Here is a 54,713-nt window from a genome sequence, read left to right as displayed (position 1 = left end):
CAGCAGCGGCGACGACTACGGCAACGGCGACTGGAGCCTGGACGATTTCGCCCGCCGCCCGCAAGGCGACGAGGACGAAAAGACGCCGATGCAGCTGCGCGATGCCGAGCCCACGCTGCGCGAATACCTGATGGAGCAGCTGACACCGCTGAAGATCTCGGCGCGCGACAAGGGACTCGCCATCTTCCTGATCGAATCGCTCGATGACGATGGCTACCTTAGCGCCTCGCTCGAAGAGATCTGCGCGGAGCTGCCCGAAGAACTCGAGTTCGACCCCGACGAAGTCCACGCCATCCTGACGCTGCTGCAGAGCTTCGATCCGCCTGGTGTGGGCGCGCGCAACGCGGCCGAATGCCTGGCGCTGCAATTGCGCCGCCTGACGCACCCGCAGCGCGAACTCGCGCTGACCATCGTCACCCATCACCTGGAACTGCTGGCGGTACGCGACTACACGCGGCTGAAGAAGGCCCTGCAGGTCGATGAGGTCGCACTCAAGGCCGCGCATGACCTGATCCGCTCGCTGGCGCCCTACCCGGGCCATGCGTACAGCCGTCCGGAGGCCGATTTCGTTGTGCCTGATGTGTTCGTGCGCAAGAGCGGCGGCGGCTGGATCGCGCAGCTCAATCCGGATGTGATGCCGAGGCTGCGCATCAACGATATGTACGCACAGATCCTGCGTGGCGCCAAAGGCGAGACCGGTACCGCCGGGCTGCAGCAGAAGCTGCAGGAAGCACGCTGGCTGATCAAGAATATCCAGCAAAGGTTCGACACCATCCTGCGTGTCTCGCAGGCCATTGTCGAGCGTCAAAAGAACTTTTTCACCCACGGTGAAATCGCCATGCGCCCCTTGGTTTTGCGGGAGATTGCCGATACACTGGGTTTACACGAGTCAACCATCTCCCGGGTGACGACCAATAAATATATGGCTACGCCGATGGGTACTTTCGAACTGAAGTACTTCTTTGGCAGCCACGTGTCCACCGAAACCGGTGGCGCGGCTTCATCAACGGCCATCCGCGCCTTGATCAAGCAACTGATAGGAGCCGAAGACCCGAGGAATCCCCTTTCCGACAGTCGCATCGCCGAACTGCTGGGCGAACAGGGCTTCGTTGTCGCACGCCGCACGGTCGCCAAGTATCGTGAAGCCTTGAAAATCCCCGCAGTCAATCTCCGCAAGTCTTTGTAGCCGAGCCCACCGCCTGCCTGGTGAGGCTCTTTCAGAAGGAGAAGCGCTATGAACTTCAAGATCAGTGGACACCACCTGGACATCACGCCCCCTCTGCGTGAGTACGTGGAAACGAAGCTGGAGCGAATCGTCAGGCATTTCGATCAAGTCATTGGCGTTAGCGTGCTGCTCTCTGTCGACAATCACAAGGAAAAGGACCGGCGTCAGTACGCGGAAATCAATCTGCATCTAAAGGGCAAGGACATCTTTGTCGAGGCGCATCACGAAGACCTGTATGCGGCGATCGACGCACTCGTCGACAAGCTGGACCGTCAGGTGATTCGCTACAAGGATCGCGTGCAAGGCCACGACCGCGAAGCGGTCAAGTACCAGATGGCCGCAGCGCAAATGCAGCAATAAACCCGTGCCCGGCAGCCCCGCAGAGGGCTGCTGAACCAGGATTCCACAGGCAAGCCGCGCCGCGAAGCGCGGCTTTTTTGCGCCCTGGCGCTGTGCGGGCTGTGGCAGCGGAGCAAACCTTGCCATGCATGGAAGCCCGAAAGGTTCGCAAGCGCAGCGCCAAGGTGTATGCTGCGCCATACAAAGAGAGAGAAATCGTGGCCGCGCCTGCCCGCGCTGCACCGCACAATGCAAGGGTAGTCGCTGCTCTATAATGGGCCGGACGTCTTCCCCCGCGCCGGCAGCGGTGAGGGAGCCAGACGCTGCCCGGCGGAACGATCCGCCCGCTAACTGAAATCCTGCGCATCGCCCATGAATCGTTTGGCCAAATTGCTGCCACCCGGCAACATCACCCTCGACGTCAGCGTCACCAGCAAGAAACGTGTGTTCGAGCAGGCCGGGCTCCTCTTCGAGAACAACCATGGCGTGGCGCGCGCCATCGTCACCGACAACCTGTTCGCGCGCGAGTCGCTGGGCTCGACCGGACTGGGCGCCGGCGTGGCGATCCCGCACGGGCGCATCAAGGGCCTGAAGCAGCCCCTGGCCGCGTTCATGCGACTGGCCGAGCCGATTCCGTTCGAATCGCCGGACGGCAAGCCGGTTTCGCTGCTGATCTTCTTGCTGGTGCCCGAACAGGCCACGCAGCAGCACCTGGAAATCTTGTCCGAGATCGCGCAACTGCTGTCGGATCGCGACATGCGCGAGGGCCTGGCGACCCTCCCTACGCCCGATGCCGTGCACGAACTGCTGATCGCATGGCATCCCTGATCCACTGATTCCCCCCGGAGCGGGCCGGCACCAGACCGGGGAAGCGCCACGCGCTTCGAACACCGCCTTACCAGCCATACCGCATGGAACTCACCGGCGTCACCTCCCAGTCCATCTTCGACGACAACGCAGCCGACCTCAAACTCTCGTGGGTCGCTGGCCTGGAGGGCGCGGACCGCGCCTTTGACGTGGAATTCGCCCGCGAAGCGACTTCCGCCGCAGACCTGGTGGGCCACCTCAACCTGATCCACCCCAACCGGATCCAGGTCCTCGGCAAGCCCGAAATCACGTACTACCAGCGCCTCGACGACGAGACCCGCAAGCGCCAGATGGGCGAGCTGATCCTGCTGGAGCCGCCGTTCCTGGTGATCGCCGACGGCATGGAGCCGCCGCCGGACCTGGAACTGCGCTGCACGCGCTCGTCGACGCCGCTGTTCACCACGCCGGTGTCGTCCGCCGCGGTGATCGACCACCTGCGCCTGTACCTGTCGCGCATCTCCGCCCCGCGCGTAACCATGCACGGCGTGTTCCTCGACATCCTGGGCATGGGTGTGCTGATCATGGGCGAATCGGGCCTGGGCAAGAGCGAACTGGGCCTGGAACTGATCTCGCGCGGCCACGGGCTGGTGGCGGACGACGCGGTCGACTTCGTGCGGCTGGGGCCGGATTTCATCGAGGGCCGCTGCCCGCCGCTGCTGCAGAACCTGCTGGAAGTGCGCGGCCTGGGGCTGCTCGACATCAAGACCATCTTCGGCGAGACCGCGGTGCGGCGGAAGATGAAGATCAAGCTGGTGGTGCAGCTGGTGCGGCGCAACGACGGCGAGTTCGAGCGGCTGCCGCTGGATTCGCAGTACCTGGACGTGCTCGGCCTTCCCATCCACATGGTCAAGATCCAGGTGGCGGCCGGCCGCAACCTTGCCGTGCTGGTCGAAGCCGCCGTGCGCAACACCATCCTGCGCCTGCGCGGCATCGACACGCTGCGCGACTTCATGGACCGCCAGCGCGCCGCGATGCAGGCCGATGCCGTCTCGCGCGGGCAGGGCCGGCTGCTGTAAGCCCCCGGTCCGCGCGGTTTTCAATTGCTTACAACGGCGTGGCAACCGCTAGTCAACGTTTCTCAGGCATGCTCCGTTTTGTGCTGTAATGGGCATCACGCCTGTTACGGAAGCTGCAACGCCGACCCCGGCGCGCGGCGATAAGGTTGTCCACCCGAGGAGAGCAAGCATGAAGACCCTGATTGCAGTGTGCGCGCTGGTGACCCCGCTGTTCGCAGCCAGCGCCTTTGCGCAGACCGCCACGCCGGCCACCCCTGCTACGCCGGCCAAGCCGTCGGCCGCGGCCCCGGCAACGCCTGCCGTGCCGGCCACGCCCGCTACCCCGGCCAATCCGGACAAGCCCGCGGCCAACACCCAGCAGGACAAGATGAAGGCCTGCAACGCGCAGGCCTCCGGCAAGAAAGGCGACGAACGCAAGGCGTTCATGAAGGAATGCCTGTCGAAGTCCGGCGCGCCCAAGACCCAGCAGGAGAAAATGGCGGCCTGCAGCAAGTCGGGCAAAGGCAAGAAGGGCGACGAATACAAGGCCTACATGAAGGAATGCCTGTCGAAGGAAGCCTGAGCGACGCTACTGGCGAAATGGCGAACAAGGATGGCGAACCGGGCGGTTCGCCATTTTTGCTGGTGTCAAACTGCTGTCATGACGCAGCCGGCACCTGATGCTATGCTTCAGTTGCTATGCGCATCATCCTCATCACCGGCATATCCGGTTCCGGCAAGTCCGTCGCACTGAACGTCCTCGAAGATGCAGGCTATTACTGCGTGGACAACCTGCCGGCGCAGTTCATCCCTGAACTGACCCGCTACCTCGACGCTCAGGGCTACACGCACCTGGGCGTGGCTACCGACATCCGCAGCCGCGAGTCGCTCGACCAGTTGCCCGACACCGTGCGCGCGCTGGCCGCCGAGCACCAGGTCGAGGTCATTTTCCTGACCGCCAGCACCGATGCCCTGGTGCAGCGCTACTCCGAGACGCGGCGCCGCCATCCGCTGTCGGCCCGCACCGACGGCGCAGCCGGCGGCGGCGGCGCCTTCAACGACACGGCGCTGATGGAAGCGATCGAGATGGAGCGCGCGCTGCTCAGCCCGCTGGCCGAGGCCGCGCACCGGATCGACACCAGCAATGTGCGCACCAATACGCTGCGCAGCTGGATCAAGGAGCTGATCCGCGACGATAGCCAGCGCCTGACATTGCTGTTCGAGTCGTTCGGCTTTAAGCACGGCGTGCCCAGCGATGCCGACATGGTGTTCGACGTGCGCTCGCTGCCCAACCCGTACTACGACCTGGCGCTGCGACCGCTCACCGGCCGCGACATGCCGGTGATCGACTTCCTGCAGGCACAGCCGATGGTGCTGGCGATGGCCGAGGATATCCGCGCCTACGTGGAAAAGTGGCTGCCAAGCTTCATTGCCGACAACCGCAGCTACCTGACCGTGGCGATCGGCTGCACCGGCGGCCAGCATCGCTCGGTCTATATTGCCGAAAGGCTCGCCAACTATTTCCGGGCACATGGTAATGTGCTGGTCAGACACCGAGAGCTCGCACCGGCGGGCTGACGCACGCGGCATGGCACCCCGGGCTGCACGGGGCATCTGAGCGCGGCGTCGGCCTGGCGGCCCAATGCTGCGCGACCCCAAGCCTGCACCGCATGTCCTCGACCGACCTCTACCGTCCCACAGGGTCCGAAGACCCGCCACGGACGCTCGAAAACCTGCCGCTGTTCCCCCTGCACACTGTGCTGTTTCCCGGTGGACGGCTGCCGTTGCGCGTGTTCGAGGCGCGCTATGTCGACATGGTGCGCAACTGCCTGCGCGACAGCGCGCCGTTCGGCGTCTGCCTGATCGCCAGCGGCGAGGAAGTGGCCCGGCCCAACCAGCCCACCGTGCCCGAACTGGTCGGCTGCCTCGCCGAAATCGTCGACTGCAACATGGAGCAGCTGGGCGTGCTGCTGATCCGCACGCGCGGCCGCGAGCGCTTCCATATCATCAGCCACGAAACCCGCGACGACGGCCTGCTGGTGGCGCGCGCCGAGGTGCTCCCCCCCGACATCATCGACTGCAAGCTGGAACTGCTGGGCGAATGCCTGGACGCGCTGCGCCGCATCGTGACGCGACTGCACGCCGAGCAGCCCGACCGCATGCCGTTCGACGAGCCCTACCTGTGGGACGACCCGAGCTGGGTCGCCAACCGGCTGTGCGAACTGCTGCCGGTGCCGCTGAAGGCCAAGCAGATGCTGATGGCCTTGCCCGACGCGGGCATGCGCATCGAGATCGTGCACCGCTACATGCGGCAGAACCACATGCTGTAGGGCGGCCTTTCCTCCCCGCCCTGCCCCGGCTTCAGAACAAGCCCACCCGCGCCTGGTCCTCAAGCAGCCGGCGCACCGGCGCGGGCGTGCCCAGCGCATCGAGATCGTCGAGCGACAGCCAGCGCTGCCCGGCCGGCGTCGCGCTGTCCTGCCGCAGCACGTTCGCCTTCGCGTCGAGGTCGACCCGGATGGCGCGGATCAGCAGGCGGAAGTGCGTGAACACATGGGTCAGCTCGCCGGCCAGCACGGCGCGCGCGGGGCTGCCGAAAGCGCGCGCGTAGTCGAGCGCGCGGGCCTCGGCGGCCTCCGCGTCGAAGGGAACGGAGTCGACCGGCATCTCCGGCAGGCTCCACAGGCCGCCCCAGATGCCGCTGTCCGGACGCAGGCGCAGCAGCACTTCACGCTCGCGCCGCACCAGCAGCATCACCGTGCTGCGCTCGGGGATGGCGGCGCGCGGCTTGGGCGCAGGGAGCACGCCGGTCAGGCCGTCGCGGCGCGCGACGCAATCGGCGGACAGCGGGCAAGCTGCGGCATCGGCCAGGCAGGCGGGCTTGCCGCGCGAGCACACCGTCGCGCCGAGGTCCATCAGTCCCTGCGTATAGGCGACCATGTCGTCGGCCTGGTGCGGGCCGGGTGCCGGCAAGGCCAGTTCCGCGAGTTGCCACATGCGCGCTTCCACCGCGCGCTCGCCCGGATGGCCATGGATGCCGAAGCAGCGCGCGAACACACGCTTGACGTTGCCGTCCAGGATCGGCGAACGCACCCCGGCGCTGAACGCCGCAATGGCCGCCGCGGTGGAGCGGCCGATGCCCGGCAACGTGACCAGCACCGCGGGGTCGGCGGGGAAGCGGCCGCCGTGCTCGGTGACCACTTGCATGGCGCAGCGGTGCAGGTTGCGCGCGCGCGAGTAATAGCCCAGCCCGGCCCACAGCGCCATCACCTGGTCGGCTGGCGCGGCCGCCAGATCCTGCACCGTGGGCAGTTGCGCGACGAAGCGCTGGAAGTAGTCGATCACCGCGCTGACCTGGGTCTGTTGCAGCATGATCTCGGACAGCCAGATGCGGTACGGGTCGCGCGTGTTCTGCCACGGCAGGTCGTGCCGGCCGTGCCGGCGCTGCCAGGTGACGACGCGCGCGCCGAAGTCGGGGGGCACGCAGAGGTCGTCAGGCAGGGCGGGAGCGGTACGGGGGACTGGTTTGCGGGGCATCGGTGTGGCAACGGCGTGGCGCGCAGACATGGGGCATCGGCGCGCCAAAGAAAAAGGCGCCGCAAGGCGCGGCGCCACATGATATACCGGCCGACGAAGCCGTCGAGAGCAGCTACGCTACCGCAAGGCTGGCACTGTCCGCATCGCTCCCCGGCCGCATCAGCCGCTGGGCAAAGCCTTCGATCCGTCCGCTGCGTTCGTCCAGCCCGTTCAGCACTTCTTCCAGCTGCGCGATGCGGCTTTCCAGCGTATCGGTGGCCTCATGGATGCGCTCGATCGAATCGACGCGCCGGCGCAGCTGCTTCTGGTGTTCGCGCACCTGCGCTTCCAGCGGCGTCATCACCGACTTGAGCCAGACCTCGATGTCGCGGTTGAGGCCGCGGAAATTCTCCAGCACCCGGCTGGCCATGGTGTTGAACGCGCTTTGCACCAGCTGCGGGCGCGAGCGCGTCAGCATGCTGATCGTGCCGAAATGCGCCTGCACCAGCCGCAGCGTTTCCTGCAGCTCGGCCAGGTAGCGTTCGGCGGTGAACTGCATCGGCGCGGGCAGCGTGAAGCCGTGTTCGGCATTGAAGCGCCGGTACATGCTTTCGATCAGCTGGTGCAGCTGGCCGATCTTGTTGTCGGCATCGCTCACCAGCCCGCTCAACTGCGCGAACAATGCCTCCATGTCCTCGCGCAGGCCGCGCGAAAAGAAGCGCTCCTTCATCTGCTCGCGCGCGCTGCGCATGGTGCGGCGCACGTCGCGCAATTGCAGGCTCTTGATGATGTCGGCGCTGTGCCGGCCGAAGACCAGGCGCAGCGCCTGGAACTTGCTGATGCTTTGCTCGAACTCGTCCTTCTCGCCCTGCACCCGCATCAGCATGTGCTTGACCATCGCATGGTTCTTGCCGCGCAGTCCGCGCAGCTCGAACAGCTGCTCGACGATATCGCGGCGGCGGCTCTGCAGCAGCTGCTGCGCGGCGCGCGCCATGTCCTGCACCAGCCGGTAGACCTGGTCCGAGACGATCTCGCGCCGGCGCGGAATCAGCTGGTCCGACAGCACGTGCTCGAACTCCGGCAGGCCGCTGCGCGCGAGCAGGGTGTCGTCGTGCGTGACCTTGGCCACCAGTCCCTTCTGTGCCGACACCGGATACACGCGCGATTGCTCGATGCCCAGCACCTGCGCGGTGGTCGACACCTGCCGCGCGATTTCCTGCGCGATCTCGCCCGGCTGGCGCAGCGGATCCCACAGCCCGTCGATCTTGTTGAGCACCGCCAGGCAGCCGCGCCGGTGCCCGGCGCCGACATGGCTGCGCCACAGATCCAGGTCGCTCTTGGTCACGCCCGCGTCGGCGGCCAGCACGAACACCACCACGTGCGCATCCGGAATCAGCCGCAGCGTCAGCTCGGGTTCGGTGCCGATCGCGTTCAGCCCCGGCGTGTCGAGGATCACCAGGCCCTGGCGCAGCAGCGGATGCGGAAAATTGATGACGGCGTGGCGCCAGCGCGAGATCTCGACCATGCCCTCGGCATCGACCGCATAGGCGGCATCGGGGTCATTCTCGTGGTACAGCCCCAGCGCCTCGGCCTGCTCGGGCGGCACGCGCATGGTCTGCACCACGTGCTGGAACGCCTCGAGCATGCCCTCGGGCGACGACGGGTCCAGCGGCACCGAATGCCAGTGCGATGCCGAAGTGCCGGCCTCGATGAAGTCTGCGGTGGAGGCGTCCTGCAGGCGCGTCTCGATCGGCAGCAGGCGGATGCTGGGCGGCTCGGCCTCGTCGTAGCGCAGCTCGGTCGGGCACATGGTGGTGCGCCCCGCCGACGACGGCAGGATGCGGCGCCCATAGTCGGCAAAGAAGATGGCGTTGATCAGCTCGCTCTTGCCGCGCGAGAACTCGGCGATGAAGGCGACCTTGAGGCGGTCGCTGCGCAGCACGCTCTGGATGCGCTGCACGCGATCGTCGGCCTGCGCATCGTACAGGTCGTGCTGCTGCAGCCAGGACTGGAATTCGGCCAGTGACTGGAGGACCCCGGTTCTCCAGGCGCCGTATTGTTCGAATTGGTGGGCGAGCGTTGTCATGGACCTGTTGGGCTGGCTTGGTTTTGCCTCGGGGCCCGCCACCCTGTGCGGCATGCCCGTGGTCACGCAATGCCGGTCCGCCCCCTGCCGTTCACGCGCGGCCGGCCATTTTGTAACTTTTTATGACTGCGCACACGATACAGGTTTCCACGGCGCTTTTGTGGAATTCGCGCCCCTTGGATGGCAGTGACCGGGCCAGTGTTGCGCCGAGCCATCGGCCCGCGGCAGCGGGCGGTCCCTGAAGCACTCCGCCCCGCCGGTCAGTGCTGGCAGTTGGTGCAATAGAAGGTGGAACGCTGGCCCTGCACGATCTGGCGCACCGGCTTGGCGCACACCTTGCACGGCAGGCCGGCGCGGTCGTAGACAAAGCAATCGAGCTGGAAGTAGCCGCTGGCACCGTCGCTGCCGACAAAGTCGCGCAGCGTGCTGCCGCCGCGCTCGATCGCTTGCGCCAGGGTGTCCCGCACCGCCTGCGCCAGCCGGTCGCAACGCGCGCGGCTCAGGCGCCCGGCCGGGGTGGTCGGATGGATGCCGGCACGGAACAGGCTTTCGGACGCGTAGATGTTGCCCACCCCGACCACGATCGCGCCGGACAGCAGCACGGTCTTGATCGCGGCACTGCGACCGCGCGTATGGCGGTGCAGCCAGGCGCCGTCGAAGGCGGGATCGAATGGCTCGATGCCGAGCGTGCTCAGCAACGGATGCGACGGCAGTTCCGCCTCCGGCAGCGTGGTCCAGAGGATGGCGCCGAAGCGGCGCGGATCGCGGAAGCGCAGCACGATGGTACCCGGCTGCTGCTGGTCCGGTGCCGCTGCCGACGCTGCGCCGGGGCCGGCTTCGAGCACCAGGTCGAAGTGGTCGTGCACGCCCGGCGGCGGTGCATCGGGCAGGACCCGCAGCGTGCCCGTCATGCCGAGATGCACCAGCAGCCAGCCGACCGGCTGCGCCGCGTCGGCGCTGACGCATTCGAGCAGCAGATACTTGCCGCGGCGCTCGATGCGGCGCACCAGGCGCTGGGCCAGGCAGGCTTCGAGTCCGGGGTCGACCGGCCAGCGCAGGCCGCGGTGGCGTACCGTGACCGCGGCGATGCGCCGCCCCACCACATGCGGCAGCAAGCCGCGCCGGGTCACCTCGACCTCGGGCAATTCAGGCATCGAACCTCTCCGTTGGTTACCGCTCAAAACTCCTGCAGCGCCTGGCGGCACCGGCCTGCGGCGCCAAGCAGCGCATTGTAGCGGCAGGCTACAATGCCCTTATCAATGCGCAATCTCCCATCCTTCGCCAGCGCGCGCCGGAGCACTCAATACATGTCGGACCTGATGCCGGACCTGATGCCGGACTCCACGTTGCAAGCCACCGCGGGCGGCGGCCTGACCACATCGCCGGGCGCCGGCTCGCGCACCGCGCGCCGTGCCGGCACCCTGGCCCGCTGGTGGCAGGCGCCGCGACGCCATGTGCGCGCACTGGCCGCCGGCGCGCTGCTGGCAGCGGCGGCGGGCGCCAGCTACGCGGCGCCCCCGGTCGGCGCCGGTTCGCTGCCCATGCTGCAACTGGCCGCGGCGGACACCCCGGCGCCCAAGCCCGCGCGTCCGGCACTGCCGTCGCTGGAGCTGACCGACGATATCGTCTATATGGTGCTGGCCGCCGAGATTTCCATCCAGCGCGGCCTGGTCGGCCCGGCCTACCGCACCTACCTGGAACTGGCGCGCCAGACCCGCGACCCGCGCTTCGCCCAGCGTGCCACCGAGATCGCCTTCAACGCGCGCATCCCGCAGCAGGCGCTTGACGCGGCACGCCTGTGGAAGGAAATCACCCCGACCTCGCCGGCGGCCGGCCAGGTGCTGTCGACGCTGCTGGTGCTAAACGGCCGCTGGGACGACGCCCGCCCGCTGCTGCAGCAGCAACTGGCTGCGGTGCCGGCCAGCCAGCGCGGCGATGCCATCCTGCAGCTGCAGCAGCAGCTGTCGCGTACCAGCGATCCGGCCGGCGCCGCCACGCTGCTGCAGGACCTGACCCGCAACGAAATCAAGCTGCCGGAGACCCAGTTGGCACTGGCGCGCGCGCGCGAAGTCGCCGGCGACGAGCCGGGCGCACTGGCCGCGCTCGACCAGGCCTTGCGGTTGCGGCCGGGCTATGAAGCGGCCGCGCTGATGTCGGCCGAACTGCGCGCCGAGAAGCAGCCCGACGAAGCCGTGGCAGTGCTCAAGCGCTTCCTGGAAAAGTCGCCCGAATCGGTCAACGGCCATATCACGCTGGCGCGGCTGTACCTGCTGAAGAACGACATGCCGGCGGCCCGGCAGGAATTCGAGACCCTGCGCAGGGTGGCGCCCGCCGACCCGCGCGTGCCGCTGGCGCTGGGCCTGACCAGCCTGCAGGCCAAGAACTACGGCGAGGCCGAGCAGTACCTGCAGGAATACCTGCAGCTGGTCGAGAAACAGCCAAGCGCCAATCCCGATATCGCCTACCAATACCTGGCGCAGATCGCCGAGGAGCGCAAGGATTACGCGAGCGCGATCCGCTGGCTCGATCGCATCGAGGACATCCGCCTGGCGCCGGCGGCCACCGCCAAGCGCGCCCAGCTGCTGGCGCGCATGGGCAAGCTCGACGACGCCCAGGCGCTGTTCGGCGAGATGCTCAGCGACGCCGAGGACATCTCCGATCCCACCCAGCGCTCGCAGCGCGTGACCGCCATCCGCCAGGCCGAAGTGGCCACGCTGATGGAAACCAAGGCCTACGACCGCGCCCGCAAGGTGCTGAACGACCGCATCGCGGCGGAGCCCGACAACGCCGACTGGATCTACGAGCTGGCCATGCTCGACGAGCGCCAGAAGCGCTACGCCAGCATGGAAACCGGCCTGCGCCGCGTGATTGCGCTGCAGCCGCAGCAGAAGCAGGGCTACAACGCCCTCGGCTATTCGCTGGCGGACCGCAACGAGCGCCTGCCCGAGGCGCTCAAGCTGCTGGAGCGTGCCTCCGAGCTGGGTCCGGACGATCCGTACATCATGGACAGCCTGGCCTGGGTCAAATTCCGCATGGGCGACCTGCAGCCCGCGGCCGCGCTGCTGCGCAACGCCTATGCCAAGGCCCCCGAGGCTGAAATCGGCGCGCACCTCGGCGAGGTGCTATGGCAGCTCGGCGAACACGACGAGGCCCGCAAGACCTGGACCGAGGCCGTGCGCATCGATCCCGAGAACGAGACCCTGATCGACACGCTGCGCCGCTACAAGGTCAACGTGCAGCCGTCCAAGTAAGCCCGTGCGCCGCGGCCGGCTCGCCCGGTCCGCGGCGCCGGATTCCCGTCAGCCCGGCGGCCGCCGCGCCGCCGTCCTCACGACCATGCCCATGAACCGATCCCGACGCCTGGCGCTGCTTTGGCTTGGCGCGCCCCTGCTGCTGCAGGCGTGCGCCAGCGTGGCGCCGTCGCGCAGCTTCGATGTCGACCAGGACGCCGCGAACCAGCAGTACACCGGCCGCTTTTCCGCCAATTACGTGCGCTACGGGCGCGACGAGGGCGTGCAGGGCAGCTTCCGCTGGGAGGAGCAGGGCCGCAACGTGCGGCTCGACCTGGTCTCGCCGCTCGGCCAGACCCTGGCCGTGGTCACCGCCACGCCGTCGGGCGCCACGCTCGACCTGCCCAACCAGCCGCCGCGCAACGCGCCCGAGGTCGACACGTTGATGGAGGAGGCGCTCGGCTTTGCGCTGCCGGTGGCCGGCATGCGCGACTGGCTGCACGGGCGCCCCACCCAGGGCACGCCGGCGCGCGCCACGCGCGACGAGCAGGGCCGGCTGGCGACGCTGGCGCAGAACGGCTGGACCGTGCGCTACGTCGCCTGGCAGGAGACGCCCGCCAGCGGGACTGCCGCCACCCAGGTGCCGCGCCGAATCGACCTGGCGCGCGACGCCGGCAGCAATCCGCTGTCGGTGCGGCTGGTCATCGATCCCCAGACGCCATGACGGGCGCCATCACCGCGCCATCACGCAACATGCCACGCAGCCATCCCCTGCCCCCGCCCGAACTGCGTGACTGCCCCGCGCCGGCCAAGCTCAATCTGTTCCTGCACGTAACCGGCCGCCGCGCCGACGGCTACCACACGCTGGAGACCGTGTTCCAGCTGGTCGACTGGTGCGATACGCTGCATTTCCGCCGCCGCGACGACGGCGTGGTCACGCGCGTCACTGACGTGCCCGGCGTGCCGGCCGAGACCGACCTGGTGGTGCGGGCCGCGCGCGCGCTTCAGGCCGCCTCCGGGACCAGCTTCGGCGCCGACATCGCCCTCGACAAGGTGCTGCCGATGGGTGGCGGCATCGGCGGCGGCTCTTCCGACGCCGCCACCACGCTGCTGGCGCTGAACCACCTGTGGGGCCTGGGGCTGACGCGCGCCGAGCTGATGCGGATCGGGCTGACGCTGGGCGCCGACGTGCCGGTGTTCGTGCTCGGGCAGAACGCCTTTGCGCAGGGCATCGGCGAGGAACTCACGCCGGTCGAACTGCCCGACAGCTGGTTCGTGATCATCCACCCGAAACAGCATGTGCCCACCGCTGAAATTTTTTCGGACGAGTGCTTGACAAGGGATACGCCCGTCTCCATAATTGCGGTCTTCGCTGCTCGCACAAACAAATTCGATTTCGGTCGCAACGACCTGGAACCGATAGCAACAGCGAAGTTCGGCGAAGTCGCCCGAGCCCTGGCATGGCTGAAGCAACACAATCAGCATGCCCGGATGACCGGTTCCGGAGCCTGCGTGTTTGCGCGTTTTCCTGACGCAAAAACAGCGCAGCAGGTTTTGGAAAGGTTGCCGCCCGAATGGGATGGCAGGTGTGTGAGAAGTCTGGCACATCACCCGCTCGCGACGTTCGCATAGCAAGTTATCGTTCGGCGCGGTACGGCAGTCTGGTACCACGAAGAACGGCCCGGTTGTGTAGGGGAGTCGCCAAGTTGGTCAAGGCACCGGATTTTGATTCCGGCATTCGAAGGTTCGAATCCTTCTTCCCCTGCCATTACTTCCTATAGTGTCCTAACGGAACACGATATCTCCAAGTCACCGGCTGCGCCGGTGACACCAAGCTCCCCCAGCAGCAAGACAGGTGCCCCGAATGAGCAGCGAAGGCTTGATGGTATTTACCGGCAACGCCAACCCCAAACTCGCGGAGGCTGTCGTACAGCACCTCGGCATTCCGCTGGGCAAGGCTCAGGTTGGCCGTTTCTCCGACGGTGAAGTCCAGGTCGAAATCCAGGAAAACGTTCGCGGCAAGCACGTCATCGTGCTGCAGTCCACCTGCGCGCCGACCAACGACAACCTGATGGAACTGATGGTGATGGTCGATGCGCTCAAGCGCGCCTCGGCGCGCAGCATCACCGCCGCCATGCCCTACTTCGGCTATGCCCGCCAGGACCGCCGCCCGCGTTCGGCGCGCGTGGCGATCTCGGCCAAGGTGGTGGCCAACATGCTGGAAGTCGCCGGCGTCGAGCGCGTGCTGACGATGGACCTGCACGCCGACCAGATCCAGGGCTTCTTCGATATCCCGGTCGACAACATCTACGCTTCGCCGGTACTGCTGGGCGACCTGCGCGAGAAGAACTACGGCGACCTGCTGGTGGTCTCGCCGGACGTCGGCGGCGTGGTCCGTGCCCGCGCGCTGGCCAAGGAACTGAACTGCGACCTGGCCATCATCGACAAGCGCCGTCCCAAGGCCAACGTGGCCGAGGTGATGAACATCATCGGTGAAGTCGAAGGCCGCAACTGCGTCATCATGGACGACATGATCGACACCGGCGGCACGCTGTGCAAGGCCGCCCAGGTGCTGAAGGAGCGCGGTGCGCTGAAGGTCTTCGCCTACTGCACGCACCCCGTGCTGTCGGGTGGCGCGGCGGCCCGCATCGCGGATTCGGCGCTGGACGAAGTGGTGGTGTGCGACACCATCCCGCTGTCCGAAGAAGCCGCCAAGTGCACCAAGATCCGTCAGCTCTCGACCGCCCCGCTGCTGGCCGAGACCTTCACCCGCATTATCAAGGGCGACTCGATCATGTCGCTGTTCGCGGGTTCCTGATAGAATCTAAGGCTTTACTGCGTTGAGCGCCGCCTGTCTTACGGCAATGCGGCGCCCGGCGTGACTGGATCGGCGCATATATTTGCCTTTGCGCCGCAACGAGGCTGTCTGGTCGCGGACAGCCTTCTTACTTTTGGAGTCATCATGAAAGTTGTCGCTTTCGAGCGTAGCGTACAGGGAACGGGTGCGAGCCGCCGCCTGCGCAATTCGGGCAAGACCCCCGGCATCATCTACGGCGGCACCGCCGAGCCGAAGATGATCGAACTGGATCACAACGCCCTGTGGCACGCCCTGAAGAAGGAAGCGTTCCACTCGTCGATCCTCGACCTGGAAGTCGCTGGCAAGTCGGAAAAGGCGCTGCTGCGCGCATTCCAGATGCACCCGTTCAAGCCGCTGGTGCTGCACGTCGATTTCCAGCGTGTGTCGGCCAACGACAAGATCCACGTCAAGGTGCCCCTGCACTTCATGAACCAGGAAACCGCTCCTGGCGTGAAGCTGGGCCACGGCCTGGTCAACCACATCGTCAACGACCTGGAAGTGTCGTGCCTGCCGGCCGACCTGCCCGAGTTCATCGAAGTCGATGTCGGCGCCATGGAACTGGGCCAGACCCTGCACCTGTCCGACCTGAAGCTGCCGAAGGGCGTGACCGTGATCACCCACGGTGACGACAACCCGGCCATCGCCAGCATCTCGCAACCGGCTGGCGCCGTGTCGGAAGCTGCCGAAGGCGGCGAAGCCGCTGGCGAAACCCCGGCTGCCTAAGCTGTCGCAGCGGTGGCGGCCCGCGGGCCGCGCCACGAAGAAACCGCCGCTCTTGCGGCGGTTTTTTTTCGCCCGGCAGCGGACTGCCGGTTTTTCGGTATCCTTGGCGCCTGTGGCGCGGTCCCGCGCGCCAACGACACAGTCATACGCATGATCAAGCTTATCGTCGGCCTCGGCAATCCCGGTGCGGAGTACGAGGCCACCCGACACAACGCCGGCTTCTGGCTGGTGGACCAGCTGGCCCGCATGGGCGGCGCCACGCTGCGCGTGGAGGGCCGCTTCCATGGACTGGCCGCGCGCGCGCGGCTCTGGGACCAGGAGATCTGGCTGCTCAAGCCGTCGACCTTCATGAACCGCTCCGGCCTGGCGGTGGTGTCGCTGGCGCGCTTCTACAAGATCCTGCCCGGCGAGATCGTGGTCGTGCATGACGAGATGGACCTGCCGGCGGGCGCCGCCAAGCTCAAGCGCGGCGGCGGCGCGGGCGGCCACAACGGCCTGAAGGACATTTCGGCCCACCTGACCACGCAGGACTACTGGCGCCTGCGCCTGGGCGTGGGCCATCCGCGCAATGCGCCCGGCGGTGCCGGCGCGGGCCGCGAGGACGTGGTCAATTTCGTGCTCAAGCCACCGCGGCGCGAGGAGCAGGAAGCCATCGATGCGGCGATCGACCGCTGCATCGAGCCGCTCGGCCTGCTGGCGCGCGGCGATACCGAGCGCGCCATGGCGCAGCTGCATACCGCGCGCTGAGCGCCGCACGCCAGCCAGCATATTTCTGCGACAGCAGCATGAAAACGGGCCGCATCCGCGGCCCGTCGTCGTTTGGCCGCACCGGTCTGCAGTTGCAGACATAGTGTCATCAAAGTGCCATGGGCACCACCTAAATTGCGGGGTTTCCAATCGCGTCGGTATCGCATGGTTGCCGATGCGCATGACATCCCACAGGAGGAAAGCCCATGTCGTACCTGACCGACGAAGCGCGCGCCGCAAGCCGCGCCGCCAAGCCCGACGTTGACGTGCCCGGCCAGATGCTCGAGGACATCGTCGCCGCCAACCCGGCCCGCCGCCGGGTGCTGCGCGGCGGCCTGGGCCTGTCGCTGGTGTCGGCATTCGGCAGCGGCCTGCTGGCCGCCTGCGGCGGCGATGACGATCCCGCTCCGGCTCCGGCGCCCGCACCGGCTCCTGCCCCGGCACCCGCTCCGGCCCCGGCGCCGGCCACGCCGAGCTACGAGGTCACCTTCGAGCCGATTGCCAAGTCCACCGCCGATACCGTGGTGGTGCCCAGCGGCTACAGCGTCGACGTGCTGTTCTCCGCCGGCGACCCGGTCGAAGCCGGTGCCACCGGCTATGCCGGCGCCTTCCAGTCGTCGGCCGAGACCGAGCGCCAGGCAGGCGGCAACCACGACGGCATGCACTACTTCGCGCTGCCCGGCGTCGATCCGCAGAAGGGCGGCCTGCTGGCGATCAACCACGAGCTGCCGGACTACAAAATCCTGTTCCCGACCGCCTACGACGCCGCCACCGCGAGCCCGGAGCAAAAGCGCATCGCCCTGTCGGCGGTGGGCATCTCGGTGATCGAAGTGGAACTGGCCGCCAGCGGCAAGTGGCAGGTCAAGCGCGACTCGATCTACAACAAGCGCTACACCGGCAACACGCTGTACCGCGTCGGCGGCCCGGCCGCACCGGTGGTCGGCGCAACCGTGGTCGGCATGCTCAACAACTGCTCGAGCGGCCACACCCCGTGGGGCACCTACCTGACCTGCGAGGAAAGCACCGACAACTACATCGACCCGAGCCAGGCCGACAACGGCTACGGCTGGGTGGTGGAGATCGACCCGTACGGCACCCTGGGCGCGCCGGCCAAGCGCACCGCGATGGGCCGCTTCGACCACGAGAACGTCGCCTACATCACCGATGCCAACAACAACGTGGCCTTCTACATGGGCGACGACGGCACCCCGGGCTGCATCTACAAGTTCGTTCCGAGCAAGGCATTCGATCTGAACAACCGCGCCGCCAACGCCAACCTGCTGGACACCGGCACGCTGTACGTGGCGAAATTCAACGCCGACGGCAGCGGCCAGTGGATCGAACTGTCGCAGGGCAAGAACGGCCTGACCGTCGGTGCCTCGGACCCGGGCAACTGGACCCAGTCGGCGGTGTCGCCGGCACCGACCACGGTCGACTTCGCCACCCAGGCCGACGTGCTGATCAACACCAAGTCGGCCGCGCGCGTGGCCGGCGGCACGCTGATGGACCGCCCCGAGTGGATCACCGCGGCACTGGACAACACGCTCTACTGCACGCTGACCAACAACAGCGGCCGCCAGCAGACCGACGCCGCCAACCCGCGCAAGAACAACCTGCACGGCCATATCGTCAAGTGGAATGAAGCCGGCAATTCGCCGCTGGCGACGACCTTCACCTGGAGCATCCTGCTGCAGGCCGGCGACCCGTCGCTGGCCACGGACAACCTGAAGGGCAACATCAACGGCGATACGTTCTCGAGCCCGGACGGCCTGCGCGTCGATCCCAAGGGCCGCCTGTGGGTGCAGACCGATTCGAGCACCAGCGCCACCTACACCGGCACCTTCGGCAACAACAGCATGTACTACATCTCGCCGACGGGCCAGTCCAAGCGTTTCCTGGCGGGCCCGACCGGTTGCGAGATCACCGGCATCGCCTACACGCCGGACCTGACCACCTGCTTCATCAACATCCAGCACCCGACCGGCACGTGGCCGGACCCGACCAAGCCGGCGCGCTCGTCCACCATCGTGGTGCGCCGTGCCGACGGCAAGCCGATCGGTGCCTGACCAGTGCAGTAGGCAGTAACCGTAGTAATTGGGGAAAGGTTAAGCCCCCGTCACCTTGCGGTGCCGGGGGCTTTTTTTGCGCGGCGCAAGCCGGATAAGCGCGAGCGAACCAGGCGCGGGTGAGCGAAGCGTGGCCGGTGTCAGGCCGCGTGCCGGGCCGCGGTCAGCAGCCGGTACCGCTGCATCAGGACCTCATGGGTCTCGGCGCGGTTCGGGTCCTTGGGGATGCATGCAACCGGGCAGACCTGCTGGCATTGCGGCTCGTCGAAGTGGCCGACGCACTCGGTGCACTTGTTGGGGTCGATTTCATAGATCTCGGGCCCCATCGAAATGGCTTCGTTCGGGCACTCGGGTTCACAAACGTCGCAGTTGATGCAGTCGTCGGTGATCATCAGCGCCATGGTGTTTCCTTCCTGCGGACACGCCCGCGCCCGACTGGCCGCGGTCTGACGTGTCTGAAACCGTATTTTATTCCTGTTTGGCGATTTTCTCTTGCAGCCAGCGTTCCACCGACGGGAACACGAACTTGCTGACGTCGCCGCCCAGCACCGCGATCTCGCGCACGAAGGTGCCGGAGATGAACTGGTACTGGTCCGACGGGGTCAGGAACATGGTCTCGACGTCGGGCAGCAGGTAGCGGTTCATGCCCGCCATCTGGAACTCGTACTCGAAATCGGACACCGCGCGCAGGCCGCGCACGATCACGCGCGCATTGTTCTTGCGCACGAAGTCCTTGAGCAGCCCGGAAAAGCCCTCGACCCGCACGTTGGGATAGTGCCCGAGCACTTCGCGGGCAATGCTGATGCGCTCTTCGAGCGAAAAGAACGGGCGCTTGTTGGGGCTCTGCGCCACGCCGACCACCAGTTCGTCGAAGATGTTCGACGCACGGCGGACCAGATCCTCGTGTCCCCGGGTCATTGGATCGAAGGTGCCGGGATAGACCGCGCTGACCATACTTCCTCCTTGATCTGCCCGCTGCCGGCCGTGGAGGGGCCGCCTCTTGCACCGGCCGGGCCGGCGTGGGTGCTGCGTCGCGAGCGTTGTGACAGCGGCGTAGTGTAACCCTAAATGCCCCGCTTGGAAGTCGCCGCGGGCACCGTTTTGCGGCGGTGCAGCTAAGAATCGGTTCGGCAATCAGGAAGGGGCCCTTCCCCGTTCCGGAACCGCCGGGCCACCGGCCTGGCGGATCAGCTCGCGCCGTTGCCCGGCACGCGGTGCTGCAGCAGGTGGAAATGCACCGCCCCGGCGCGCGCGTGCCGCACGATTTCGAGCGCGGCCGGCACCGGAGCATCGGCGCCGGTCAGCGGGTGGTCGGTCTCGACATAGACCGCCCCGCCCGGGCGCGACAGCCGCGCCGCGTGCGCCAGCGACGGCCCTATCCAGTCCTCGGCGAACGGCGGATCGAGGAACACCACGTCGAAGCTGGCGTCCGGCAACTGCGCGGCAATGGCGAAGGCGTCGCCTTGCAGCACGCGCACCTGCCCGGCATCGAGCCGGGTCACGTTGTCGCGCAATTGCCTGGCCACGCGCGCATTGGACTCGACCAGCGTCACCGCAGCCGCGCCGCGCGAGGCAGCCTCGAAGCCGAGCGCGCCGGAGCCGGCGAACAGGTCCAGGCATTCCACCCCGGACAGGTCTTGGCCCAGCCAGTTGAAGAGGGTCTCGCGCACGCGGTCGGGGGTCGGGCGCAGGCCCTGGGCGTCAGGCACCGGCAGCAGCGTGCGCTTCCAGCGTCCGCCGATGATGCGGACCTGCGCGGGTGCCTGGCGCGGCACGGGAGAGACGGGAGATCGCCCGCGAGGCGCGGGCGAGGGCAATCGGGAACGCGAATTCATGCCGTGATTGTAGAGCCTGCGGCAGGCTCCGCCGCAGGCGATGCCGCCGTCACCGCCGGCATCACTGCCGCGAAGCCGTGGGCGCGGTGCCCACCGGCCCGCCGACGATCACCGTGGCCATGTTGTCCGGGTGCACATGACGCTGGAACGCCGCCCTGACCTGCTCGCGCGTGACCTTGCCGATCTGCGCGGTCCAGGTATCGAGGTAATCGAGCGGCAGCCCGTACCAGCCGATGTTCGCCACGTTGGTCAGCAGCTTGCGGTTGTTGTCGATGCGCAGCGGGAAACCGTTGACCAGGTTGTCCTTGGCCGCGCGCAGTTCCTTCTCGCTCGGGCCTTCGGCGACAAAGCGCGCCAGCACCTGGCGCACCAGCGCCAGCGCCTCGTCGGTCTGGGCCTTCTTGGTCTGCAGGCTGATGCCGAACGGCCCCGGCTGCTTGGACGGCGCGAAGTAGCTGTCCACGCCGTAGGTCAGGCCGCGCTTCTCGCGCACTTCGTCGGTCAGGCGCGAGCTGAAGCCGCCGCCGCCCAGCACGTAGTTGCCCACCAGCAGCGCGAAATAGTCGGGGTCGCCGCGCGCGATCGCCGGCTGGCCCAGCGCCACGCTGGACTGCTGCGCCGGGTGCGGCAGGCGCTGCTCGCTGGGCGCGATCTTCAGCCGCACCTGCGGCAGCGTGGGGGCGGCACGGCCGGGCGGCAGCCCGCGCGTCAGCTGCTCGGCGATGGCCTCGGCCTGCTTGCGGTCGACCGCGCCGATCAGCGTCACCACCGCGCGCTGCGCGCCGTAGTTGTCGCGCCAGAAGCCGACGATGTCGTCGCGCGTGATCGACGCCACGCTGTCCGGGGTCGCGGCAATGCCGTAGGGATGATCGGGATACATGGCCCGGGCCAGCGCCTTGTCGGCAATCACGCCGGGCTTGGTATCGGCCTCGCGGATGGCGGTGATCAGGCGCTGCTTTTCGCGCCCGACCACGGCATCGGGGTAGGTCGGTGCCTTGATCAGCTGCGCCGCCAGCGCGACCGACTGGTCCAGCTCCGGCTGCGCGGTCAGGGTACGCAGCCCGATGCCGCCGCGGTCGCCGCCGGCCGCGCCGCCAAAGGCGGCGCCGGTATCGGCAAAGGCATCGGCGATCTTCGCCTCGTCGCGCGCCGGCTGGCCGTCCTGCGCGGCGGCGCCCTTGTCCAGCAGGGCCGCGGTCAGCGTGGCCAGTCCGGCCTTGCCCTGCGGGTCATAGCGGCTGCCGGCGTCGAAGTCGATATTGATGTCGAGCATCGGGATCGACGGGCTGTGCACGAAGAACACGCGGGCGCCGGTGGACGCGGTCCAGTGTTCGATCGGGATCGCTGCCTGCGCCAGCTGCGCGGCCAGCAGCACCACGGCGCCCAACGCGGCGCCGGCCAGTTTGCGCAGCGGGCGCCGCGCGGAAGTGACGGACTGGGTCATCGCCTTGTTCTCAGTGGCGCAGGCCCGACGGGGCCTGCGACTTGGGCTTGTTCGGATCGATCGGCTGCGGCACCAGGGTGGCCACGGTCAGGTTGTCGTCGTTGAAATACTTCGCGGCGACGGCCTGCACCTGCGCCGGCGTGACGGCCTTGATCTTGTCGAGCATGCGGTCGATCTGGCGCCAGGAGATCTCCGAGATCTCGGCCACGCCGATTTCCATGCCCTGCCCGAATACCGAATCGCGCTTGTAGATCTGGCCGGCCACCACCTGCGCCTTGACGCGCTTGAGCTCTTCCGGCGACACGCCTTCGCGCGCGATGCGCTGGATCTCCGCGCGCAGCGCGCGCTCGATCTCGTCGGTGTTGTGGCCCGCCGCCGGCGTGCCGTCGAGCACGAACAGCGACTCGCCGCGGTTGATGCTGTCGTAGCCGACATTGACATCGTCGGCCAGGCGCTGCTCGCGCACCAGTTCGCGGGTCAGGCGCGCGTTGTCGTAGCCATTGAGAACGGCCGCCAGCACCTCGAGCGCATAGGGGTCGACGTCTTTCTCGACGTCGCGCAGGCGCGGCACCTTGTAGGCCATCACCATGTACTGGTTCTCGGCGGGCGCCTTGACCCAGATGCGCTTGATGCCCTTCTGCGCCGGCTCTTCCTGGTCCTTGCGCGCCGGCAGCGCGCGTGGCTTGAGCTTGCCGTAGTAGCGCTCGGCCAGCGCGCGCACTTCGTCGGGCCTGACGTCGCCGGTGACGATCACCGTGGCGTTGTTGGGCACATACCAGTGGCGATACCAGTCCTTGACGTCGTCGACGCGCATGTTGACGAGGTCGTCCATCCAGCCGATCACCGGGTGGCGGTAGGCGGCGGCGGTGTAGACCGTGGCCAGCAGCTGCTCGTACACCGTGCCGCGCGCGGAGTCGTCGGTGCGCAGGCGGCGTTCTTCCATCACCACCTTCATCTCGCGCTCGAACTCGTCCTTGGTGATGACCAGATTGGCCATGCGGTCGGCTTCCAGCTCCATCATCTTCGGCAGGTACTGCTTGCCGATCTGCTGGTAGTACATGGTGAAGTCGCGGTTGGTCATGGCGTTCTCGCGCCCGCCCAGGGCCGCCACCTGCTTCGAGAATTCGCCCACGCCGACCTTGGGCGTGCCCTTGAACATCATGTGTTCCAGCATGTGGGCCACGCCGGTAGTGCCGCTGACCTCATCGATGCCGCCGACGCGGTACCAGACCTGGTGTGCCACGGTCGGGGCGCGGTGGTCTTCCTTGACGATCAGCCGCAGTCCGTTGGACAGGCGGTATTCGGTCGTGCCGTGGGCGGTGGCGCCGGCAGGGGCGGTCTGCGCACCCGGCATCGGCGAGGCCACCACGCCCTGCGCGGCCACGGGCAGGGACCAGGGCAGCGCGGCCAGCAGCAGCGCGGAAATGGCACGCCGCGCCAGCCGCGCCGCGCGGGCGGGAAGAATCCGGAAATGCGGTGCGTGGCGTTGGATGCGCGTTTGGGCGGCGGCGTGACTGCCTGGTGCGCCCGTTGCGGTCATGACAGCGCAATGGTTCATGCGACCCCGTCTGTTAAAATTTTGCCGATCGACTCGCGTGGGCAACGCTGCGCGCGAATCTGCCATGTAGTAAACACATGTAGCGAACTATACGCAATCGCCGGCCGGGACCACAACGGTTTCTCCCCGGTCCTCGCGAAGCCTGCGTAACCCATTGATTAATCACCGGTTGCCTGCGGCAGTGGCTGCCGCCAGGGTTTCGGCCCCGGTATTGACCCCGTTCCCCAATGTTTAGTTTCTGGAAGAAGCGCAAGGCCGAGCCGACGCCCGTCGAGGCGCCAGTGGAGGCCCCCGTCGAGGCGCCCGTGGCAGCCCCGGCCCCCGCGCCGGAGGTGCCCGCGCCCGCCCCGGCACCGTCCCCGACGCCAACGCCAACGCCAACGCCAACGCCCACGCCAGCCCCCGCGCCCGTGCCGGTTCCTGTGCCCGTCCCCGTGCCGGCGCAAGTGCCCCCGCCCGCGCCCGCGCCGGTGGCCGCCGAGGCGCTGGAGCTGGTGCCGCCGCCCGCGCCCAGCGCCGAAGCCCGGCAGGGCTGGATGCAGCGCCTGCGCACCGGCCTGTCCAAGACCAGCCGCAACCTCGGCACGCTGTTCGTCGGCGTCAAGGTCGACGAGGACCTGTTCGAGGAACTGGAGACCGCGCTGCTGATGGCCGACGCCGGCGTCGAGGCCACCGAATACCTGCTCGGCGAGCTGCGCAAGCGCGTCAGGTCCGAGCGCATCGAAACCGCCGAGGGCGTCAAGGCAGCGCTGCGCGAGCTGCTGACGCAGCTGCTGCGCCCGCTCGAAAAGACCATGGCGCTGGGCCGCGAGCAGCCGCTGGTGATGATGATTGCGGGCGTCAACGGCGCCGGCAAGACCACCAGCATCGGCAAGCTGTGCAAGCACTTCCAGCGCTATGACCAGAAGGTGCTGCTGGCCGCTGGCGACACCTTCCGCGCCGCCGCGCGCGAGCAGCTCGCGATCTGGGGCGAACGCAACAACGTCACCGTGGTGGCGCAGGAAAGCGGCGACCCCGCGGCGGTGATCTTCGACGCCGTCAACGCCGCCAAGGCGCGCGGCATCGACATCGTCATGGCCGACACCGCCGGACGCCTGCCGACGCAGCTGCACCTGATGGAAGAGCTGAAGAAGGTCAAGCGCGTGATCAGCAAGGCCATGCCCAGCGCGCCGCACGAGGTGCTGCTGGTGATCGACGCCAATACCGGCCAGAACGCCCTGCAGCAAACCCGCGCCTTCGACGACGCGCTCGGGCTCACCGGCCTGATCGTGACCAAGCTCGACGGCACCGCCAAGGGCGGCATCCTGGCGGCGATCGCGCGCCAGCGCCCGGTGCCGGTCTACTTCATCGGCGTGGGCGAGAAGGTGGAAGACCTGCAGCCGTTCAAGGCCGAGGAGTTCGCCGAGGCGCTGCTGGGGTAAGTCCCGCCGTCCTCCAAGACAAAACGCCCCGGCCGTGCCGGGGCGTTTGTGCTTTGCCGGTGCGAAAAACTATTCCGCGTCGGGCTGCGACTTCGGCTCCGCCTTCTGGAACGCCGGCAGCGCCATGCACGCTTCATAGATCTTCGCGATCGCCGGATGGCGCGCCACGTCGATATTGAAGCGCTGCGCGTTGAACACCTGCGGCACCAGGCACACATCGGCCAGCGTGGGCGTGTCGCCAAGGCAGAAACGCCCGGCCTTGCCGCTGCGCTCCAGATTGGCTTGCAGCGAGGCAAAGCCAAGCTCGATCCAGTGGCGGTACCAGGCGTCCTTGACCTCGTCGGTCACGCCCACCGTGTGCTTCAGGTACTTCAGCACGCGCAGGTTGTTCAGCGGATGGATCTCGCAGGCGATTTCCTGCGCCAGGCCGCGCACATAGGCGCGGTCCAGCGCCGTGCCGGGCAGCAGCTTCGGCTCGGGGTGGACCTCGTCCAGGTACTCGACGATAGCCAGCGATTGCTGCAGCACGTGCTCGCCATCGACCAGCGCCGGCACCAGGCCGTCGGGGTTCACCGCGCGGAACTCGGGCTTGAGTTGCTGGCCGCCTTCCTTGAGCAGGTGCACCGGCACGTAGTCATAGGACAGGCCCTTCAGTTCCAGCGCGATACGCACGCGGAACGAGGCCGAACTGCGGAAATAGCTGTAAAGCTTGAGCATCGGTTCAGACTACCTTGATGGTGAGATCGCCCACGCCGCCGACGTGGCACTGCATGACATCGCCCCTGACCACGGGTCCCACGCCCTCGGGCGTGCCGCTGAAGATCAGGTCGCCGGGCTGCAGTTCGAACAGCTTCGACAAGTACGACACCATCTCCGGCACCGACCAGATCAGGTCCGAGAGATCGCCGCGCTGCTTTTCCACGCCGTTGACCGACAGCGTGACCTCGCCCTTCTCCGGATGGCCGATGGCCGAAACCGGCACGATCGGGCCGATCGGCGCAGAGCGGTCGAAGGCCTTGCCGGTCTCCCACGGGCGGCCGGTCTTCTTCGATTCGTTCTGCAGGTCGCGGCGTGTCATGTCCAGGCCCACGGCATAGCCGAACACATGGCCGGCGGCCTGCTCGACCGGGATGTCGCGGCCGCCCTTGCCGATCGCTACAACCAGTTCCACTTCATAGTGGCAATTGCTGGTGCCCGGCGGGTACGGGAAGGCGCCCTCGGTGCCGTCGGCGACGTAGCTGACCGCATCGGACGGCTTGCAGAAGAAGAACGGCGGCTCGCGGTCGGGGTCCGAACCCATTTCCCGGGCATGGGCGGCGTAGTTGCGGCCGACGCAGTACACGCGCCGGACCGGAAAGCTGGCGTGGCTGCCGCGCACAGGCACGCCGACGGGCGCGGGCGGGGCGAACACGAATTCGGTCATGCATCTCTCCAGATAGTTCTGATCGGTGCTGCGCCGGGACCCGGTGCCGGGCGCAGCAGGGCCACAGGATACACCGCGGGCCGGGGCCTGCGTACGGCCGCATACAATGAATCCAGGCACGCTCGCAGCGCCGCCGCACCGGACTGGGGCGCCATCCCTGGCGCTGCCGGCGCGAATCTTGCATGGCGCACTGCAACAGAGCCAGCCATGACACGACGCCATCCGCCCCCCACGCCCACGCCGTCGACCGCGGCGCCCACCAGCCGGGTGCTGCGCATCCTGCTCGTGCGCGACCCGCTCGACGCCGATCCCCTCAATGTCGAGACCATCCGCAGCGGGCTGGTGAACGCGGGCTTCACCGAGATCCAGATCGTCGACGCCGACCTGCGGCTGCCCGACGTGATCACCGCCAGCCAGCCCGACATGCTGATCATCGCGTCCGAGTCAGCCGCGCGCGACACCATCGAGCACGTGTGCGTCTCGACCCAGCATGCACCGCGCCCGATCGTGCTGTTTACCGACAACGACGACAGCCAGCGCATCAAGGCCGCCCTGAGCGCGGGCATTACCGCCTATATCGTCGACGGCCTGCGCGCGGAGCGCGTCAAGACCGTGCTCGATGTCGCCTATGCGCGCTTCGAGCTGGACCAGCAGCTGCGCGCCGAACTCGACGCCACGCGGCTGAAGCTGGCCGAGCGCAAGGTGGTGGAGCGCGCCAAGGGCCTGCTGATGCAGGCGCGCGGGCTCAGCGAGGAAGACGCCTACAAGCGCCTGCGGAGCATGGCAATGGAACGCGGGCTGAAGCTGGTGGATGCCGCGCAGCGCGTGATCGACGTGATGGGCTGAACGTCCGGGCTGAACGCCCGGCGCCGGCCGTCGCGGTGCAACGCCGCACGCGGCTGGTGCGCTGCACGTTCGTGGCACCACCCCGCATGCCCGCGTCGCCGGTCCATTGCCGCGGGACGGCGTCGACGATGTCCGGACCGCGTCACGTACGCACCGGCCTCGCCCATTTCGCTGCCATCCCCGCCCCATTACGCCCCGTTCCGGCACAACGCTCCCCGAAATGTTGCACCGCACAGTGCTGGCATACGCCTTGCGTCATGCAGGCATCGGCCAACGGCGGCCGATCGACAATTCAGGCGGACACGGCCAACGCAGGCCGCGTCACGCCACGGACAACGGCGTCCCCGCAGCGCACCGGTCTTCTGGCGAAGCCGGCTGTGCCAGGGGACGCTTTTTTCTTGGAGCCATGCAATGCCCTCTCGCCTCAGCCATGCCAGGCCGCTGCACCCCGCCGTCCAGCACTCCGACGCCGCTGCCGACGCGGTACCGGCCAGCAGCGGCCGGCGCCGTGCGCTGGCCACCATCGCCGGTGCCAGCGTGATGACGCTGGTTGATCCGCTGGTGCGCGCCGGCGCCTGGGCCGCGGGCTCGGACGCGCCGGAGAAGACCGAGGTGCGCATCGGCTTTATCCCGCTGACCGACTGCGCCTCGGTGGTGATGGCCGCCACGCTCGGGCTCGACAAGAAGTACGGCATCAAGATCACACCGACCAAGGAAGCCTCGTGGGCGGGCGTGCGCGACAAGCTGGTCAATGGCGAGCTGGACGCGGCCCACGTGCTCTACGGCCTGGTCTATGGGGTGCAGCTCGGTATCGGCGGGCCGAAAAAAGACATGGCCGTGCTGATGAGCCTTAACCACAACGGCCAGGCCATCACGCTGTCGTCCAAGCTGGCCGAGAAAGGCGTCCGCGACGGCGCCAGCCTGAAGGCGCTGATGACGAAGGAAAAGCGCGACTACACCTTCGCCCAGACCTTCCCGACCGGCACGCACGCGATGTGGCTGTACTACTGGCTGGCGGCCAACGGCATCAACCCGATGCAGGACGCCAAGGCCATCACGGTGCCGCCGCCGCAGATGGTGGCCAACATGCGCGTGGGCAATATGGACGGCTTCTGCGTGGGCGAGCCGTGGGGCGCGCGCGCGATTGCCGACAAGATCGGCTTCACCGCCGAGACCACGCAGGCAATCTGGAAGGACCATCCGGAAAAGACTTTGGGCACCACCGCCGAGTTCGTGCAGAAGCATCCCAACACAGCACGCGCGATGGTGGCCGCGGTGCTGGAGGCGTCGAAGTTCATCGACGCATCGGCCTCCAACCGCCGCAAGACCGCCGAGACCATCGCCGCCAAGTCCTATGTCAATACCGACATGGACATCATCCTCGACCGGATGCTGGGCCGCTACACCAACGGGCTGGGCAAGACCTGGGACGACCCCGACGCGATGAAGTTCTACCAGGACGGCAACGCAAACTTCCCGTTCCTGTCCGACGGCATGTGGTTCCTGACGCAGCACAAGCGCTGGGGCCTGCTCAAGGCCCACCCGGATTACCTCGCCGTGGCCAGGCAGGTCAATCGCATCGATATCTACAAGCAAGCCGCCGCCGCCGCGCAGGTGCCGCTGCCCAGGAGCGACATGCGCAGCTCGAAGCTGATCGACGGCGTGGTCTGGGACGGCAAGGACCCGAAAGCCTATGCCGACGGTTTCAAGATCAAGGCCGCCAGCACCCTTGCCGCCTGACCCGCAGTGCCCCTGACCAAAGGAGCCCGACGTGAATGCCATTGCCTCGACCACGCCCGATGCCGCAGCCGATCCCGACACCAAGGAACGGACACGCCGGCGCGAACAGGAAATCTCCGCGCAGGCCCGGCGCGCGGCACGCCGCGACGCCGCTGCCGCACTGGTGCTCAAGGCGGTGCCGCCGCTGCTGGGCTTCGCCCTGTTCGTGCTGGCCTGGCACGGCATCGCCACCATGATCCCGGCCATCCCCACCCCTGGCGCGACGTGGAACGCCGCGGTGCCGCTGTTCACCGACCCGTTCTACCGCAACGGGCCCAATGACCAGGGCATCGGCTGGAACGTGCTGGCGTCGCTGGCGCGCGTGGCGGCGGGCTTCGGCCTGGCCGCGCTGGTCGGCATCCCGGCCGGTTTCCTGATCGGGCGCTTCGCCTTCCTGAATGCCATGACCGCGCCGGTGATCAGCCTGCTGCGGCCGGTCTCGCCGCTGGCGTGGCTGCCGATCGGGCTGCTGCTGTTCAAGGCCGCCAATCCCGCCGCGATCTGGGCGATCTTTATCTGCTCGATCTGGCCGATGGTGATCAACACCGCGGTGGGGGTCACGCGCGTGCCGCAGGATTACCTGAACGTGGCACGCGTGCTCGACCTGTCCGAGTGGAAGGTGTTCACGCGCGTGCTGTTGCCCGCGGTGCTGCCCTACATGCTGACCGGCGTGCGGCTGTCGATCGGCACGGCCTGGCTGGTGATCGTCGCGGCGGAGATGCTGACCGGCGGCACCGGCATCGGCTTCTGGCTGTGGGACGAGTGGAACAACCTGAAGGTCGAGCACATCGTGATCGCCATCTTCGTCATCGGCCTGATCGGCCTGCTGCTGGAACACGCGCTGCTGGCGCTGGCCCGGCGCTTCAGCTACGGCACCCATTGACCGGTACGGGAGAGACGCCATGGACAAGTTCGTCAGCATCGAAAACGTGGGCCAGACCTTCAAGACCCGCAAGGGTCCGTTCGTCGCACTGCGCGACATCCAGCTGCAGATCGCCGAGGGCGAGTTCATCACGCTGATCGGCCACTCCGGCTGCGGCAAGTCCACGCTGCTTAACCTGCTGGCGGGGCTGGCCACCCCCACCACCGGCGCGCTGATCTGCGCCGGGCGCGAAATCGCCGGGCCCGGGCCGGAGCGCGCGGTGGTGTTCCAGAACCATTCGCTGCTGCCGTGGCTGACCTGCTTCGAGAACGTCTACCTGGGCGTGGAGCGCGTGTTCGCTGCCAGCGAGGGCAAGGCGCAGCTCAGGGCGCGCACGCACGACACGCTGGCGCTGGTGGGCCTGAGCCACGCCGAAGGCAAATATCCGCACGAAATCTCCGGCGGCATGAAGCAGCGCGTCGGCATTGCCCGCGCGCTGGCGATGGCGCCCAAGGTGCTGCTGATGGACGAGCCCTTCGGCGCGCTGGATGCGCTCACGCGCGCGCACCTGCAGGACGAGCTGATCAAGATCGTGGCGCGCACGCGCAGCACGGTGGTGATGGTGACGCACGACGTCGACGAGGCCGTGCTGCTGGCCGACCGCATCGTGATGATGACCAATGGCCCGGCCGCCACCATCGGCGAGATCCTCGCGGTGGACCTGCCGCGTCCGCGCGACCGCGTGGCGCTGGCTGAAGACGCGGCCTACCACGGCTGCCGCACCGCGGTGCTGGACTTCCTCTACCGCAAGCAGCGCAATCCGGCGCTGCAGGAAGCGGCCTAGCCCTTAGCCGTGTAGCGGCACGCCAGGCGGCCATGGGCGCGGCCGCCGCGCTCCGCTATCATGAACCCAGAACACACTCCCCCACGCCGCCATGACCACCACCGCCGCCCCATTTCCCGCCGCCCGCTTTATCAAGGAGATCGGCCGCGGCGTCAACGGCGCGCGCGCGCTGCCGCGCGAGGACGCGCAGGCCCTGTTCGACGCCATGCTGGCAGGCCGCGTGTCCGATTTGGAACTGGGCGCCATCCTGATGGCCTATCGCATCAAGGGCGAGGCGCCGCACGAGCTGGCCGGCATGCTGGAGGCCGCCCATGCGCACTGCCAGCCGCTGCCGGCGCCGCCGGACCGGCAGGTGGTGGTGATTCCCAGCTACAACGGCGCGCGCAAGCAGCCCAACCTGGTGCCGCTGCTGGCGCTGCTGCTGGCCCGCGAAGGCATCCCCGTCCTGGTGCACGGCACGCGCGAGTTCGAGGGCCGCGTGACCAGCATGGCGCTGTTCGAGGCGCTGGGCGTGCCCCTGTGCGCGAGCACCGGCGAAGCGTCGGCAAAGCTGCGGGATGGCGATGCCAATGGCCCGCTGGCGGTGCTGCCGGTGGACGTGCTGTCGCCCGGGCTGTCGCGGCTGCTGGAGCGGCGCACCGTGATCGGCCTGCGCAACTCGTCGCATACGGTGGCCAAGATGCTGCAACCCGTGGGCGAGCACACGCCCGCCGAAGGCCTGCGGCTGTACAGCTACACGCACCCCGAATACCGCGAGACCCTGACCGACTACTTCTCCCACGAACCCGCCAACGTGCTGCTGGCGCGCGGCACCGAGGGCGAGGTGGTGGCCGATGCCCGGCGCACCGGCCGCATCGACTGGCTGCATGAAGGCCACCAGCAGACGCTGGTGGGCCAGGCCGGGGGCTCGATCGGCGACGTGCCGGAGCTGCCGCCGGGCAGCGATGCCGGCCTGACCGTGGCCTGGATCCGGCGCGTGCTCGATGGCGCGGTGCCGGTGCCGGCGCCCATCACCATCCAGATCGAGGCCATCCGCGAATGCCTGCGCCAGGGCACGCGCGTGACCTGGGCCAGCCCGGTCTGAGCCGGCCCGGCGACAACCGTCAGGGCTTGCGCGGGGGCAGCGGAATGCGCTCGGTCTCGCCCGGCACGTGCGGGAACTGGTCGTCTTCCCAGCGCTGGGCCGCGGCCTCGATCGCCACCTTGCTGCTGGCAACGAAGTTCCAGTAGATAAAGCGGTGCCCGTCGGTCGGGTCGCCGCCCAGCAGCATCACCCGCGACGGCGCCGTGGCCGTCAGCGTCGCCGGCTGGCCCGGCGTCAGCACCACCATGTGCTCGGCCGGCAGCGGCTCCCCGTCAAGCGCCACCGCGCCGTCGACCGGGTAGATGCCGCGCTCGGCGTGTTCGGCGGGAATCTCCACGCTGGCGCCCGCATCCAGCTCGATCGCCACGTACAGGGTGCGGCTGAAGACCTTGACCGGCGAGGTCTGGCCGAACGCATCGCCGGCAATCACCACCATGCGCAGGCCGGGCCGCTCGATGCGCGGCAGGGTCGCGGCGGGATGGTGGAAGAACGACGGCTCGGCGCCCTCATGCTGCTGCGGCAGCGCGACCCAGGTCTGGATGCCATGCAGGCGCGCGCCCTCTGGCCGGACATGCTCCGGCGAACGCTCCGAGTGCACGATGCCGTGGCCGGCGGTCATCCAGTTGACGTCGCCGGGGCGGATCGCCTGGTCGCTGCCCAGGCTGTCGCGATGGATGATCTCGCCCTCGAACAGGTAGGTGACCGTGGCCAGGCCGATATGAGGATGCGGACGCACATCGGCGCCCTGGCCCGGCGGCAGCTGCACCGGTCCCATATGGTCGAAGAAGATAAATGGCCCGACGGTCTGGGTTGCCGCGGCCGGCAGCAGCCGGCGCACGGTGAAATCGCCCAGGTCGCGCACATGCGGCTTGAGCAAGTGTTCGATAGCAGACATAACTCCTCCGATCCGATAAGAGAGGCTCGCAAGCATGCCAGTGCGCAGCCTGCCGGTCGAGTGTAGCCGGTGGTGGAACAGTGCATTGCAGCGCCCGGCAGAACCCCGTTGCCACCCCAGGCTCTAACTACCAGTGCGCGATGGCAGCGGTATCGTTGCCGTCTCTTTACGATCTACCTGGCTATCCGAACAGGCGGAGCGATACCCGGGAACTATCGGAGTCATCGGAACTCCAATTAGCACTCACCCGGCCAGAGTGCTAAGATGTGTTGCAGTGCCGCCGATCCCCCAAGGGGCCGCGGCGCACCGGCAACCAAACCGCCGGACGCGAAAGGAGCCATTGAGTGAACGCAGTCTTGTCTGCCGACCAAACCCTGACGAATAACCGTCTGCCGACGGTGCCCCGGAACACGGGCAGCTTTGCGCTGACCTTTCCGGCGACCGTGGGCAACCTCGACAGCTATATCCAGGCTGTGCACCGCATCCCGCTGCTGACCGCGGAGGAAGAGCAACGCCTGGCGCGCGAGCTGCGCGACCACGATTCCGTCGACGCGGCGCGCCGCCTGGTGATGTCGCACCTGCGGCTGGTGGTGTCGATCGCCCGCCAGTACCTGGGCTACGGGCTGCCCCACGCGGACCTGATCCAGGAAGGCAATATTGGCCTGATGAAGGCGGTGAAGCGTTTCGATCCGGATCAGGGCGTGCGCCTGGTGTCGTACGCGATGCACTGGATCAAGGCGGAAATCCATGAATACGTGCTGAAGAACTGGCGCATGGTCAAGGTGGCCACCACCAAGGCCCAGCGCAAGCTGTTCTTCAACCTGCGCAGCCACAAGCAGGGCGGCCACACGTTCACGCCGGAGCAGGTCGAGGCCGTGGCGCGCGAGCTGAACGTCAAGCCCGAAGAAGTGATGGAGATGGAAACCCGCTTGTCGGGCGGCGACCTGGCGCTCGAAGGGCAGGTCGACGACGGTGAAGAGGAATTCGCCCCCATCGCCTACCTGGCTGACAACCACAACGAGCCGACCCGCGTGATGGAAGCCAAGCGCCACGACCGCATGCAGGTCGAGGGGCTGGAAGAAGCACTGGGCAAGCTCGACGAACGCAGCCGCCGCATCATCGAGGCGCGCTGGCTCAACGTCGAGGACGACGGCTCGGGCGGCGCCACGCTGCATGAGCTGGCCGACGAGTTCGGCGTGTCGGCCGAGCGCATCCGCCAGATCGAGGCGGCGGCGATGAAGAAGATGAAGGGCGCGCTGCAGGCATTCGCCTGATCCTCACCTCAGCCATGCAAAAGGCCGGTCCATGGACCGGCCTTTTTTGTTGCCCGCGAAGCGCGGGTGCGACGTTATGCCGCACCCTTTCGCCCCGGCTGCGTCAGGACAACAGCTGTTTCAGGTCGTGCGCGATGGGCTCCGGACCCTGGCCGTGGCGGATGAACAGCCGCAGCTTGCCCTGCGGATCGAACACATAGCTGCCGGCCGAGTGATCCACGGTGTAGTTGTTGGGTGAGCTGCCCGGCACCTTGGCGTAGAACACCTTGAAGTCCTTGGCCAGCTTCTGCAGCGCGGCCTCGTCGGCGGGGCGCAGCCCGACGAAGCGCGGATCGAAGGCGGGCACGTACTGCGCCAGCAGCGCCTGTGTATCACGTTCCGGATCGACCGTGACGAACAGCACCTGCACGCGGTCCCCATCCGGCCCCAGCTGCTCCACGACCGCCTTCAGTTCGGCCATGGTGGTGGGGCAGACATCCGGGCAGTGGGTGTAGCCGAAGAACATCACCACCGCCTTGCCTTTGTAGTCGGCCAGGGTGCGCACCTTGCCGGTGTGGTCGGTCAGCGAGAAGTCCTTGCCGAAGTCGGCGGCACCGGTGATATCGACATTGCGGAACGACGCCTTCTGCTGCCCGCAGGCGGCGACGGCCAGGGCCAGCGCGGCCAGCAGGGAAAAGCGGCGGAAGGCGGCGAACAGGCCGGAAGCGGAGCGGAGGCGTGGCATGCGGGGGACGGGTCAGGAATGGGAAGGAAACAGCATGCAGTATCGCCGATCATGCTGCCGCGCTCGCGCCGGCGCGGCAAGATGCCGCAGCCGGGGCGCACGCCGGCGCAGGTCAGACCTGCGGCACGAACTTGAAGTAGTGGTCGATCAGCAGCGCGGCAAACAGCAGCGACAGGTACAGGATCGAGAAGCGGAAGGTGCGCTGCGCCAGTTCGTCCGAATAGTTGCGGTACAGCTTCCAGGCATAGGCCAGGAAGCCCGCGCCCAGCGCCAGCGCGGCCGCCAGGTAGATGTAGCCGCTCATGCCGTAGACGAAGGGCAGCAGCGTCGCCGCGATCATCACCAGCGTGTACAGCAGGATATGCAGCAGCGTGTAGCGCTCGCCGTGCGTGACCGGCAGCATCGGCAGGCCGGACTTGGCGTAGTCGGCGCGGCGGTACAGCGCCAGCGCCCAGAAGTGCGGCGGGGTCCAGGTGAAGATGATCAGCACCAGGAACCAGGCCTCGGCCGGCACTTCGCCCGCGACCGCGGCCCAGCCCAGCGCCGGCGGCATCGCGCCGGACAGGCCGCCGATGACGATATTCTGCGGCGTGGCCGGCTTGAGCAGGATGGTGTAGACCACCGCATAGCCCAGGAACGTGGCAAAGGTCAGCCACATGGTCAGGTCGTTGGCGTAGACGTGCAGCAGCCACATGCCCGCGCCGCCCAGGATGGCGGAGAACACCAGCGTCTGCCGCGTGGTGATCTCGCCGGTGGCGGACGGGCGCCAGGCGGTCCGGCGCATCAGCGCATCGATCTTCTGCTCGACCAGGCAATTGATGGCGAAGGCCGCGCCGGCCAGCAGCCAGATGCCGGCGGCGCCGCCGATCAGCACTGACCACGGCACCATGCCGGGCGTAGCGAGGAACATGCCGATGATGGCGCAGAACACGGCCAGCTGCGTCACGCGCGGCTTGGTCAGTGCGGCATATTGCCGGGCCAGGTGCCGCATGCGGCTCAACTTGCCCAGGGAATGGGGATGGGTAGCGGTAACCACGGAAGGGGTCTTGTCTTTCATGTGGCGCGGGCGGCAGTCGGCACGGCAGCGGGGGCGCCGGCGGCCCGGGTCGTCAGCCCGATATTGTAGTGGAGACGGACCAGCAGCAGCAGCAGCACCGCGGCGCCGCCGTTATGCGCGACCGCCGCCACCAGCGGCCAGTCGAACACGATATTCGACAGCCCGGTGGCCAGTTGCAGCACCAGCGTCGCCAGCAGCCAGCCGGCGGCGCGGCTGAGCCCTTCGAGCCTGCGCGCGCGCAGGCCGAACCATGCCAGGTAGCCCAGCACGATCACGGCAAAGCCGCGATGGACCCAGTGGATCGCCACCAGCGCCGCGTGCGGGATGTAGTCGCCGTCCGCGGTCATGCCCAGCTGGCGCCACAGCGTGAAGCCATGGCGGAAGTCCATCTCGGGCACCAGCTGGCCGTTGCACAGCGGGAAATCGGTACAGGCCAGCACCGCGTAGTTGGTGCTGACCCAGCCGCCCAGGAAGATCTGAATCACCAGCAGCAGCAGGCCGATGCGCACCGGCCAGCGCAGCCGCGCCGCCTGCGGCGCGACCGGGTGCGGCGGGTCGTTGCGCGAGCCCAGCTGGATCAGCACCGCCAGCAGCGCCATGCCCAGCATCAGGTGCGTGACGACGATGATCGGCTGCAGCTTCAGGGTCACGGTGAAGGCGCCGAAGGCGCCCTGCACGCACACCAGCAGCAGCACGCCCGTGGCAAACCACGGCGACTGCTTCAGTTCGCGCCGCTTGACCCACGCCAGCACCATCAGCGTGATGATCAGCACGCCGACGGCCATGGCGAAGTAGCGGTGGATCATCTCGATCCACGCCTTGGCCAGCGTCACCGGCCCGCTCGGCATCGCGGTCTCGGCCGCGCGGATCGGCTCCAGCGCCGCATGCGGGTTGGAGTGCCCGTAGCAGCCGGGCCAGTCCGGGCAGCCCAGCCCGGAGTCGGTCAGCCGCGTGAAGCTGCCGAACATGATCAGGTCCAGCGTCAGGAACGCCGTGATCCAGGCAAGCTTGCGGTACTTGTTGCGGTCGCCCTTCACCATCACGTAGGACAGCGGGAACAGCGCGATCAGGATGCCGATGATGGCCAGTTGCAGCAGCATGCCGTCCCCTCAACCGATGCGCGAGACCTTGAGCAGCTTCTTCAGGTCGCCGCTCATCTTCTTGGGGTCGGGGTCCTGCGGGAAGCGCATCATCAGGTTGCCCAGCGGATCGACCAGGAACAAGGTGTCCTCGGCGCGCTTGCCCGGCTCGGCCGGCAGCCACTGCTGCGCGGCCTGGCGGTCGATGCGCAGGAAACGCACGCCCGCGTAGGGCTCGTTGTAGGCGGCGGCCAGGCGCTCGTCGATCTTGCCGTCGTCGGTGACCAGCCACACCGGCACGATGCGCAGGCGGTCCTGGCCCTGCCCGGCGCGGATCTGGCGGATGGTGAACAGCTTCTTCGCGCAGGCCTCGTCACAGGCCGACGGATCGGCGCTGACCAGCAGCCACTTGCCGCGGAACTGCTCCAGCGGTACCGCCTGGCCCTGCTCGTCGGTGACGCGCACGGGCGGCATCGGCCGCTGCGGGTCGACCAGCGCGCCATAGTTGGTGGCGCCGCCGCGCGGCTTGATCACGTAGTAGGTGAAGTAGGAGGCAATCACCGGCGACGCGCACACCAGCAGCAGCATCAGCATCTGCAGGCGGCCACGGCGCGTGCGCGCGTCGATGCGGGGGTCGCGCGGCGAAGCCGCGGCGGCCGGAGCGGAGTCTTGCTGTGCCATGGAGTACGTCTGTCCTTTGTCTTCGGCAAGCCCATGCACCGGTATGCGGCACATGGGCGGTCAATTCATTCGATCAGGGTGCGGCCAGCCGGCGCGCGCGGCGCCAGCCCAGCACGACCACCAGCACCACCGTCAGCGCGGCCAGCCCGAACCACTGGAAGGCATAGCCATAGTGGCGCTCGGCGCCGACGTCGGCAGGCGGCCAGTCTCGCGCCAGGCCGTCACCGCTATCGTTGCGCTGCTCGATCACCAGCGGGTGCAGGGCCAGGCCGGTTTCGGCGGCATACGGCGCGATCTCGAGGTTCTGGCGGATCCTGCTGCCGGCGGCCTCCTGGCCCAGGCTATAGACCCGCGGCACGCCGGCCAGTGCCGTGCCGGTGATGGTCACCTCGCCCTCGGGCGTCGGAAACGGCGCGATCCGGGTGCGGTCCTGGGCATCGCGCGGCAGCCAGCCGCGCAGCACCAGCACGGCTCGCATGGCGCCGGCCTCGCCCGCCGCCGCGCCGATCAGCAGCGGCGTCACCACCAGGAAGCCCGCGCGGCTGTCGCCGCTGCGACCGCCGGTGCCGTGGGGGCGATTATCCAGCAATACGGTGCGCGATGCGTCGAAGCGCCCGGTCACGCGCACCGCCCGGTCGGTCACAACTTGTGACAGCGGCGCCGTGCCCAGCACCACCGGCGGCTGGGTTGCCAGCGCCTGCAGCCGTGCGGCGCGCGCTTCCTTCTCGTGCGCGCGATCGAGCTGCCAGTTGCCCAGCGCACAGGTCACCGCGATCACGACCAGCGCGGCGGCCAGCGGCAACGGGCTGGCGAAGCGGCGCCAGCTCATCGTCCCTGCGGCACTGCTGTGAAGCGCGCCCCGGTGCGATAATGGGCCTGTGCGCCGCACGTCGCGCCGCCCCTGCCCCCAACCCGCCCCGCCATGCGCTTTGTCATCATCATTGCCTTCATCCTGATCATCGCCAGCCTGGCCTCGGCCTTGTTCTTCATGATGCGTGACCGTGGCAAGACGCCCAACATGATGCGCTCGCTGATGCTGCGCGTGGGCTTCTCGGTGGCGCTGTTCCTGTTCATCCTGTTCTCGAGCTGGATGGGCTGGATCCACAGCACGGGCATCCGCATGGCGCCCTGAACCGGCGCACCGCGACGGCCCCGTGCGGGGCCCGCAAAAGACAAACGCCGCAGGCTGGCCTGGCCCCTGCGGCGTTTCTCTTTTGCGTTGGCGCCGGCGGACCCGGTCAGTCCGGGGGCCGCCGGCCGGTACGGCAACCGGTTACAGCCAGTACACCACGATGTAGAGGAACAGCCACACCACGTCAACGAAGTGCCAGTACCAGGCCGCGCCTTCGAAGGCGAAGTGGTGCTCCGGGGTGAAGTGGCCCTTCAGCACGCGGATCAGCACCACTGCCAGCATGATCGCGCCCATGGTCACGTGGAAGCCGTGGAAGCCGGTCAGCAGGAAGAAGGTCGAGCCGTAGATGCCCGAGCTGAGCTTCAGGTTCAGGTCCGAGTAGGCGTGCATGTACTCGTACACCTGGAAGCCCATGAAGATCGCGCCCAGCAGGATGGTCAGCGACAGGCCCTGGATCAGCTGGCTGCGCTTGCCGGCCAGCAGCGCGTGGTGCGCCCAGGTCAGCGTCACGCCCGACATCAGCAGCAAGGCAGTGTTGATGGTCGGGATCGGCCACGGGCCCATGGTCTGGAAGGTTTCCACCACGCCGGCCGGGCCGGTGTTGGGCCATACCGCGGCGAAGTCGGGCCACAGGATCTTGTTGTTCAGGTCGCCCAGCCACGGCATGGCGATGGCGCGGGCATAGAACAGCGCGCCGAAGAACGCGGCGAAGAACATCACCTCGGAGAAGATGAACCAGCCCATCGACCAGCGGAACGACAGGTCGATGTTCTTGCCGTACATGCCGCCTTCGGACTCGCTGATGGCGTCGCCAAACCAGCTCTTGAGCACGAACAGGAACCACAGCAGGCCGAAGCCGCAAACGTACGGCGCCCAGGGCTGCCCGTTTACCCAACCGGCGGCGCCGGCACCCGTCAGCAGCAGGCCGAAGCTTGCGGTGATGGGGTGGCGCGACGGGCCCGGTACGAAGTAGTACGGAGCGTTTGCGCGATTCGCACTCATTCTTTTATCTCCAGCTCAGAGTCTTTGATTCAGTATTCGTTGTCCCGCCTTGGCACTGCAGGCCGCCCGCCTCCTCTGGGCCGGCCCCGCCGCCGCGGTTGCTTTTGTTCTGCGACTGCTTTTGTTGTCTACCCTTCCTGCCCTGCTACGCCGCCGCCTGGCTGACCACCAGGCGCACGATCACGACCAGGATCGCGATGAACACCGCCGCCGCGATCAGTCCGGCGATCACCACATGCACCGGGTTCAGCCGGGCCATGTCGCGTTCGTGCTCGGCGCCCTTGCGCAAGCCGATGAACGACCACAACACCGCGCGCATGGTCTGCGCAAACGACAGCTTGCGCTTGACCGCGTCCTTCATCTCATCCATCGCCCGTCCTCCGCTTGACCGGCTTCAGCCGGGCTCGCGCCGGCGGTCCGCTTCAGCTGCCCTTGCCGGCCGGCGCGGGCTGCGGCGCCAGCTGGCCGTCGGGCGCCTGCGCCACCGGCGTGCCCACCTCGAAGAAGGTGTACGACAGCGTAATGCTCTTCACGTCCTTGGGCAGCGCGGGATCGATCACGAACACCACCGGCATCTCGCGCGCCTCGTTGGCCTTGAGCGTCTGCTGCTTGAAGCAGAAGCACTCCAGCTTCATGAAATACTGGGTCGCCTGCTTGGGCGCGTAGCTCGGGATGGCCTGCGCCGAAATATCGCGCGGCTGCCCGTTGGCCACCTCATAGACGATCGTCGCCATCTCGCCGGGATGCACTTCCATGCTGTTCTTCACCGGCCGGAAGGCAAACGGGCCGCGCGCGTTGGAGTCGAACTCCACCGTGATGGTGCGGCTCTTGTCGATCTGCGTGTTCTTCACCGCGCCATGCAGCTCGCGCGTGGTGATCACGTTGAGGCCGGTGATTTCGCAGATCTTCTTGTACAGCGGCACCAGCGCATAGCCAAAGCCGAACATCACGGCAACGATCACGACCAGCCGCAGCATCATGCCGCGGTTGAACCGCTTGTCTGCTTCCCTGCCCGGCTGCTGCTCGATGCTCATGTCGCTACCCTGCCGCCTCAGCCCAAGAACTTCATCTTGGCGAAGAACCCCAGAAAGAAAACCACCACGATCGACAACAGGATCAGGCCAAGGCGCCGGTTGGCGGCCTTGTGGTCCGGGCGTGACGGGCTTTTGTCTGGAGACTGCATAACGGTCTTGATACCTGCCGGCGCGGAGGGGCGGACGCTGCCGCCCCTCCGCGGCCTGGTTACGCGGGTGCCGCCTTAGCGGACCTGCGGGGGGACTTCAAAGGTGTGGAACGGCGCCGGCGACGGCACGGTCCACTCCAGGCCCTCGGCGCCATCCCAGGGCTTGTCCGTGGCCTGCTGGCCGCCGCGGTACGACGGCAACACCACGAAGAAGAAGAAATACACCTGCATCAGGCCGAAGCCGAGCGCACCGATCGACGCGATCGCGTTGAAGTCGGCGAACTGGGTCGGGTAGTCGGCATAGCGGCGCGGCATGCCGGCCAGGCCCAGGAAGTGCATCGGGAAGAAGGTCACGTTGAAGAAGATCAGCGAACCCCAGAAGTGGATCTGGCCGCGGGCCTCGTTGTACATGAACCCGCTCCACTTCGGACCCCAGTAGTAGAAGCCCGCGAACAGCGCGAACAGCGAGCCGGCCACCAGCACATAGTGGAAGTGCGCCACGATGAAGTAGGTGTCCTGCAGCTGGATGTCGATCGGGGCCACGGCCGGCATCAGGCCGGTGAAGCCGCCGATGGTGAACACGAAGATAAAGCCGATCGCGAACAGCATCGGGGTCTCGAAGGTCATCGAGCCGCGCCACATGGTGGCGATCCAGTTGAAGATCTTCACGGCGGTGGGCACCGCGATCAGCATGGTCGCGTACATGAAGAACAGCTGGCCGGTCACCGGCATGCCGGTCGTGAACATGTGGTGGGCCCACACGATGAACGACAGGATGGCGATCGAAGCGGTGGCGTACACCATCGAGCTGTAGCCGAACAGGCGCTTGCGCGCGAATGCCGGCACCACGTGCGAGACGATCCCGAATGCCGGCAGGATCATGATGTACACCTCGGGGTGGCCGAAGAACCAGAAGATATGCTGGTACATCACCGGGTCGCCGCCGCCGGCGGCCGAGAAGAAGCTCGTGCCGAAGTGGCGGTCGGTCAGCACCATGGTGATGGCGCCGGCCAGCACGGGCATCACGGCGATCAGCAGGTAGGCGGTGATCAGCCAGGTCCAGCAGAACATCGGCATCTTCATCAGCGTCATGCCGGGGGCGCGCATGTTGAGGATGGTCACGATGATGTTGATCGAGCCCATGATCGACGACGCGCCCATGATGTGCATGGCGAAGATGGCCATGTCCATGCCCGGGCCCATCTGCACCGACAGCGGTGCGTACAGGGTCCAGCCCGCGGCGGTGGCGCCGCCCGGCACGAAGAACGAGCCGGCCAGCAGCAGCGCGGCCGGCGGCATCAGCCAGAAGCTGAAGTTGTTCATGCGCGCGAACGCCATGTCCGACGCGCCGATCTGCAGCGGGATCATCCAGTTGGCGAAGCCGACGAAGGCCGGCATGATCGCGCCGAACACCATCACCAGGCCGTGCATGGTGGTGAACTGGTTGAACAGCTCGGGGCGGAAGAACTGCAGGCCCGGCTCGAACAGTTCCAGGCGGATCAGCAGTGCCAGCACGCCGCCCGACAGCAGCATGATGAACGAGAACAGCAGGTACAGCGTACCGATGTCCTTGTGGTTGGTGGCGAACAGCCAGCGGCGCCAGCCATGCGGGTGATCGTGCGCGTGGTCGTCATGCGCGTGATCGTGCGGATGGGCGAGTGCGTCCGGGGTAGCAGTACTCATCGCTAATGCTCCTCTAATCCTGTTCTGTCTTCAGCGGGTCAGCCGGCGACGCGGTCGCCCGCGAGACTGGCCTGCTTGTCAGCCTGAGCCGGCTTGGCCTCGGCCTTCGGCGCTTCGCCGCCGGCCGCGCCGCCGCCTTCGGGGAACTTGCCCGCGCGGGCGCCCACGAATTCGCTCGGCTGGATCACTTCACCCGTCTTGTTGCCCCAGGCGTTGCGCGTATAGGTCATGACCGTGGCCAGTTCGGTGTCCGACAGCTGCTTCCACGACGGCATGCCGCCCTTGCCTTCCAGCAGCATGTGCATCTGGCCTGCCTTCGGGCCGGTCACGATCTTGGAGCCGTCCAGCGCCGGGAACGCGCCGGCGCCCTTGCCGTTGGGCTGGTGGCAGACCGCGCAGTTGGCGGCGTAGATCTTTTCGCCGCGCACCTTGGCTTCGTCCAGGGTCCAGGTCTTGTTGGGATCGTCGGCCTTGGCCGCCAGCTCCTTCTTCTTGCCGTCGACCCACTTGGTGTAGTCGGCATCGGAGACCACGCGCACCACGATCGGCATGAAGGCGTGTTCCTTGCCGCACAGCTCGGCGCACTGGCCCCGGTACACGCCGATCTTCTCGGCCTTGAACCAGGTGTCGCGCACGAAGCCCGGAATCGCATCCTGCTTGACGCCGAAGGCCGGGATCATCCAGGCGTGGATCACGTCGTTGGCAGTGGTGACGATGCGGATCTTCTTGTTGACCGGCACCACCAGCTCGTTGTCCACCTCCATCAGGTAGGTGTTCGACTTGGCCTGCTCGTTGTTGATCTGCTCGCGCGGGGTGGTCAGGGTCGACACGAAGGAGATGCCCTCGCCTTCGCCCTTCAGGTAGTCATAACCCCACTTCCACTGGTAGCCGGTGGCCTTGATGGTGACGTCGGAGTTGGTGGTGTCCTTCATCGCGACCACGGTCTTGGTGGCCGGCAGGGCCATCGCGATCACGATCAGGAACGGGACGATGGTCCACACCACCTCGACGGTGATGCTCTCGTGAAAGGAGGCGGGCTTGGCGCCCTTGGCCTTGCGGTGCGTGAAGATGGAATAGAACATCACGCCGAACACCGCGATGAAGATCACCGTGCAGATGATCAGCATCATCCAGTTCAGCCAGTGAATCTGTTCGGCGATCTTGGTAACCGGCTCGGTCAGGTTGAGCTGGCGCACGGCGGGGCCGCCCGGCATGTCGCTGACCGCGGACGCCGCCTGGCTGGCAAGCAGGGACGCGCCAGCCAGACAAACTGCGGATGCCTTCTTCCACATTTTCATTTGTTATCTACCCAATTTACAGATTCAAATCTGTCCCCGCCGCCGCTCCCGCCGCCTCTCAGAGGTGGCGCAAGGCCGCTGCGAGCTCCTGCGCGAACTTGCGTCGCCGGTACGGGTCCACGTAACACCCCACCTGTACCGCACGCCTGCCCGAGCGCAGCGTCACCAGCGCGCGGAACGATTCACCCAGTTCGATCCGCACCCAGCACGGATTGAATTCCTGGCGCGTCACCCGTCCGGCGCTGGCTGTCTCCACGACCAGCGTGCCGTCGGTGATGCTGACGCGCTCATAGTCTGTCGCATGGCGCGCATACACAAGCAGGGCGATGCCCAGCCCGATCAGCTCGATGCTGGCAAAGGGCAGCACGAGCCACGACCCTTGCCAGGCGAAAAACAACGCGATGGCAAGCGAAACCGTGAGGATCGAGAGGTAAAACCAGCCGACCTGGCGTGGACTCAGCGAGCAGTTCCGCTTCATCAGCCAGTCGTGGGGCGAGGAGGAAGGTCCGTCGAGATTTCCGCCGGAGTCACCACCTGCCGTCTGGAATGCGATACCCAAGTCTTGCATCGCCAACCACTCTGCATCGGATGCACACCCGGGACGATGGCGTCCGGACCGCACAGTGCGTGCAAACCAGGACGTTCTTGTGCCAGGGGACCACTGCGACAAACTGGCGCATTATAGGGCGCTTCCCATACACGGACAAGGGCGCCCCTTGACCGCGAGGCTTGCGCGCCGCCTGATTCTGTGCATGGGCCGAAATACTGCCATCGCCCTGCCCGCCGCGCCGGCACTATGTTTGCGGCAATCCGCCGCCGGCGCAAGTTAACTCAGTTTTAACCTGCGCGACGCGGTTTTGCACGGCCGATCTGGTCCAGCGGCACCACCGCGCGGCCTTCGCCGTCGCGCGCCTGGGCACCGCGCGGCGCCAGCTTCCAGGCATGGCCGTAGACGATCTCGAAACTCAGCGGGATCACGCCGTCGGCGTTGCGGCGCCGCTCCAGCGCCTGCGTCAGCGCCTGGTACCAGCGGCGGCCGTGCAGGCCTTGCGGCGGCGCCCCGGCGGGCAGGCGCAGGCCGCCGAAGGCCTGCACCTCGCGCAGCAGCGTGGCGGGCGACTCGTAGGTCACGGTCAGTGTTTCCATATCCATTACCGGCGTCGACCAGCCGCTGTGCACCAGCATGTCGCCGATGTCGTGCATGTCGACAAAGCGCAACGTATGGGGCGCGCGGTCGACCTCGGCAAAGGCCGCGCGCAGCTCCTTCAGCGTGTCCGGCCCGAACAGCGAGAACAGCACCAGCCCTTCGTCGCGCGCCACCCGGTGCCACTCCGGGAACACGCGGTGCGGTTCCGGGTGCCAGTGCAGGGCCAGGTTGGACCAGAGCAGGTCGAAGCTCGCGGGCGCAAAAGGCAGTGTGGCAAGATCGCCCTGGACCAGGTCGAACAGCGGCCGCTTGCCCAGCATGCGGCCGATCCAGCCGGGCCGGCGCTGCGGATCGCGCTGGCCGGCCTCGGCCAGCATCGCGCCGGAGATATCCAGGCCGGCGATCTGCGCATCCGGAAAGCGCGCGCGCAGCCCGGCCAGCCCCTGGCCGTGGCCGCAGCCGATATCCAGTGCGCGCTGCGGCGCCAGGCGGATCACCTCCATGCGCTCCTGCATGCGGCGCCCGATCTCGCCCAGCAGGAAGTCGAGCTGGCCGAAGCTGCGGCTGCGCCGGTCGAAGGCGAGCCGGGTCAGGCGCGCGGGCGGCAGGAAGGCATCGGGAGAATCGGCGGCATGGAGGGACACGGGCAGACAGGGCAGCAAGGAAAACAGGAACCGGCGCGCGGGCAGGCTCTGCCCCAGGCGCCGGACGAACAAGGCCGCCGCGCCCGATGGGCCGCGACCGGACGGCAAGTATACGCGCGCGCCGCGCAGGCTGCCGGCGCTGCCGGCCGCGCTTGGTCCAGTGCGCGCGAACAGTTGTTGCCCAGCGCCTGCGCGCTGTGCGGGGCGGTGCAGGGGCAGGTGGTATGCGCGCCCTGCGCCGCCGACCTGCTGCGCCCGGTGCGGCGCTGCCCGGTGTGCGCGCTGGCCCTGGGGCGGCATTGGCACTGCCCGGCCTGCGGCGCCTCGCCCCGCGCCTTCGACCACGCCCATGCGCTGGGCGACTACGCCTCGCCGCAGGACCAGCTGGTGCTGGCGCTCAAGTTCGGCCACGCCCTGCCGCTGGCGGCGTGGCTCGCCACCAGGCTGGCCGAGGGCCTGCCCGGGGCCTGGGCCGCGGCCAGGCATGCCGCACCCGACCTGATCGTGCCGGTGCCGCTGGCGCCGCAACGCCTGGCCGCTCGCGGCTTCAACCAAGCCTGGGAAATCGCGCGGCCGCTGGCGCGCCGCCTGGGCCTGCGCGCCGACCCGGTGCTGCTGCAGCGCCAGCGCGACACCGGCAGCCAGCGCGCGCTGGACCTGGCCGCGCGGCAGGTAAACCTGCGCGGCGCGTTCGCGCCCGCGCGCGCCTCGCGGCTCGACGGCCTGCACGTGGCGCTGGTGGACGATGTCATGACTTCCGGCGCGACCCTGCACGAGGCCGCCGCCGCGCTCAAGGCCCGGGGCGCGGCCCGGGTCAGCGTGATCGTCGCGCTGCGCACGCCGTAGCGGGATAACACGGGGCGGGATGACACAGGCACGGACGCGCGGTAAGCTGCGCACCGTTCTGACGAAGGGCGCCCGCGCGCCCGCCATCGCCCCGCATCATGTTCAACGTCGTCCTGGTCGAACCGGAAATCCCGCCCAATACCGGCAATGTGATCCGCCTGTGTGCCAACACCGGCGCGCAGCTGCACCTGGTCAAACCCCTGGGATTTCCGCTGGAAGACGCACGCATGCGCCGCGCGGGGCTGGATTACCACGAGTACGCCACCATGCGCGTGCACGACAGCTGGGACGCGCTGATGGCCAGCGAACAACCCGACCCGACGCGCATGTTCGCCCTGACTACGCGCGGCTCCACGCCGTTCGGCCAGGTGGCATTCCGGCCGGGCGACTGGTTCGTGTTCGGCTCCGAGACACGCGGGCTGTCGCCCGAGCGCCGCGAGTGGTTCCCGCCCGCGCAGCGCATCCGGCTGCCGATGCGGCCGGACAACCGCAGCCTGAACCTGTCCAACACGGTCGCCGTGGTGGTGTTCGAGGCCTGGCGGCAGAACGGCTTCGAGGGCGGCAGCTGAAGCTGCCGAGGCGGCTTACTCGGGCTGCACGCCGGCTGCACGGATCACCTTGTCCCAGCGCGCCTTCTCGCTCGCCATGGTTTGCCGCAGCGATGCCGGCGCAGTCCCGGCCGGCACGAAATACTGCGCGCGCATCTTGTCGCGCACGTCGGCGCTGCCGATGATCGCCACCAGTTCGCGGTAAAGCCGGTCGATCACTGCCTGCGGCGTGCCCGCGGGCGCCAGCACGGCCTGCCAGGAAATCGCCTCGAAGCCGGGGTAGCCAGATTCCGCCACCGTAGGCACCGACGGCAGCACCGCGGTGCGCCCCGTGGTGGTCACGGCCAGCACGCGCAGCTTGCCGGCATTGACCTGCGGCATCGCGATCGCCGGCACCATGATGGCCGCCTGCACCTGCCCGCCGACCATCGCCGTTGTGACTTGCGGGAAGCCGGGATACGGCACGTGCTGCAGGTCGACGCCCGCCATCGCCTTCAGCTGCTCCATCGCCAGGTGCGAGGCGCTGCCGTTGCCGGGCGAGCCATAGTTCAGTTCACCCGGCCGGGACCGCGCCAGCGCGACGAACTCGCGCAGGTTGTGCACCGGCAGCCGCGCATCGACCACCAGCACGTTGGGCGAGGTCGCCACCAGCGTGACCGGCGCCAGCTGGCGGAACGGGTCGTAGTTGAGGTTGCGCGACAGCGTGGGGGCGGTCACCAGCGGGCCGTTGATGGTGAACAGCAGCGTGTAGCCATCCGGCGCGGCGCGCGCCACCATGCCGGTGCCGATGTTGCCGCCGGCACCGGGGCGGTTTTCCACCACCACCGGCTGGCCCAGCGCCGCGGCCAGCTTTTCGGTCAGGATGCGCGCGATCAGGTCGGGCGACGAGCCCGGCGGGAACGGCACCACCATGCGCAGCGGCCGCGCCGGCCACGATTGGGCGAAAGCGCTGGCGGAAGCGCCGGCGGCGCAGGCGGCAGCGAGCGCGATCAGCGCTTGGCGTCGTGTGGACATGCGAGGCGAAGGCTCAGGAGCAAGGGAAAAACGCGGTCGGTCATTCGTCGCGCGCGTCGCGCTGCAGCAGCTGCGCCACCGCGTCGGCGGCGCTGAGCCCGTCGAACAGCACCGCGCAGACCGCGCGTGCGATCGGCATCTCGATGCCGTGCGTGGCGGCCAGCTCGGCCACCGCCTGCGCACAGCGCACGCCTTCGGCAACGTGCCCCAGGCCCGCCAGGATCTGCTCCAGGCTCTGCCCGGCAGCGAGCTGCTGGCCGACCTTGCGGTTGCGCGACAGGTCGCCGGTGGCGGTCAGGATCAGGTCGCCGACGCCGGCCAGGCCCATGAAGGTCTCGACCCGGCCGCCCAGCGCCAGGCCCAGCCGCGTCATCTCGGCCAGCCCGCGCGTCACCAGCGCGGCGCGCGCGTTCAGCCCCAGGCCCAGCCCGTCGCTGGCGCCGGTGGCGATCGCCAGCACATTCTTGACCGCCCCGCCGACTTCCACGCCGGTCAGGTCGTCGCTGCCATAGATGCGCATGGCGTGGTGGTGGAAGGCCGCCTGCGCACGGTCCGCCAGCGAGGGCTCGGTGCCCGCCACGGTCAGCGCGCAGGGCAGCCCCAGGGCCACCTCGCGGGCAAAGCTGGGACCGGTCAGCACGCCATAGGCAAAGCCCTCGGTGCGCCCGGCGGCGTCGAGCTCGGCCCGCACCATCTGGTGCGGCAGCAGGTGGGTGCCGGCCTCGAAGCCCTTGCACAGCCACAGCATCGAGACCGGCTTGGCGCCGCGCGCGGCCAGCCGGCGCGTCATCTCGCGCAGGCCCGCCACCGGCGTGGCCACCACCACGATGCCGTCCGGATCGTCGGCGGCGTGCGCCACCGCCTGCTCGAAATCCGCCTGCACCGCCAGCCGTTCGGACAGTGTCACGCCGGGCAGGTAGGCAGCGTTTTCGCGCGTAGCCGCGAGCGCCGCGAGCTGCGCCGGGTCGCGTCCCCACAACACCACGTCATTGGTGGCCGCGGCATGGCTGGCGAGGGCGGTGCCCCACGCCCCGGCACCCAGGAAGGTCAGTTTCATGGCAGCTCGAACAGTAGTTGGCGCAAGCGCTCTGGCCGCTTGCGCCAACGATGGTAGCCCAAAGGCAAAACGGGGCCGCAGCCCCGTTTCAGTGGATGGCGCAGGACGCCGGGATCAGTGGCGAGCCTGGCTGCCGTCGGGCATGACGATGCCGCTGTTGCCGCCTTCGGCACCCTGGGCTTCTTCCATGGCGGCCTGCAGGCGTTGCTCATACAGCGCCTGGAAGTTGATTTCCGACAGGTGGATGGCCTGGAAGCCGGCGCGCGTGATCACGTCGGCGATATTGCCGCGCAGGTACGGGTAGAGGATGGTGGGGCAGGCAATGCCCAGCAGCGGGTCCAGCTGCTCGACCGGCACATTGCGGATATCGAAGATACCGGCCTGGTGCGCTTCCACCAGGAAGGCTACCTTGTCCTGCACCTTGGTCGTCACGGTACCGGTCACCACCACTTCGAAGATGCCTTCCTGCAGCTGCGAAGCGCCGACGTTCACCTGCACTTCCACCGACGGGGCTTCCGATTCCAGGAAGATGGCCGGCGAGTTGGGCTGCTCCAGCGACATGTCCTTCAGGTAGACGCGCTGGATGTTGAAGAAAGGTTGATCGTCCTGCTGGGTGTTTTGCTGGTCGCTCATGAAAGGCTTCCGGGAGGATGGGCTGGATGCGTGTCGGGTACGGCGGCGGCATCGTGCAAGGCCGGCCGGTGCCCGGTTGGAAAACGCATATGGTACATGACGCGGGTGGCGAATTCACCCGCGCCGGGAGGGATGCCGGGACCGCCCCGCGCAAAATCAGACGATTCTTCGCAGGGCCCGTCCCCGAGGCCACTCAGGCGGCCAGCAGCGGCACCAGGCCGCCCTGGCGGTCGAGCGCCGAGAGGTCGTCGAAGCCGCCCACGTGGGTGTCGTCGATGTAGATCTGCGGCACGGTGCGGCGCCCGGTGCGGCTCATCATCTCTTCACGCTTGCCCGGTTCGCGGTCGATCAGGATCTTCTCGATCGTTTCCACGCCGCGGGACTTGAGCAGGCGTTCAGCCATCTGGCAATACGGGCACACCACGGTGCTGTACATGACGACGCGGGCCATGCGGGGTCTCCTTGAATGCAATGGGCGCGCCCCGGCCTGGCCGGGACACGCCGTGACGGTTACGACAGCTTGCCGCGCTTACTTCACCAGCGGCAGGCCCGCCTGCTGCCAGGCGGCAATGCCGCCCTCGAGCGCGTAGATCTCACTGTAACCGGCTTCCTTCAGCGCTGCCTGGGCCTTGCCCGAGCGCTGGCCGGTCTGGCATACCACGATGATGGGGGCGGCCTTGTCCTTTGCAAGCCCGGCGGCGCGCGAGGCCAGGTCAGCCAGCGGCGCGCTCTTGGCCTGCGGCAGGTGGCCCTTGGCGTACTCCGCGGGCTCGCGGATGTCGACCACGACGGCGCCGCGCTTGTTGATCAGCTGGGTCGCGGTGGCCGTATTGACCGACTTGCCGCCCGCGCTGCGCGAGATCGCGGGCCAGGCCAGCAGGCCGCCCGACACCACGGCGAGGGCGATCAGGGCGAGGTTGTTGTAGTCGGCGAAGAAATTCACGTTGGCTTTCCGGTAGGTTGGGTCGGCGGCATTATAAAATACGCGGTTTGGCGTCCAGGCCCTGCCGCTGCACGGCCATCCGCCATTGTCGCCTGTCCGAGACATGGGATGCTTACCGAATCCCGTCATGGCCGTTTTTCAGGGCCCGTCCAGGTGACGGCGCGGACGCATGCAGGTTACCTACTCTCTGGAAGCAGCAGCATGTACAAGCTCGTCCTCATCCGCCACGGCGAATCCACGTGGAACCTCGAAAACCGCTTTACCGGCTGGGTCGACGTCGACCTGACCGAGACCGGCGCCGCCCAGGCGCGCCAGGCCGGCAAGCTGCTCAAGGAAGCCGGCATGGGCTTCGACGTGGCCTACACCTCGGTGCTCAAGCGCGCCATCCGCACGCTGTGGCACGTTCAGGATGAAATGGACCTGATGTGGATTCCGGTGCGCAACGAATGGCGCCTGAACGAGCGCCACTATGGCGCCCTGGCCGGCCTGAACAAGTCCGAGACCGCCGCCAAGTTCGGCGACGAACAAGTCCTGGTATGGCGCCGCAGCTACGACACGCCGCCGCCGGCGCTGGAGCCGACCGATCCGCGCGCCTCGTACGACGATCCGCGCTACGCCAATGTGCCGCGCAACGAAATCCCGCTGACCGAGTGCCTGAAGGACACCGTGGCCCGCGTGATGCCGCTGTGGAACGAATCCATCGCCCCCGACATCCAATCCGGCAAGCGCGTGGTGATTGCCGCTCATGGCAACAGCATCCGCGCGCTGGTGAAATACCTTGACCAGATTTCGGATGACGACATCGTCGGCCTCAATATCCCCAACGGCACCCCGCTCGTCTACGAGCTGGACGCCGACCTGCGCCCCCTGCGCCACTACTACCTGGGTGACCAGGACGCCATCGCCGCCTCGCTGGCGGCCGTGGCCAGCCAGGGCAAGGCACGCTGAGATCCGCCCGGGCGGCCGCAGCACGATGTGCGGCCGCCCACCCTGAGCCGGGACGGGACAGGCCCATTTCTCCACTCGCACTTATACTGTCGGACAAACCGCCCGGCGCCGGGCGGCCGCAGCCGGCATAATCCCCATACCGTACACCCGTACTTCGCGTACAAGTTCAGGCAGCCCTCATGCGCAAGACGCTCAAGAACATCAGCCTAGTTTCTGTCGGCCTCGTCGCCGGCGTGCTCGCCACGCTGCAGATTTCGGCGACCGCGCAGAATTCATCGGGGCCCCTGCCGCTGGACCAGTTGCGGCTGATGGCCGATATCTTCGGGCAGATCAAGCGCGAGTACGTGGAGCCGGTCGATGACAAGAAGCTGCTGACCGAGGCCATCAAGGGCATGGTCGCAAGCCTCGACCCGCATTCGTCCTACCTCGACGAGAAGGATTTCAAGGAACTGCAGGAAGGCACGCGCGGGCGCTTTGCCGGCCTGGGCATCGAGATTTCGCAGGAAGAAGGCCTGGTCAAGGTGATCAACCCGATCGAGGACACGCCCGCCTTCCGCGCCGGCATCCAGCCGGGCGACCTGATCACCCGTATCGACGACAAGCCCGTGCGCGGCCTGCCGCTGGAGCAGGCGGTCAAGCGCATGCGCGGCGAGCCCGGCACCAAGGTCACGCTGACGATCTACCGCAAGAGCGAGGAACGCACCTTCCCGGTCTCGATCACGCGCGCCGAAATCCGCGTGCAGTCGGTCAAGGCCAAGATGCTGGACAACAATATCGGCTGGCTCCGCCTGACCAGCTTCCAGGAACGCACCATTTCCGACCTGGCGCGCAAGCTGACCGAGCTGGCGCAGAAGAACCCCAACATGAAGGGCCTGGTGCTGGACCTGCGCAACAACGGCGGCGGCGTGCTGCAGGGCGCGGTCGGCGTGGCCGCGGCCTTCCTGCCGCAAGACGCCACGGTGGTGTCGACCAACGGCCAGGTGCCCGACGCCAAGCGCGTGTACAAGGCTTCGTACAACAACTACCGCCTGTCGTCGCTGGAAGATGATCCGCTCAAGGACCTGCCCGCGCTCTACAAGAAGATCCCGATGGTGGTGCTGACCAACGCCTACTCCGCCTCGGCCTCCGAGATCGTGGCCGGCGCGCTGCAGGACCACCATCGCGCCCAGATCATGGGCAAGACCACCTTCGGCAAGGGCTCGGTGCAGACCGTGCGCCCGCTCACCAACGACACCGGCATCAAGCTGACCATTGCGTACTACTACACGCCGAGCGGCAAGTCGATCCAGGCCAAGGGCATCCGTCCGGATATCCCGGTCGACCAGAACCCCGAAGGCGACCCCGACGACGCGCTGATCACGCGCGAGATCGACACCGAGCGCCACCTGCACAACAAGCAGGAATCGGAAGAACCGGAAATGACCGAGCGCGAGCAGCGCCGTGTCGAGGAACTGCGCCGCCTGGAAGAAGAGAACGCGAAGAAGACCCCGGAAGAGCGCGAAAAAGAGCGCCGCAAGAAGCCGGTGGAATTCGGCTCGACCGACGACTTCATGCTGCAGCAGGCCATCGCCCAGCTCAACGGCCAGCCGGTCAAGCGCTCCAAGTCCAAGCTGGAAACGAACCCGCCGGCCGACAACGGCAAGGCGGCGAAGCCTTCGGGCAAGAGCGGCGCCAGGGGCGCCAGCGCACCGGCCGCCAAGCCGGCGGCACCGGCCCCCGGCAAGCAGCCGCCGGCCAGCGCGCCAATCGGCGAGCCGCTGGGAACGCCGACCGGCAAGGCACCGTGAAGTCCCGAGGCCTTTCAGTGAGCCTGCCGGCATGAACGACGCGATCCACGAAGGCCCGCAAGACGACCCGTCCGACGGCCTCGACGACGAACAGCTGCTGCGCTATTCGCGCCACATCCTGCTCGACGAGCTGGGCATCGAAGGCCAGCGGCGCCTGCTGGCCGGTCATGCCGTGGTGATCGGCGCTGGTGGCCTCGGCGCCGCGGCCCTGCCCTTCCTGGCCTCGGCCGGCGTCGGCCGCATCACCGTGGTCGACAACGACGAGGTCGACCTGACCAACCTGCAGCGCCAGATCATCCACACCACCGCCAACGTGGGCCGGCCCAAGGTCGACTCCGCCCGCGAAGGCATGCTGCGCATCAACCCCGGCCTGGACATCGTCACCGTGCCGGCGCGCGTGGGCGATGCCGAACTGGACCAGCTGGTGGCGTCGGCCAGCGTGGTGCTCGACTGCTGCGACAACTTCGCCACGCGCCAGGCCGTCAATCGCGCCTGCGTGCGCCACAAGGTGCCGCTGGTATCCGGCGCCGCGCTGCGCTTCGACGGCCAGATCAGCGTGTTCGACCGCCGCCAGCCCGACGCCCCCTGCTACGCCTGCCTGTTCCCCCCCGCGGAACCCGCGCCGGAAGTCGCGTGCGCCACCATGGGCGTGTTCGCACCGCTGGTCGGCATGGTCGGCACCGTACAGGCGGCCGAGGCCCTCAAGCTGCTTGCCGGCGTGGGCGACAGCCTCGCCGGCCGGCTGCTGATGGTCAATGCGCTGTCGATGGAATGGACCACGATGCGGCTGGCACGTACGCCGGACTGTCCGGTTTGCGGCGGACACTGAGCCCGGTAGTTCCCCGCTGACGATGCGGCCGGCGCTGACAGGCGCCAGCATGGCCGCGACAACGCTCCCGCTTCGACTCTCCCACCTCTCCCAAGCCCCCTGCTCGCGAGTCCATCGTGACTACGGCAGGCGCGGCCGCTGCATGCGCGGAATTTTCTGCTGCCCGGCATTAGCGCACGGCACTAGAATGTGGCGGATATTTTTGACACATTTACCACTTATTCTGCTGGCGCGCCCCACAGCGATTGACGCAGGGAGTTCGGACAGCGAATGGATGCAGCCACCCTTTACCAGCACCTCTTCAGTGCGGCCCATCGCTTGTATGCGCTCGAAGGCGACGGTGCGATCCGCGAACTGGCGATAGAAGCCTGGACCGGCCGCGAGGCCATCTCTGCGGTGTTCGAATGGCGCATCGTTGCGGTCAGCGCCAATGCCGATATTGCGCTGGACAGTCTGCTCGGCCAGCGCATCACACTGCTGACCACGCTCGCCGGCGGCGGCCAGTCACGCCGCACCGGCCTGATCCGCCAGGCCGAGAAGCTTGGCGCCGACGGCAGCCTCG

At 67.7% G+C, this 54,713-nt stretch carries 57 protein-coding genes and 1 tRNA gene (1 of these 58 running past the window's edge); 29 read left to right on the top strand and 29 right to left on the bottom strand.

Going from position 1 to position 54,713, the window contains the following annotated elements:
• The 7 genes from FHX60_RS15135 to FHX60_RS15105 all read left to right on the top strand — a co-directional run.
• Positions 1-1,186, top strand: the 3' portion of a protein-coding gene (locus FHX60_RS15135; protein ID WP_092307538.1) for an RNA polymerase factor sigma-54. 293 nt of this gene lie to the left of the window's left edge; the window shows 1,186 of its 1,479 coding nt (coding positions 294-1,479); its start codon lies off the left edge, out of view; its stop codon occupies positions 1,184-1,186.
• A gap of 48 nt (positions 1,187-1,234) precedes the next feature.
• On the top strand, positions 1,235-1,585 hold the full coding sequence (gene hpf / locus FHX60_RS15130) for a ribosome hibernation-promoting factor, HPF/YfiA family (protein ID WP_010814386.1): 351 nt from the start codon (positions 1,235-1,237) through the stop codon (positions 1,583-1,585).
• A 351-nt stretch (positions 1,586-1,936) separates the two neighbouring features.
• Positions 1,937-2,392 (top strand): PTS sugar transporter subunit IIA, encoded by a 456-nt coding sequence (locus FHX60_RS15125; RefSeq protein WP_018008706.1) that lies wholly within the window; start codon positions 1,937-1,939, stop codon positions 2,390-2,392.
• A gap of 83 nt (positions 2,393-2,475) precedes the next feature.
• The gene (hprK, locus tag FHX60_RS15120) at positions 2,476-3,447 is read left to right on the top strand and encodes an HPr(Ser) kinase/phosphatase (RefSeq protein WP_012351664.1); all 972 of its coding nucleotides are present in this window, start codon (positions 2,476-2,478) and stop codon (positions 3,445-3,447) included.
• 169 nt (positions 3,448-3,616) lie between these two features.
• Positions 3,617-4,009 (top strand): PsiF family protein, encoded by a 393-nt coding sequence (locus FHX60_RS15115; protein ID WP_092307536.1) that lies wholly within the window; start codon positions 3,617-3,619, stop codon positions 4,007-4,009.
• Between the two features lie 116 nt (positions 4,010-4,125).
• Positions 4,126-5,004, top strand: a complete 879-nt coding sequence (rapZ, locus tag FHX60_RS15110; RefSeq protein WP_112773828.1) for an RNase adapter RapZ — start codon at positions 4,126-4,128, stop codon at positions 5,002-5,004.
• A 92-nt stretch (positions 5,005-5,096) separates the two neighbouring features.
• Entirely contained in the window at positions 5,097-5,756 is a 660-nt protein-coding gene (locus FHX60_RS15105; RefSeq protein ID WP_092307532.1) for an LON peptidase substrate-binding domain-containing protein, read from the top strand.
• Between the two features lie 31 nt (positions 5,757-5,787).
• Here FHX60_RS15105 and mutY read toward each other — a convergent pair whose 3' ends face one another.
• The 3 genes from mutY to mutM all read right to left on the bottom strand — a co-directional run bounded on the left by mutY (position 5,788) and on the right by mutM (position 10,182).
• Positions 5,788-6,963 (bottom strand): A/G-specific adenine glycosylase, encoded by a 1,176-nt coding sequence (gene mutY, locus FHX60_RS15100; protein WP_183283829.1) that lies wholly within the window; start codon positions 6,961-6,963, stop codon positions 5,788-5,790.
• Between the two features lie 112 nt (positions 6,964-7,075).
• Entirely contained in the window at positions 7,076-9,028 is a 1,953-nt protein-coding gene (locus FHX60_RS15095; RefSeq protein ID WP_112773830.1) for a dynamin family protein, read from the bottom strand.
• 260 nt (positions 9,029-9,288) lie between these two features.
• A complete protein-coding gene (mutM, locus tag FHX60_RS15090; RefSeq protein ID WP_183283828.1) occupies positions 9,289-10,182 on the bottom strand; it encodes a bifunctional DNA-formamidopyrimidine glycosylase/DNA-(apurinic or apyrimidinic site) lyase in 894 nt (297 codons plus the stop codon).
• A 153-nt stretch (positions 10,183-10,335) separates the two neighbouring features.
• Between mutM and FHX60_RS15085 the strand changes: the two genes are divergently transcribed.
• The 8 genes from FHX60_RS15085 (at position 10,336) to FHX60_RS15050 (ending at position 18,651) form a co-directional block, all read left to right on the top strand.
• Positions 10,336-12,279 carry a tetratricopeptide repeat protein gene (locus FHX60_RS15085; RefSeq protein WP_183283827.1) on the top strand — a complete coding sequence of 648 codons (1,944 nt, stop codon included), beginning with the start codon at positions 10,336-10,338 and terminating at the stop codon, positions 12,277-12,279.
• 91 nt (positions 12,280-12,370) lie between these two features.
• Complete coding sequence (lolB, locus tag FHX60_RS15080; protein WP_092307523.1) at positions 12,371-12,982, top strand: lipoprotein insertase outer membrane protein LolB; 612 nt, start codon at positions 12,371-12,373, stop codon at positions 12,980-12,982.
• A 29-nt stretch (positions 12,983-13,011) separates the two neighbouring features.
• Entirely contained in the window at positions 13,012-13,890 is an 879-nt protein-coding gene (gene ispE / locus FHX60_RS15075; protein WP_183284043.1) for a 4-(cytidine 5'-diphospho)-2-C-methyl-D-erythritol kinase, read from the top strand.
• A 59-nt stretch (positions 13,891-13,949) separates the two neighbouring features.
• Positions 13,950-14,026, top strand: a tRNA-Gln gene (locus FHX60_RS15070).
• Between the two features lie 96 nt (positions 14,027-14,122).
• Positions 14,123-15,076, top strand: coding sequence for a ribose-phosphate pyrophosphokinase (locus FHX60_RS15065; RefSeq protein ID WP_018008696.1), 954 nt, complete (start codon positions 14,123-14,125; stop codon positions 15,074-15,076).
• A 144-nt stretch (positions 15,077-15,220) separates the two neighbouring features.
• Positions 15,221-15,838 (top strand): 50S ribosomal protein L25/general stress protein Ctc, encoded by a 618-nt coding sequence (locus FHX60_RS15060; protein ID WP_112773833.1) that lies wholly within the window; start codon positions 15,221-15,223, stop codon positions 15,836-15,838.
• Positions 15,839-15,988: 150 nt separating this feature from the next.
• Positions 15,989-16,585 (top strand): aminoacyl-tRNA hydrolase, encoded by a 597-nt coding sequence (gene pth / locus FHX60_RS15055; RefSeq protein ID WP_092307521.1) that lies wholly within the window; start codon positions 15,989-15,991, stop codon positions 16,583-16,585.
• Between the two features lie 206 nt (positions 16,586-16,791).
• The gene (locus tag FHX60_RS15050; RefSeq protein ID WP_112773835.1) at positions 16,792-18,651 is read left to right on the top strand and encodes a PhoX family protein; all 1,860 of its coding nucleotides are present in this window, start codon (positions 16,792-16,794) and stop codon (positions 18,649-18,651) included.
• Between the two features lie 140 nt (positions 18,652-18,791).
• On the opposite strand, the gene FHX60_RS15045 is transcribed toward FHX60_RS15050, so the two are convergent.
• The 5 genes from FHX60_RS15045 to FHX60_RS15025 all read right to left on the bottom strand — a co-directional run bounded on the left by FHX60_RS15045 (position 18,792) and on the right by FHX60_RS15025 (position 23,488).
• A complete protein-coding gene (locus FHX60_RS15045; protein WP_112773836.1) occupies positions 18,792-19,052 on the bottom strand; it encodes a YfhL family 4Fe-4S dicluster ferredoxin in 261 nt (86 codons plus the stop codon).
• Between the two features lie 67 nt (positions 19,053-19,119).
• Positions 19,120-19,605 (bottom strand): pantetheine-phosphate adenylyltransferase, encoded by a 486-nt coding sequence (gene coaD, locus FHX60_RS15040; RefSeq protein ID WP_183283826.1) that lies wholly within the window; start codon positions 19,603-19,605, stop codon positions 19,120-19,122.
• A gap of 233 nt (positions 19,606-19,838) precedes the next feature.
• Positions 19,839-20,486 (bottom strand): 16S rRNA (guanine(966)-N(2))-methyltransferase RsmD, encoded by a 648-nt coding sequence (gene rsmD, locus FHX60_RS15035; protein ID WP_181486949.1) that lies wholly within the window; start codon positions 20,484-20,486, stop codon positions 19,839-19,841.
• A 61-nt stretch (positions 20,487-20,547) separates the two neighbouring features.
• Positions 20,548-21,930, bottom strand: coding sequence for a M16 family metallopeptidase (locus FHX60_RS15030; protein WP_183283825.1), 1,383 nt, complete (start codon positions 21,928-21,930; stop codon positions 20,548-20,550).
• Positions 21,931-21,940: 10 nt separating this feature from the next.
• Positions 21,941-23,488 (bottom strand): M16 family metallopeptidase, encoded by a 1,548-nt coding sequence (locus FHX60_RS15025; protein WP_183283824.1) that lies wholly within the window; start codon positions 23,486-23,488, stop codon positions 21,941-21,943.
• A gap of 227 nt (positions 23,489-23,715) precedes the next feature.
• Between FHX60_RS15025 and ftsY the strand changes: the two genes are divergently transcribed.
• Positions 23,716-24,909: a signal recognition particle-docking protein FtsY gene (gene ftsY, locus FHX60_RS15020; RefSeq protein WP_183283823.1), complete on the top strand. Its 1,194-nt coding sequence runs from the start codon at positions 23,716-23,718 to the stop codon at positions 24,907-24,909.
• A gap of 69 nt (positions 24,910-24,978) precedes the next feature.
• Here the strand turns inward: ftsY and maiA are convergent, their stop codons facing one another.
• Both maiA and FHX60_RS15010 read right to left on the bottom strand, forming a co-directional pair.
• Entirely contained in the window at positions 24,979-25,626 is a 648-nt protein-coding gene (gene maiA, locus FHX60_RS15015) for a maleylacetoacetate isomerase (protein WP_092307507.1), read from the bottom strand.
• A gap of 4 nt (positions 25,627-25,630) precedes the next feature.
• The gene (locus FHX60_RS15010; protein WP_092307505.1) at positions 25,631-26,332 is read right to left on the bottom strand and encodes a fumarylacetoacetate hydrolase family protein; all 702 of its coding nucleotides are present in this window, start codon (positions 26,330-26,332) and stop codon (positions 25,631-25,633) included.
• A 207-nt stretch (positions 26,333-26,539) separates the two neighbouring features.
• Between FHX60_RS15010 and FHX60_RS15005 the strand changes: the two genes are divergently transcribed.
• From FHX60_RS15005 to ybiB, 5 genes are all read left to right on the top strand, one after another.
• The gene (locus FHX60_RS15005) at positions 26,540-27,178 is read left to right on the top strand and encodes an ANTAR domain-containing response regulator (RefSeq protein ID WP_092307503.1); all 639 of its coding nucleotides are present in this window, start codon (positions 26,540-26,542) and stop codon (positions 27,176-27,178) included.
• A 411-nt stretch (positions 27,179-27,589) separates the two neighbouring features.
• Complete coding sequence (locus FHX60_RS15000; RefSeq protein ID WP_112773842.1) at positions 27,590-28,918, top strand: CmpA/NrtA family ABC transporter substrate-binding protein; 1,329 nt, start codon at positions 27,590-27,592, stop codon at positions 28,916-28,918.
• Positions 28,919-28,949: 31 nt separating this feature from the next.
• Entirely contained in the window at positions 28,950-29,840 is an 891-nt protein-coding gene (gene ntrB / locus FHX60_RS14995; RefSeq protein ID WP_112773843.1) for a nitrate ABC transporter permease, read from the top strand.
• Positions 29,841-29,859: 19 nt separating this feature from the next.
• Positions 29,860-30,663 carry an ABC transporter ATP-binding protein gene (locus tag FHX60_RS14990; protein ID WP_112773844.1) on the top strand — a complete coding sequence of 268 codons (804 nt, stop codon included), beginning with the start codon at positions 29,860-29,862 and terminating at the stop codon, positions 30,661-30,663.
• 91 nt (positions 30,664-30,754) lie between these two features.
• Positions 30,755-31,747, top strand: a complete 993-nt coding sequence (gene ybiB, locus FHX60_RS14985; protein ID WP_092307495.1) for a DNA-binding protein YbiB — start codon at positions 30,755-30,757, stop codon at positions 31,745-31,747.
• 19 nt (positions 31,748-31,766) lie between these two features.
• Here the strand turns inward: ybiB and FHX60_RS14980 are convergent, their stop codons facing one another.
• Entirely contained in the window at positions 31,767-32,642 is an 876-nt protein-coding gene (locus FHX60_RS14980; protein WP_112773845.1) for a pirin family protein, read from the bottom strand.
• Positions 32,643-32,986: 344 nt separating this feature from the next.
• Here FHX60_RS14980 and rpoH point away from each other — a divergent pair, with 344 nt between their 5' ends.
• Positions 32,987-33,916, top strand: coding sequence for an RNA polymerase sigma factor RpoH (gene rpoH / locus FHX60_RS14975; RefSeq protein WP_092307491.1), 930 nt, complete (start codon positions 32,987-32,989; stop codon positions 33,914-33,916).
• A gap of 103 nt (positions 33,917-34,019) precedes the next feature.
• On the opposite strand, the gene FHX60_RS14970 is transcribed toward rpoH, so the two are convergent.
• The 5 genes from FHX60_RS14970 to FHX60_RS14950 all read right to left on the bottom strand — a co-directional run bounded on the left by FHX60_RS14970 (position 34,020) and on the right by FHX60_RS14950 (position 38,286).
• Positions 34,020-34,640, bottom strand: a complete 621-nt coding sequence (locus tag FHX60_RS14970; protein ID WP_112773846.1) for an SCO family protein — start codon at positions 34,638-34,640, stop codon at positions 34,020-34,022.
• A 112-nt stretch (positions 34,641-34,752) separates the two neighbouring features.
• Entirely contained in the window at positions 34,753-35,697 is a 945-nt protein-coding gene (gene cyoE, locus FHX60_RS14965; protein WP_112773847.1) for a heme o synthase, read from the bottom strand.
• Entirely contained in the window at positions 35,694-36,797 is a 1,104-nt protein-coding gene (locus FHX60_RS14960; RefSeq protein ID WP_112773848.1) for a COX15/CtaA family protein, read from the bottom strand. The genes cyoE and FHX60_RS14960 overlap by 4 nt, the downstream gene beginning before the upstream one ends.
• Positions 36,798-36,806: 9 nt before the next feature.
• Positions 36,807-37,457 carry an SCO family protein gene (locus FHX60_RS14955; protein ID WP_092307484.1) on the bottom strand — a complete coding sequence of 217 codons (651 nt, stop codon included), beginning with the start codon at positions 37,455-37,457 and terminating at the stop codon, positions 36,807-36,809.
• A gap of 73 nt (positions 37,458-37,530) precedes the next feature.
• The gene (locus tag FHX60_RS14950; protein WP_112773849.1) at positions 37,531-38,286 is read right to left on the bottom strand and encodes an SURF1 family protein; all 756 of its coding nucleotides are present in this window, start codon (positions 38,284-38,286) and stop codon (positions 37,531-37,533) included.
• A gap of 93 nt (positions 38,287-38,379) precedes the next feature.
• Here FHX60_RS14950 and FHX60_RS14945 point away from each other — a divergent pair, with 93 nt between their 5' ends.
• The gene (locus FHX60_RS14945; RefSeq protein WP_012351630.1) at positions 38,380-38,589 is read left to right on the top strand and encodes a twin transmembrane helix small protein; all 210 of its coding nucleotides are present in this window, start codon (positions 38,380-38,382) and stop codon (positions 38,587-38,589) included.
• Positions 38,590-38,730: 141 nt separating this feature from the next.
• On the opposite strand, the gene FHX60_RS14940 is transcribed toward FHX60_RS14945, so the two are convergent.
• The 8 genes from FHX60_RS14940 to FHX60_RS14910 all read right to left on the bottom strand — a co-directional run bounded on the left by FHX60_RS14940 (position 38,731) and on the right by FHX60_RS14910 (position 45,546).
• Positions 38,731-39,591: a cytochrome c oxidase subunit 3 gene (locus FHX60_RS14940; protein WP_092307480.1), complete on the bottom strand. Its 861-nt coding sequence runs from the start codon at positions 39,589-39,591 to the stop codon at positions 38,731-38,733.
• A gap of 145 nt (positions 39,592-39,736) precedes the next feature.
• Positions 39,737-39,961, bottom strand: coding sequence for a DUF2970 domain-containing protein (locus tag FHX60_RS14935; RefSeq protein WP_012351628.1), 225 nt, complete (start codon positions 39,959-39,961; stop codon positions 39,737-39,739).
• Between the two features lie 52 nt (positions 39,962-40,013).
• Positions 40,014-40,625 (bottom strand): cytochrome c oxidase assembly protein, encoded by a 612-nt coding sequence (locus FHX60_RS14930; protein ID WP_092307477.1) that lies wholly within the window; start codon positions 40,623-40,625, stop codon positions 40,014-40,016.
• 17 nt (positions 40,626-40,642) lie between these two features.
• The gene (locus FHX60_RS27590) at positions 40,643-40,774 is read right to left on the bottom strand and encodes a cytochrome oxidase small assembly protein (RefSeq protein ID WP_217449847.1); all 132 of its coding nucleotides are present in this window, start codon (positions 40,772-40,774) and stop codon (positions 40,643-40,645) included.
• A 75-nt stretch (positions 40,775-40,849) separates the two neighbouring features.
• Positions 40,850-42,457 (bottom strand): cytochrome c oxidase subunit I, encoded by a 1,608-nt coding sequence (gene ctaD, locus FHX60_RS14925; protein WP_092307475.1) that lies wholly within the window; start codon positions 42,455-42,457, stop codon positions 40,850-40,852.
• 38 nt (positions 42,458-42,495) lie between these two features.
• On the bottom strand, positions 42,496-43,755 hold the full coding sequence (gene coxB / locus FHX60_RS14920; RefSeq protein WP_092307473.1) for a cytochrome c oxidase subunit II: 1,260 nt from the start codon (positions 43,753-43,755) through the stop codon (positions 42,496-42,498).
• Between the two features lie 58 nt (positions 43,756-43,813).
• Positions 43,814-44,323, bottom strand: coding sequence for a DUF2244 domain-containing protein (locus FHX60_RS14915; protein WP_092307471.1), 510 nt, complete (start codon positions 44,321-44,323; stop codon positions 43,814-43,816).
• Positions 44,324-44,592: 269 nt separating this feature from the next.
• The gene (locus tag FHX60_RS14910; RefSeq protein WP_183283822.1) at positions 44,593-45,546 is read right to left on the bottom strand and encodes a methyltransferase domain-containing protein; all 954 of its coding nucleotides are present in this window, start codon (positions 45,544-45,546) and stop codon (positions 44,593-44,595) included.
• On the opposite strand from FHX60_RS14910, the gene FHX60_RS14905 reads away from it, so the two are divergent.
• Together FHX60_RS14905 and trmL are read left to right on the top strand one after the other, a co-directional pair.
• Positions 45,535-46,392 carry a ComF family protein gene (locus FHX60_RS14905; protein ID WP_260163929.1) on the top strand — a complete coding sequence of 286 codons (858 nt, stop codon included), beginning with the start codon at positions 45,535-45,537 and terminating at the stop codon, positions 46,390-46,392. The two genes, FHX60_RS14910 and FHX60_RS14905, sit on opposite strands and share 12 nt — an antisense overlap.
• Positions 46,393-46,490: 98 nt before the next feature.
• Positions 46,491-46,961 carry a tRNA (uridine(34)/cytosine(34)/5-carboxymethylaminomethyluridine(34)-2'-O)-methyltransferase TrmL gene (gene trmL, locus FHX60_RS14900; protein WP_092307467.1) on the top strand — a complete coding sequence of 157 codons (471 nt, stop codon included), beginning with the start codon at positions 46,491-46,493 and terminating at the stop codon, positions 46,959-46,961.
• 15 nt (positions 46,962-46,976) lie between these two features.
• Here the strand turns inward: trmL and FHX60_RS14895 are convergent, their stop codons facing one another.
• The 5 genes from FHX60_RS14895 to FHX60_RS14875 form a co-directional block, all read right to left on the bottom strand.
• Positions 46,977-47,954 (bottom strand): Bug family tripartite tricarboxylate transporter substrate binding protein, encoded by a 978-nt coding sequence (locus tag FHX60_RS14895; protein WP_183283820.1) that lies wholly within the window; start codon positions 47,952-47,954, stop codon positions 46,977-46,979.
• Positions 47,955-47,994: 40 nt separating this feature from the next.
• Positions 47,995-49,011: an NAD(P)H-dependent glycerol-3-phosphate dehydrogenase gene (locus FHX60_RS14890; protein WP_112773852.1), complete on the bottom strand. Its 1,017-nt coding sequence runs from the start codon at positions 49,009-49,011 to the stop codon at positions 47,995-47,997.
• Between the two features lie 114 nt (positions 49,012-49,125).
• Positions 49,126-49,644 (bottom strand): protein-export chaperone SecB, encoded by a 519-nt coding sequence (secB, locus tag FHX60_RS14885; RefSeq protein ID WP_012351616.1) that lies wholly within the window; start codon positions 49,642-49,644, stop codon positions 49,126-49,128.
• Positions 49,645-49,837: 193 nt separating this feature from the next.
• The gene (gene grxC, locus FHX60_RS14880; protein WP_092307461.1) at positions 49,838-50,095 is read right to left on the bottom strand and encodes a glutaredoxin 3; all 258 of its coding nucleotides are present in this window, start codon (positions 50,093-50,095) and stop codon (positions 49,838-49,840) included.
• A 78-nt stretch (positions 50,096-50,173) separates the two neighbouring features.
• A complete protein-coding gene (locus tag FHX60_RS14875) occupies positions 50,174-50,587 on the bottom strand; it encodes a rhodanese-like domain-containing protein (RefSeq protein WP_012351614.1) in 414 nt (137 codons plus the stop codon).
• A gap of 201 nt (positions 50,588-50,788) precedes the next feature.
• On the opposite strand from FHX60_RS14875, the gene gpmA reads away from it, so the two are divergent.
• The 4 genes from gpmA to FHX60_RS14855 all read left to right on the top strand — a co-directional run.
• On the top strand, positions 50,789-51,535 hold the full coding sequence (gene gpmA, locus FHX60_RS14870) for a 2,3-diphosphoglycerate-dependent phosphoglycerate mutase (protein WP_092307459.1): 747 nt from the start codon (positions 50,789-50,791) through the stop codon (positions 51,533-51,535).
• Positions 51,536-51,714: 179 nt separating this feature from the next.
• Positions 51,715-53,322 carry a S41 family peptidase gene (locus FHX60_RS14865; protein WP_112773853.1) on the top strand — a complete coding sequence of 536 codons (1,608 nt, stop codon included), beginning with the start codon at positions 51,715-51,717 and terminating at the stop codon, positions 53,320-53,322.
• A gap of 31 nt (positions 53,323-53,353) precedes the next feature.
• On the top strand, positions 53,354-54,151 hold the full coding sequence (locus FHX60_RS14860; protein WP_112773854.1) for a HesA/MoeB/ThiF family protein: 798 nt from the start codon (positions 53,354-53,356) through the stop codon (positions 54,149-54,151).
• A 270-nt stretch (positions 54,152-54,421) separates the two neighbouring features.
• A partial coding sequence (locus FHX60_RS14855; protein WP_260163928.1) for a contractile injection system protein, VgrG/Pvc8 family occupies positions 54,422-54,713 on the top strand: 292 nt, incomplete at its 3' end.

Origin of the sequence: Cupriavidus alkaliphilus, from assembly GCF_014191175.1 — a bacterium.
Lineage (GTDB): Bacteria > Pseudomonadota > Gammaproteobacteria > Burkholderiales > Burkholderiaceae > Cupriavidus > Cupriavidus alkaliphilus.
Note: the sequence above shows the minus strand (reverse complement) of the source record. Positions and strands in the feature narration are given on the sequence as shown.

What these genes read in the sequence shown, in the direction of transcription:
- maiA (WP_092307507.1), bottom strand. Translation starts at nt 25,626, where the DNA reads ATGCTCAAGCTTTACAGCTATTTCCGCAGTTCGGCCTCGTTCCGCGTG.
- FHX60_RS14895 (WP_183283820.1), bottom strand. Translation starts at nt 47,954, where the DNA reads ATGTCCACACGACGCCAAGCGCTGATCGCGCTCGCTGCCGCCTGCGCC.
- gpmA (WP_092307459.1), top strand. Translation starts at nt 50,789, where the DNA reads ATGTACAAGCTCGTCCTCATCCGCCACGGCGAATCCACGTGGAACCTC.
- FHX60_RS27590 (WP_217449847.1), bottom strand. Translation starts at nt 40,774, where the DNA reads ATGCAGTCTCCAGACAAAAGCCCGTCACGCCCGGACCACAAGGCCGCC.
- coxB (WP_092307473.1), bottom strand. Translation starts at nt 43,755, where the DNA reads ATGAAAATGTGGAAGAAGGCATCCGCAGTTTGTCTGGCTGGCGCGTCC.
- FHX60_RS14860 (WP_112773854.1), top strand. Translation starts at nt 53,354, where the DNA reads ATGAACGACGCGATCCACGAAGGCCCGCAAGACGACCCGTCCGACGGC.
- coaD (WP_183283826.1), bottom strand. Translation starts at nt 19,605, where the DNA reads ATGGTCAGCGCGGTCTATCCCGGCACCTTCGATCCAATGACCCGGGGA.
- mutY (WP_183283829.1), bottom strand. Translation starts at nt 6,963, where the DNA reads ATGCCCCGCAAACCAGTCCCCCGTACCGCTCCCGCCCTGCCTGACGAC.
- FHX60_RS15125 (WP_018008706.1), top strand. Translation starts at nt 1,937, where the DNA reads ATGAATCGTTTGGCCAAATTGCTGCCACCCGGCAACATCACCCTCGAC.
- FHX60_RS15115 (WP_092307536.1), top strand. Translation starts at nt 3,617, where the DNA reads ATGAAGACCCTGATTGCAGTGTGCGCGCTGGTGACCCCGCTGTTCGCA.
- FHX60_RS15060 (WP_112773833.1), top strand. Translation starts at nt 15,221, where the DNA reads ATGAAAGTTGTCGCTTTCGAGCGTAGCGTACAGGGAACGGGTGCGAGC.
- FHX60_RS15025 (WP_183283824.1), bottom strand. Translation starts at nt 23,488, where the DNA reads ATGAACCATTGCGCTGTCATGACCGCAACGGGCGCACCAGGCAGTCAC.
- mutM (WP_183283828.1), bottom strand. Translation starts at nt 10,182, where the DNA reads ATGCCTGAATTGCCCGAGGTCGAGGTGACCCGGCGCGGCTTGCTGCCG.
- lolB (WP_092307523.1), top strand. Translation starts at nt 12,371, where the DNA reads ATGAACCGATCCCGACGCCTGGCGCTGCTTTGGCTTGGCGCGCCCCTG.
- grxC (WP_092307461.1), bottom strand. Translation starts at nt 50,095, where the DNA reads ATGGCCCGCGTCGTCATGTACAGCACCGTGGTGTGCCCGTATTGCCAG.
- FHX60_RS15050 (WP_112773835.1), top strand. Translation starts at nt 16,792, where the DNA reads ATGTCGTACCTGACCGACGAAGCGCGCGCCGCAAGCCGCGCCGCCAAG.
- FHX60_RS15030 (WP_183283825.1), bottom strand. Translation starts at nt 21,930, where the DNA reads ATGACCCAGTCCGTCACTTCCGCGCGGCGCCCGCTGCGCAAACTGGCC.
- FHX60_RS15105 (WP_092307532.1), top strand. Translation starts at nt 5,097, where the DNA reads ATGTCCTCGACCGACCTCTACCGTCCCACAGGGTCCGAAGACCCGCCA.
- FHX60_RS14980 (WP_112773845.1), bottom strand. Translation starts at nt 32,642, where the DNA reads ATGTCTGCTATCGAACACTTGCTCAAGCCGCATGTGCGCGACCTGGGC.
- ybiB (WP_092307495.1), top strand. Translation starts at nt 30,755, where the DNA reads ATGACCACCACCGCCGCCCCATTTCCCGCCGCCCGCTTTATCAAGGAG.
- FHX60_RS14905 (WP_260163929.1), top strand. Translation starts at nt 45,535, where the DNA reads ATGGAGGGACACGGGCAGACAGGGCAGCAAGGAAAACAGGAACCGGCG.
- rsmD (WP_181486949.1), bottom strand. Translation starts at nt 20,486, where the DNA reads ATGAATTCGCGTTCCCGATTGCCCTCGCCCGCGCCTCGCGGGCGATCT.
- FHX60_RS14960 (WP_112773848.1), bottom strand. Translation starts at nt 36,797, where the DNA reads ATGCTGCTGCAACTGGCCATCATCGGCATCCTGATCGCGCTGTTCCCG.
- FHX60_RS15010 (WP_092307505.1), bottom strand. Translation starts at nt 26,332, where the DNA reads ATGACCGAATTCGTGTTCGCCCCGCCCGCGCCCGTCGGCGTGCCTGTG.
- ispE (WP_183284043.1), top strand. Translation starts at nt 13,012, where the DNA reads ATGCCACGCAGCCATCCCCTGCCCCCGCCCGAACTGCGTGACTGCCCC.
- FHX60_RS15085 (WP_183283827.1), top strand. Translation starts at nt 10,336, where the DNA reads ATGTCGGACCTGATGCCGGACCTGATGCCGGACTCCACGTTGCAAGCC.
- FHX60_RS15000 (WP_112773842.1), top strand. Translation starts at nt 27,590, where the DNA reads ATGCCCTCTCGCCTCAGCCATGCCAGGCCGCTGCACCCCGCCGTCCAG.
- FHX60_RS14940 (WP_092307480.1), bottom strand. Translation starts at nt 39,591, where the DNA reads ATGAGTGCGAATCGCGCAAACGCTCCGTACTACTTCGTACCGGGCCCG.
- FHX60_RS15095 (WP_112773830.1), bottom strand. Translation starts at nt 9,028, where the DNA reads ATGACAACGCTCGCCCACCAATTCGAACAATACGGCGCCTGGAGAACC.
- FHX60_RS14990 (WP_112773844.1), top strand. Translation starts at nt 29,860, where the DNA reads ATGGACAAGTTCGTCAGCATCGAAAACGTGGGCCAGACCTTCAAGACC.
- hprK (WP_012351664.1), top strand. Translation starts at nt 2,476, where the DNA reads ATGGAACTCACCGGCGTCACCTCCCAGTCCATCTTCGACGACAACGCA.
- FHX60_RS15065 (WP_018008696.1), top strand. Translation starts at nt 14,123, where the DNA reads ATGAGCAGCGAAGGCTTGATGGTATTTACCGGCAACGCCAACCCCAAA.
- FHX60_RS14915 (WP_092307471.1), bottom strand. Translation starts at nt 44,323, where the DNA reads ATGCAAGACTTGGGTATCGCATTCCAGACGGCAGGTGGTGACTCCGGC.
- FHX60_RS14890 (WP_112773852.1), bottom strand. Translation starts at nt 49,011, where the DNA reads ATGAAACTGACCTTCCTGGGTGCCGGGGCGTGGGGCACCGCCCTCGCC.
- FHX60_RS15045 (WP_112773836.1), bottom strand. Translation starts at nt 19,052, where the DNA reads ATGGCGCTGATGATCACCGACGACTGCATCAACTGCGACGTTTGTGAA.
- FHX60_RS14935 (WP_012351628.1), bottom strand. Translation starts at nt 39,961, where the DNA reads ATGGATGAGATGAAGGACGCGGTCAAGCGCAAGCTGTCGTTTGCGCAG.
- rapZ (WP_112773828.1), top strand. Translation starts at nt 4,126, where the DNA reads ATGCGCATCATCCTCATCACCGGCATATCCGGTTCCGGCAAGTCCGTC.
- pth (WP_092307521.1), top strand. Translation starts at nt 15,989, where the DNA reads ATGATCAAGCTTATCGTCGGCCTCGGCAATCCCGGTGCGGAGTACGAG.
- ftsY (WP_183283823.1), top strand. Translation starts at nt 23,716, where the DNA reads ATGTTTAGTTTCTGGAAGAAGCGCAAGGCCGAGCCGACGCCCGTCGAG.
- secB (WP_012351616.1), bottom strand. Translation starts at nt 49,644, where the DNA reads ATGAGCGACCAGCAAAACACCCAGCAGGACGATCAACCTTTCTTCAAC.
- FHX60_RS15005 (WP_092307503.1), top strand. Translation starts at nt 26,540, where the DNA reads ATGACACGACGCCATCCGCCCCCCACGCCCACGCCGTCGACCGCGGCG.
- FHX60_RS14955 (WP_092307484.1), bottom strand. Translation starts at nt 37,457, where the DNA reads ATGGCACAGCAAGACTCCGCTCCGGCCGCCGCGGCTTCGCCGCGCGAC.
- FHX60_RS14945 (WP_012351630.1), top strand. Translation starts at nt 38,380, where the DNA reads ATGCGCTTTGTCATCATCATTGCCTTCATCCTGATCATCGCCAGCCTG.
- cyoE (WP_112773847.1), bottom strand. Translation starts at nt 35,697, where the DNA reads ATGAAAGACAAGACCCCTTCCGTGGTTACCGCTACCCATCCCCATTCC.
- FHX60_RS14970 (WP_112773846.1), bottom strand. Translation starts at nt 34,640, where the DNA reads ATGCCACGCCTCCGCTCCGCTTCCGGCCTGTTCGCCGCCTTCCGCCGC.
- FHX60_RS14930 (WP_092307477.1), bottom strand. Translation starts at nt 40,625, where the DNA reads ATGAGCATCGAGCAGCAGCCGGGCAGGGAAGCAGACAAGCGGTTCAAC.
- ctaD (WP_092307475.1), bottom strand. Translation starts at nt 42,457, where the DNA reads ATGAGTACTGCTACCCCGGACGCACTCGCCCATCCGCACGATCACGCG.
- FHX60_RS14865 (WP_112773853.1), top strand. Translation starts at nt 51,715, where the DNA reads ATGCGCAAGACGCTCAAGAACATCAGCCTAGTTTCTGTCGGCCTCGTC.
- FHX60_RS14950 (WP_112773849.1), bottom strand. Translation starts at nt 38,286, where the DNA reads ATGAGCTGGCGCCGCTTCGCCAGCCCGTTGCCGCTGGCCGCCGCGCTG.
- trmL (WP_092307467.1), top strand. Translation starts at nt 46,491, where the DNA reads ATGTTCAACGTCGTCCTGGTCGAACCGGAAATCCCGCCCAATACCGGC.
- hpf (WP_010814386.1), top strand. Translation starts at nt 1,235, where the DNA reads ATGAACTTCAAGATCAGTGGACACCACCTGGACATCACGCCCCCTCTG.